Origin of the sequence: Corynebacterium massiliense DSM 45435, assembly GCF_028609805.1 — a bacterium.
Classification (GTDB): Bacteria; Actinomycetota; Actinomycetes; order Mycobacteriales; family Mycobacteriaceae; genus Corynebacterium; species Corynebacterium massiliense.
In genome coordinates this window covers 1,202,912-1,260,582 of record NZ_CP063189.1, presented here as the reverse complement: position 1 = coordinate 1,260,582, position 57,671 = coordinate 1,202,912, and the positions used below count along the sequence as shown (strand labels likewise).

The window sequence follows — 57,671 nt, the reverse complement described above, 5'->3', positions numbered from 1 at the left end:
GCGGTGGGGGTGCTCGTGCTCGCGGCCGCCGACCGTGACATCCCGGTACATATGTACACCCCGTCCGAGGTGAAAAAGGCCATCTCCGGCAACGGGCGCGCGGATAAAAAGCAGATGACCGCCATGATCACACGCATTCTCGGGCTGACCGAGGCGCCCAAGCCGGCAGACGCTGCCGACGCATTGGCGCTAGCGGTCTGTCACTGCTGGCGCGCCCCGGCCATCATGCGGCAAGAGGCGGTGGCTCAAGCCTCGCGGGAGCGCGCCGCCCAGCGGGGTCGGGGATCTACTCAACTGAAAGGAATCTAAGGCAGTCATGATTGCATCTCTGCGCGGTGAGGTCCTCACCATCGGCCTCGATCACGCTGTCATCGAATGTGCCGGGGTGGGCTACAAAGTTCTGGCTACCCCGCCGACCCTGGGTACGCTCCGCCGCGGCGAAGAAGCGCGCGTGCTTACCCACATGGCGGTCAAAGAGGATGCGATCACCCTGTTCGGCTTCACCGATACGGATGACCGGGATATGTTCCTCCAGCTGCAGTCCGTGTCCGGGCTTGGGCCGAAGCTGGCGCTGGCGGCGCTGTCCGTGATGGGCTCGCGCGAGCTTGCCGATGCCATCGCGGGGAGCGAGGGAAAGCGCCTCCAGAAGATCCCCGGGGTGGGAAAGCGCATGGCTGACCGGCTCGTGGTTGAGCTCAAAGACAAGGTCGCAGCGTTTACCACGCCTGCCGATGCCTCCCCGGGCGACGCGGCCACGAGCGGGACCGCCGCGCAAGGCCACACCGCTGCGGCGGGCCCGGTCAACGATCAGGTGGTCGAGGCGCTCGTTGGCCTCGGTTTCCCTGAAAAACAAGCGTCTGCGGCCGTGACTGCGGTCATGGCCGAGCAGCCGGAGGCGGATACCTCGACGCTGCTGCGTGCGGCGTTGTCGCAGATTGGTAACCGGAAGTAAAAGTCAGGAACGAGGGTGAGTCGGCGATGTCAGATGTAGAACGCACCGAATTCCAGCTTCCTGGATCCGGGGATGAGGGTGCCGGCGCCGGCCGGGTGAACTCGCCAGCAGCGCCGGGCGGTGCACCGCACTCGGCAGCCGGCGGGGAATCGGCACCGGGGCACAACGCGGACGTGGACGGTGCGGCGCACACGGGGGAGAGGGACATCGAAAAGTCCTTACGCCCGCGCAGCCTCGCCGAGTTCATCGGGCAGCCGAAGGTCCGTGAACAGCTATCGCTGGTGCTCAACGGGGCGAAGCAGCGTGACGTCACTCCCGATCACGTCCTGCTGTCCGGCCCGCCGGGTCTGGGTAAGACGACGATGGCGATGATCATCGCCCAGGAGCTGGGCACGAGCCTGCGCATGACCTCTGGACCGGCTCTGGAACGCTCCGGCGATCTCGCGGCCATGTTGTCCAACCTCATGGAAGGCGACGTTCTTTTCATCGACGAGATCCACCGCATTGCCCGGCCTGCCGAGGAAATGCTGTACATGGCGATGGAGGATTTCCGCATCGACGTCATTGTGGGCAAGGGGCCAGGCGCTACCTCCATCCCCCTGGATATCCCGCCCTTCACCTTGGTGGGGGCGACCACTCGGGCGGGAATGTTGACCGGCCCGCTGCGTGACCGTTTCGGTTTTACCGCGCAGATGGAGTATTACGACACCGCGGATCTTACTCGGGTGATTGAGCGCGCCGCGCAGATCCTTGACGTCGCCATTGATCATGACGCGGCGGTGGAAATCGGCTCGCGGTCGCGGGGTACGCCGCGCATCGCCAACCGCCTACTGCGCCGGGTACGCGACTACGCCGAGGTCCACGGCGACGGGCACATTGACTTAAGCGCCGCGCAAGGGGCCCTGGAGGTCTTCGACGTGGATCACATGGGCCTCGACCGCCTCGACCGCGCCGTGTTGGACGCGCTGATCAATGGCCACGGTGGCGGCCCGGTCGGTGTGAACACCCTGGCCGTCGCAGTGGGGGAAGAGTCCTCCACGGTGGAGGAGGTCTGTGAGCCCTACCTTTTGCGGGCTGGGATGATCAGCCGCACCGGGCGGGGGCGTGTGGCCACCGCGGCGGCGTGGGAGCACCTCGGGCTTACCCCGCCGGAAGGCGCGATCGGTCTTTTCTAGGGCCTTTTATGAGGCGGTTTCTTAGGTTTGCTTTAGGAAGACACAGAAGAATGTGGAACACTGGCATGCCATGGAGTACTTACTGATCGGCCTAGTATTCATTCTTCTGCTCATTCCGACCATCGTGACCGTGCGGAAGCAGCAGAAACAGCAGAAGAAAATCGCTTCGTTCCAGAGCCAGCTCGCCCCGGGGCAGCGCGTCATCACCGCCGGCGGCATCCACGGCGCCGTGTCCGAGGTGCGCCAGGGCGAGGTAGATCTGGAGATCGCCCGCGGAGTGGTGATCACCCTGGACAAGATGGGCATCATCCGCCCGGAGTCCGAAGGGCAAGCCGCACTGGGGTCCGACGCCCAGCAGGCTGCCGCCCGCGCGAACGCGGACCGCGGTGAAGCAGAGCGTGGCGATGCCCCGCGCGACACGGATGCGGGTGACGGTTCTGCCCGCCCGTTGAGCGAGTAGGTTTTACTAGAACGTACGATAACCCCGTGGATGGACGGCCCCGACTGTGCGAGGTCGGGGCGTCTTACTGTCCGCGCACCCTGTAGCACCCAACTCAGGAGAACTTTCTTGTCCGCATCAACTCGTAGCGCAATGAAAAGCCGCAGCCGATCGTGGCCCAAACGAGCGATCGCGATCTTCGCCGCGTTGCTCGTCGCGGTAGTGGCGCTTATCTTCCTGACCGGAAGCAAATCCCCCGCCCCGAAGCTCGGCATCGACCTGCAGGGCGGCACCCGCGTCACGCTCGTGCCGCAGGGTGAAGAACCCACCCAGGATCAGCTGAAGCAAGCGCGTGACATCCTGGAGCAGCGCGTCAACGGCATGGGCGTATCCGGCTCCGAGGTCGTCATCAACGGCAACACGCTGGTTATCACCGTGCCGGGCGAGGACGCCGCCCAGGCGCAGGAAGTGGGACAGACCTCCCAGCTCTTCTTCCGCCCCGTGGCGCAGCAGCCCTCGCCGGATATGGCCAAGCTGGACTCCGAGATGGAGGATATGGCCAACCGCTGGGTCAAGTACGGCGTCATTACCGCGGATGAGGCCAACGAATCGCTGGGCCGGGTCACCGACGCTGTGAACCAGGCGAACGAGCAAATGGCGCAGCAGACCGGCAGCGACGCGACGAAGGTGCCCAAGCGGACCGTGTCCGCGAAGCCGATGGAGGAGCCGAAGAACTCCATCGAGCAGACGGAGCGGCGCGACGAGGTGACCAAGATGCTGCTCAAGGACCGCCAGTCGGAGGACCCGACGACGCTGTCCGCTGCGGCAGCACTCCTGCAGTGCCAGGGTGCCGAAAACGATCCGCTGGCGGGTAGCGATGACCCTGCCAAGCCGTTCGCCACGTGTGACTACAAGGAGGGCACGCCCTACATTCTGGAGCCGGCGCCGCTGCTCAACGGCATCGACGATCCGAACGGCACCCGCCTGACCGGCAACGAGATTGATACGGACCAGCCCATCAACGGCGGCCTGAACTCCCAGTCCGGCCAGATGGAAGTGGGCTTTTCCTTCCGCACCGGCGACGGCCCGAACGGTTCCCAGACCTGGGCGGACCTGACCAAGGAGCACCTGCAGGATCAGGTGGCTGTCACGCTCGACTCCGCGGTCATTTCCGCCCCGGTCATTCAGGGCGCTACCCCGTATGGCTCGGCGACCTCGATTACGGGTGATTTCTCACAGGAAGAGGCGCAGTCGCTGGCGAATAACCTGCGCTATGGCGCGCTGCCGCTTTCCTTCACCGGTGAAAACGGCGAGCCTGGCGGCACCACGGAGACCGTGCCGCCGTCACTCGGCCAGGCCGCGCTACATGCGGGCCTCGTCGCGGGCTTGGTGGGCCTCGTGCTCATCGCCCTGTACGCGCTGTACTACTACCGCGCGCTGGGCTTGGTGGCCATCGCTATGCTCATCGCCGCACTCGCACTGACCTACGGCGCCCTCGTTCTGTTGGGCCGGTGGATCGGCTACTCGCTGGATCTGTCGGGTATCGCCGGCCTCATCATCGGTGCCGGCGCTACCGCCGACTCGTTTGTCGTCTACTACGAGCGCATTAAGGACGAACTGCTCAAGGGCAAGACCTTCCGCTCCGCGGCGACGAAGGCGTGGGAGCGCGCCCGCGCCACCATCGTCACGGGTAACGCGGTCACGCTCATCGGCGCGGTCGTCGTGTACTTCCTGGCTATCGGCGAGGTCAAGGGCTTTGCCTTCACGCTGGGTCTGACGACGGTCTTCGACCTGCTCGTGTCCTTCCTGCTCATGGCGCCGCTCATGCAGCTGGCCGCGCGCAACCCGAAGTTTGCCAAGCCGTCCATGAATGGGCTGGGCGGCATCATGGCGCTGGCGCGCGAGCGCCGTGAATCCGGCTACTTCGAATCCGAGAAAGCCACCGCGGCGCCCGCCCCCGCTGAAGGTGGCCTCGCCACCCCCGTTTCCCGCGCTGAGGGAGAGGAGAAATAACGGTGAACGCAACGACTACTGCGGGCCACAAGCCCTCGCGCTTTGACCGCCTCTACCTCGACGAGGGCGGTACGGACTTCATCGGCCGGTCGAAGTTGTGGTACGCGATTACCATCGGCCTGCTCATCATCAGCTTCCTGGCCATCGGCATCCGCGGCTTCAACCTGTCGCTAGATTTTGAAGGCGGTACCAACGTCACGGTGCCGGCCGCCGGCCAGGTTGCCGACGACGTCGCTGACACGTTCAGCGAGTCCACCGGCGTGGAGCCGGAGAAGGTCCAGGTCGTCGGCTCCGGCGATTCCAAGACCATCGAGATCACCTCGGAACGCCTGAGCCAGGACCAAGTGGATGAGGCGCGTAGCGCCATCTACGAAAAGCACCACCCCAAGAACGCGGAGGGCGAACCCAGCCCTGACGCCATCGGTTCGTCGACCGTTTCCGAGTCGTGGGGCTCGTCAATTACCAAGCGCATGGTCATCGCTATGCTGGTGTTCCTGGTCGCTGCGACGGTGTACGTGGCCGTGCGTTTGCAGCGCGATATGGCGTTTGCCGCGATCCTGGCGCTGATTATCGATGGCATCGTTATCGCCGGCATCTACGCCCTGTTTGGGCTTGAGGTGTCTCCGGCCGTGGTGATTGGTCTTTTGACCGTGCTGACCTTCTCCATCTACGACTCCGTCATCGTCTTCGACAAGGTCAACGAAAACACCGCCGGCATTACCGGCCAGCGCAAGCACACCTACGCGGAGCAGGCCAACCTCGCGGTGAATCAGACGCTGATGCGTTCCATTTCGACCTCGGTGATTTCCGCGCTGCCGATCATCGCACTGTTCGTCGTGGCCATCTGGCTGATGGGCATCGGCACCCTGCGCGATCTGGCGCTCATTCAGCTCATCGGCGTTGTGGAAGGCATCTTCTCCTCGCTGTTTTTGGCTACGCCACTGCTGGTGTCCATCGTCAACCGTCGCAAGGACATCAAGCGCCACAACCAGCGCGTTGCCCGCTACCGGGCCGGTGAGCCTGCGGATGGCGATGCGGACAGCGATGCCTCGGTCACCGGTGCCGGGGAGGATGCGGCAGCACACGCTCGTCCGGCCGGTAGCGTCGACGCGGACGACGCGGATGCGGCACGGGCCGCTGCGCCGCGCACCGCGGACGGCAAGCGCACCGTCGTGACGCCGGGGTCCGGTTCCGCGACCACGCCTGCAACCGGTTCGAGCGCCGCCCGCGCGCCGAAGACCGGAACCGAGGGCGGCCACAACGCCACGTGGCGGCCTGGGAAATAGCGGAACTACGCCTATCTCTAGGGAAGGGATGAATGTGGTAGCTGCGCCCGCGGCAACAAATAGCGGTGCGGAGGGGCATCTGGCTCACACCAGGCGCCGAGCCGCACGCGGAATCCTGGCTGGTCTCACCGCTGTGGCGGTGACCGTGGGGCTCGCCGGATGTGACTCCGGTGCCGGTGGGGCCGGTTCGCACGCGGAGTCGACATCGGCAGGCCCGCCGCCGAGCACCGACTACTTCGGCTATCAGGCAAACTCGGGTCTCAGCACCACAAACGCGGGAAGCGCGTTGGGCACCGCAAACAATGCGCAGGTGCTCTCCGGCAGGCTGTACCCGTCTGCGTACGTGTCCGGGCCGAACGGTCAGATGATCCCGAACACGGATCTGGTCAAGACCGAAGAATTCCCCGGCGAGCAGCGCTCCGTCCTCTATACCTTGTCTGACAAGGCCACCTACAACGATGGCGCGCCGGTGACGTGCGATGACTACCTGCTGGCCTACAAGGCGGGCACCATGTCAGAACTTTTTGATTCGCACATGCCGCTGATGGATCAGATCGACACCCTGCAGTGCGGGCCAGGTAAGAAGACTTTCTTGGTGACCTTCAAACCGGGGCAGGGAGATCGCTGGCGCTACATGTTCGGGCCGGGCACGGTGGTTCCGTCGCATGCCATCGCCAAGAAGGCAGGCATGAGCCAGGAAGACCTCCTCGGCGCGCTCTACGCGGAGGATGCTGATCAGCTGGCAGAGGTCGCCCGCCTGTGGCGCGACGGATTCGACACCGACAATTTCGATCCGGATCTGCAGGTGTCCTTCGGCCCGTTCGTGATTGACCGGGTCGGCCGCCAGGGCGAGGTCGTGCTCAAGCGCAACGACCACTACTACGGCAACCCGGCCACGCTGGAACACATCACCGTGTGGCCGAAAGATGCGAACACCGCGGGCCTCCTGCAAAGCGGCAACCTCAAGGTCATCGACGCCCCGGAGGCCAACCCGGGTTGGCTCAACCGGAACGCGCCGGACAATCCCTTCGAGATCGAGTCGATGGTGGGGGATTTGACGGACTCGCTGGTGCTGTCGCACTCCGGGCTCTTCGCGGACCAAGGGGCGCGGCAAGCGTTCGCCGAATGTGTCGACCAAGGCGAGATAGCCAAAGTGAGCTCGGAGGCCTTCGGGGTCGATGTCCCGCCGGTCTACACCCACTCGGTGCGGCATACCGACCCCATGGTCCAGCACCTGAAGAATGTGGTGGAAGAGCACGCCCACACGGACATCGACAAGGCCAGCGCCCTGTCCGGCGAGACGGTCCGGGTGGGCTACCTGGGGCCTGACGAACGGTTGTCCAAGATGGTCGACAGCTTGAAGAAGTCCTGCGAACCGGCCGGGATCACCATCGAGGACGTCTCCGACGCCGATTCGTCGCCGGCGCGCCTCGAGCCGGACTCCGGCGAGGAAGCACCCCAGGCGGACGCCTTCCTTACTGCGGTGGATCCCCTCCGCGAACAGGGCGGGGTGTCCGCGAACATGAAGGACTATGAGGATCTGCGCAAGATGGAGCAGCAGCTGTGGGACGAGGTCAACGTGATCCCGCTGGCTGGTCAGCCGCGCACGTTCGTCATCGACCGCGCGGTGCGCAACGTCGTGCCGTACACTGGTCTTTCTGGAATCGGCTGGAACATGGACCGATGGATTGACACTGCAGCTCCGGAGCCCGAGGAACAAAGTGAGGAACCTAGTGAGCGCTAAATACGCCAACGGACGGGAAGCAATCGCCGACAACATCCGTTACGTCCAGGACTTTCCGCAGGAAGGCGTCCTGTTTGAGGATCTGACCCCGGTCTTGGCCAATCCGGAGGCCTTCCACGTCATCGTCGACGAGCTGGCGGAGGAGTGCCGGGCGCTCGGCGCCGAGCTTATCGGCGGCCTCGATGCGCGTGGCTTCCTCTTGGGCTCCGCGGTGGCCTACAAACTGGGCCTGGGCATCCTCGCCATCCGCAAGAAGGGGAAGTTGCCGCCGCCGGTCATCACCGAGGAATACGAGCTGGAGTACGGCAGCGCGGCCTTGGAAATCCCGGCCGAGGGGATCCCGATCAAGGGCCGCAAGGTCGCGCTTGTCGATGACGTCTTGGCCACCGGTGGCACCATGTACGGCGCGACGAAGCTGTTGCAGACCGCCGGCGCGGAGATTGCCGGCCACGTGGTGGTCATCGAGGTCGACGGGCTTGGCGGGCGCGAACGTTTGGCCGGCCCGCCGCTGGTTGTGCTGGGCAAAGAGGGCGATTCCGCCGTTGACGCGTCCTAGCGTGTGCTCGCCGTAGGTGACTAAGTAGACTACCTACATGGCGGGACACGATAAATCACGCCGCACTGGCGGCAAGAGCATGCGCCACATGTCGGCGCGGTTGGCGCGATCGCTCACGGGTGGGCGAGTCAAGGTCCACCCGGTGCTGGATCCGCTCATGTCCATTCACCGGCAGTTCCACCCGCGGGCGGACATGGCGCTGGTGGATAGGGCGTATTCCACCGCGGAACGCCTCCACACCGGGGTCTTTCGTAAGTCCGGCGACCCGTACATCACGCACCCGCTGGCGGTGGCCACCATCGCCGCGGAGATCGGCATGGACACCACGACCGTCGTCGCGGCACTGTTGCACGACACCGTCGAAGACACGGACTACTCGCTGGCGGATCTCACCCATGACTTCGGCCCCGAGGTGGCCCGGCTTGTCGATGGCGTGACCAAACTGGACAAAGTCGCCTTGGGCGCGGCCGCCGAAGCGGAGACTATCCGCAAGATGATCGTCGCGATGGCCAACGACCCGCGCGTCCTGGTCATCAAGGTCTCGGACCGCCTGCACAACATGCGAACCATGCGCTTTTTGCCGCCCGAAAAGCAGGCGAAGAAGGCACGCGAGACCCTCGAGGTCATCGCCCCGCTGGCGCACCGGCTGGGAATGGCCAACGTGAAGTGGGAGCTGGAAGACCTCGCCTTCGCGATTTTGTACCCGAAGAAGTACGACGAAATCGTGCGCATGGTGGCCGACCACGCGCCGTCGCGCGACAGGGCTCTAAAAGAGGTCATCGACAAGGTCTCGGCCGCGTTGAAGGAAAACGGCCTCCACGCTGAGGTGATGGGCCGGCCGAAGCACTACTGGTCCATTTACCAGAAGATGATCGTGCGCGGCCGTGACTTCGCGGAGATCTTCGACCTGCTCGGCATCCGGGTGCTGGTCGATGACGTCACCGACTGCTACGCGGCCATCGGCGTCGTGCACTCGCTGTTTTCGCCGCTGCCCGGGCGGTTCAAGGACTACATCTCGGCCCCGCGTTTCGGGGTGTACCAGTCCCTGCACACCACGGTGATGGCCGGCGGCTCCACCTTGGAGGTGCAGGTGCGCACGCACGAGATGCACTACAACGCCGAGTTCGGCGTGGCTGCGCACTGGCGCTACAAGGAGTTGAAGGGGAAAAACTCCGGCAAGAACGAGGAAGTCGACCAGATGGCGTGGATGCGCCAGTTGCTCGACTGGCAAAAGGAAGCGGCTGACCCCAACGAATTCTTAGACTCGCTGCGCTACGACTTAACCACCACGCAGATCTTCGCGTTTACCCCCAAGGGCGACGTCATTAATTTGCCGGCGGGATCCACGCCGGTGGACTTCGCCTACTCCGTGCACACGGAGGTGGGCCACCGGTGCATCGGCGCGAAGGTCAACGGCAAGCTGGTCGCGCTCGAGTCGGAGCTCAAGTCGGGCGACCGGGTGGAGATCTTCACCTCCAAGGATCCGAACGCCGGCCCGTCCCGTGACTGGCAGGACTTCCTCGTCTCCCCACGCGCCAAGACGAAGGTGCGGCAGTGGTTTGCCAAGGAGCTGCGCGAAGAACACCTTGAAGCGGGCCGGGACGCGCTGGCTACGGAAGTGCAGCGCGGCGGCCTGCCCATGCACCGGCTGTTTACCGCCTCCTCGATGAAGGAGGTCGCGCAGCAGCTGCACTACCCGGACGTGGAAGCGCTCTATACGGCCATCGGCGCGGGCCACGTGTCCGCCCACCACGTGGCCAACCAGCTCACCGCACTGTTTGGGGACGAAGAAGAAGCCGCGGACGAACTTGTCTCCCGCACTCCGCTGCCGCAGCTGACCCAGGTGGAACCGCGGTCGACGCGGGACTCCGCCGCGGGCGCGGGAATCCTCGTCGAGGGCAGCGCGGACATGCTGGCCAAATTGGCAAAGTGTTGCCAACCTGTGCCGGGCGATGACATCTTCGGCTTCATCACCCGGGGCGGGGGAGTGTCCGTGCACCGCGTCGACTGCACGAACGCGGACAAGCTGCGCGAGGACACCGCCCGCATGATCGACGTCCAGTGGGATACCGGCTCCGGCTCGCAGGGGGCATTCGCGGCGACGCTGCAGCTAGAGGCCATCGACAGGCAAGGCCTGCTGTCGGAGCTGACCCGCATTTTCAGCGATCAGAACCTGAACGTCCTGTCGATGCAGTCCAACCGCGGCGACGATCACATCGCGACGATGCGGTTTACCTTCTCGGTCTCCGACGCCAAGCAGCTGGGCGCGCTCATTACCACCCTGCGCAATACGGAGGGCGTCTTCGACGTATATCGCGTGACCGCCTAGCGGTGCGCGGTGTCCGGCACGGGGGTGTCCGGACGCGGCGCGTGGAGGCGGCGTCGGATACGCGGCGCGGCGGCAGGAAGTGACGGGCACGTTAACCGCCTGTGCCCGGCAGGTGAAGTGTCCGCAAACTTTCTCTGATGCCTGCCTGGGTAACCTGCCGCCTAACTGAATGCGCGCTATAAAAGATCCGGTTCTTTTACGCCGTATGTTTTATTGGTCGCGTTTCTCCCGAGGAGTAGCTTCATGTCGCGTTTCCGCCGCCTAGGTCACATTATCGCCGCAGGCACCATCACCGCCACCACCGCCGCGGTAATCCCCGCCGTTGCCAGCGCAGAGGATCTGGTGACCTTCTCTGTCACGAATATCACCGACTTCCACGGGCACCTCCTGCCGGGCAAGGAGATGGCCGAGGGCAAGGAGATGGGCGCGGCTCGGCTGCAGTCCCTGGTCAAGCACGTCAACGAGAACCAGGAGTACGTTCTCACGAGCTCGGGCGATAACGTCGGCGGCTCTGCGTTCATCTCTGCCATCGACCAGGACAACCCCACGATGGAAGCGCTCAACGCTATGGGACTCGATGTCTCGGCAGTGGGCAACCACGAGTTTGACCAGGGTGTAGATGACCTCACTGGCCGCATCACGAACAAGTCCGACTTCCCGATCTTGGGCGCGAACGTGTACAAGGACGGCGAGCGGATCCTTCCGGCCACCTACGTTCAGGAAGTGGAAGGCGTCAAGGTCGGCTTCGTTGGTACCGTCACCCAGCTGACCAAGAGCAAGGTCGCGCCGGACAAGATCGAGGGCATCGAGATTACCGACCCGGTCGAGGAGACCAACAAGGAAGCCAAGCGCCTGAAGGAGAGCAACGAAGCCGATGTCGTCGTCGCTCTTATGCACGAGGACGCGCTGGAATACAAGGACGGCTTTGACGATTCCGTCGACGTCATTTTCGGTGGCGACTCCCACCAGAAGACCGAGGGCCGTATCCAACGCGAAGGTCAGCCGGACATTCTCTGGGCGCAGGGCTACGAGTACGGCAAGCTGCTTAACGATGTCGACCTCACCTACGACCGTCAGGCGGGCAAGCTGACTAACTCCGAGCTCAAGCAGTACTCCGCGGCTGATGCGGCGGCGCTGGATCCCGATCCGAACATCGACGAGATTGTGAAGAAGGCTCAGAAGGTCGCCGATGAAAAGGGCAAGCAGGTTGTGGGCAAGCTCGACAACCCGCTTGTGCGCGGCAGCGCGCCCGGAAAGGCGCCGGGCACCAACCGTGGCACGGAATCCACCGGCAACAACTTCATTGCGGAGGCCAACCGCGCCATCCTGTCTGAGGAGACGGGCCAGGATGTGCAGATCGGCATCATGAACGCCGGCGGCGTCCGCGAGGACCTGGAGGCTGGCGAGGTGACCTACGAGCAGGCCGCGACGGTCCAGCCGTTCAACAACGACATTTCCGTGGGCAAGCTCACCGGCGCTGATCTCATTCAGCTGCTGGAGCAGCAGTGGAAGGCAGGCGGGGACCGCGCACGCCTGGCACTTGGCCTCTCTGAGGGCTTCACCTACTCCTACGACCCGAGCGCGCCGCAGGGAGAGCGCGTTCTGGCAGCAAGCCTGAATGGCGAGCCGATCGTTGCCGACCAGCAGTACACCGTCGCGGCATCGTCCTTCCTCTTCTCCGGCGGCGACGGTTTCGACGCGTTTAAAAACGCCAAGGACGTTGTCAACGTAGGCGCGAACGACCTGCAGGTGTACGCGAAGTACCTGGCGCGCGAGGACAAGAAGTACCCCTTCGCCCAGCGGGATGCAGGCGTCCACATCGACGGCGAGCTGAAGCCGGGCAACACCGTGACCGTCAAGCTTTCCGGGCTCAACTACACCTCGGAAGGTGAGCCGCAGGCGAAGAACGTGACCGTCAAGCTGGGCGATGCCACCGCGACCGCAGACATCAACAACGCGGCCGGCGACGGCGACGACCAGGGCAACGAGCACGGCCGCGCAGAGGTGCAGCTCGAGGTTCCGCAGGGCATCGACGCTGACTCCGTGCTGGAAATCACTACCGACGTTCAGGGTGGGGACGAGGCGCCGATCCGCATCCCGGTAGGCAAGCTGAGCGGTGATCTGTCAGACGACGACCAGTCTGGCCAGCAGGGCGGCAATGGCTCGGGCCTCCCCGGGCTGTCTTCTGACGGTCTGTCCTCCAACGGCTCGGCCGTCTTGGGTGCCGCGGGCGGTTCGGCCGCCCTGGCGGCCATTGCAGCCCCGATGATCGGTAACGCTGCCCAGCCGTGGGCAGATCAGGTCCGCCAAGCCTTTGGCTTCTAACACGCACGGGGTGAATCTCTAGCCCCGCGCTATCTTCAGCTCCCCGCATCGAGAATGCTTCCGGTGCGGGGAGCTTTGTGTGCGACCACGCTGAATTTCTCGGTAGGCGAACGGGTAGGTTGGAACGGGTGGAATGGCGCGATGAACTTGTCAACGAACTGCACAACCAGTTGAGTATTGAGACCTACCGCATCCCGGTGGTCATCCTGTCCGCCGTCGGTATCTACATCGCGTTCATGATCCTTACCCGGCTGTTCGGATCACGCGTGTTGACCTCCATGAGTGGCTCCGACGCCGTGGTCATCATCATGTTCGGCGCGGTGGCCGGCCGCGTCATCATCGGCCACCCGCCGTCGCTTCTCGCGGGCATTCTGGGCCTGGCCACGCTCATGGCGCTGGAGGCAATTTTCGGCGAGGCGCGCAAGAAATTCGGGTGGTCGCGCATCCTCGACCGCCGGCCCATTCTCCTCATGTTCAACGGTGAATTTGTTTCTGCTGGCATGCACGTGGCGCACATGGCAGACAGCGATATCTATTCCGCTATGCGGCGCAGCGGCGTCGGGGCCCGCGCTGAAGTGGGCGCGATGATTCTCGAACCCACTGGGGACATCTCCGTTATCCGGAGGGGACAGGCCATCGATCGGGACGTGCTGTCCTCCGCAATCGGTTATTCGGAAGCAGACGGCCCACGGCCGGAGAAATAAAAGTCTATTCTCGGCGCGCCCCACGCCGTACCTGACCACGAATAAAGCCCCTTGCCCGTTGAGGGCAAGGGGCTAGTGCGTGAGCGCTGATATTCAGCGCCTCCCAGCCGGTCTTAGAACGGCATCGGGAACTGCGGGAGAGCCGGCATCTGCTCAGCCAGCTTCGGCAGGATGTCCTGCCAGGTCACAGCGATGTTGACGATGCTGGCAGCGAGGGTGGTGAACTTCGCGATGGTGAAGAAGGTGGAGCTCAGGCCGGCGGCGGCAGCGGCGGTAGCAGCCGTGGTCATGATGATCCTTCCAGAGGAAAAGAAGGGGTGGAAGGAAAGGGAAGGGGCGGAAGCTTAGAACGGGAGGTTGAACTCCGGGAGCTGCAGCTCCGGCAGGGTCGGCAACTGCGGAAGCTCGAAGCCCAGCTTCGGCAGGTTGGTGGCCAGGCTGTCAATCGCACGGAAGAAGCTCAGCACAGCGCTGCCGGCCTGAAGAATCTCAAGCATGTTGTGTCCTCTCAAGACGCGAGTAGAAGTTCATCGATAGCTTAGAACACTTCAGCGCTGAGTTAGTGAACTGACAGCAAATTTTTTGTTAATCCTAGACCTCGACGCTTTCGATCTTCACCTCTTCAGCCGGCTTGCCGTCCGGCGCGCCGCCTTCAACGCCCTTCTCCGCGATGCCGTCCAGGGTCTTCTGGCCGGTGTCGCCGACCTTGCCAAAGTAGGTGTAGTCCGGCGGCAGCTCCGAGTCGTCGTAGTTGAGGAAGAACTGGGAGCCGTTGGTGTCCGCGCCGGCGTTCGCCATGGCGATGGAGCCCTTCGGGTAGGTGACCGGCTCCTTCTGGGCCGCCGGGTCATCACCCATCTCGTCAGACGGGTATTCGTTAGCGAACTGGAAACCCGGGCCGCCGCTGCCCTGGCCGCTGGGATCACCGCACTGCAGGACGTTGAGGCCGCCGGAGGTCATGCGGTGGCACACCGTGTCGTTGTAGTAGCCCTCCTTGGCCAGGTGCTCAATTGCGTTCACCGTGCACGGGGACACCGCGCGGTCGAGCTCCATGTCGATGTCGCCCTGGTTGGTCTTCAGGGTCACGGTCTGCGTGCCCTTGGTCGAGACATCGTCACCCGCCGGCTTGGACACCTTCTTCGCGGCTTCGCCGGCGTCCTTGTAGTCGCACGTCACCGTCGCCGGCAAAGCTTCCTTGCGCTGGCCGGACAGCGGTTCCGCGGTCGCCTGCTCAGTGGTCTGCTCCTGCGAGGTCTCGTCCTGCGCTTCGACTTCCTCATCGCCGTCGCGGGTGGCCATGAACCAGATGCCGCCCACGAGGGCGAGGATGGCCACGGCGGCGACAGCGACGACGCCGAGCGGGCGGGTCTTTTCCTTGCGCTCCCGCGCATTGAGCTCGCGGTTGAGCTTGGACAGCGCCTGCTCGCCGCGTTTCCGGTTATCCGAGTGGGTGTCGGTCATTACTTCCCTTAATGTCGTCGGACGAAAACTACTTCGATTGTGTCGGGGGATGATTGTAGTAGTCGGGTCGGTACAGTCGGGGCCATGGCACACGTAACTTTTCAAGGCGAACCGACCACCACGCGCGGGGAACTGCCGGCAGTAGGAGAGCAGCTGCCGGACTTCACCGTCGTGGGAACCGATCTGCAGGAACTGACCCCGGCGGACTTTGCGGGGAAGAAGCTGGTTATCTCTATCTTCCCGTCTGTGGACACCGGTGTGTGCGCACAGCAGCTGCGCACCTTCAACCAAAAGGCCGCGGATCACGCAGATACTGTCGTGCTGTCTGTGTCCAAGGATCTCCCCTTTGCACAGCAGCGATTCTGCGCTAACGAGGGCATCGACAACGTAGTGTCCGCCTCCGCGTTCCGCGGTGACTTCGCGGACAAGCTCGGCGTGGAGCTCGAGGGCTCGCCCCTGCAGGGCCTCTTGGCCCGCGGCGTGGTGGTCACTGACGCCGACCACAAGGTCGTCTACACCCAACTTGTCGATGAAATCGGCGAGGAGCCGGACTACGACTCCGCTCTCGCTGCGCTCGCGTAATGCGTATCCGCACTCTTACCGTCGGGCCGCTGTCGGCTAACTGCTACCTGGTGTCCGAAGAGACGGCGGATGGTAGCCCTCAGGCGTTCCTTGTCGACCCCGGGATGGAAGCAATGGACGCCGTCGTGGCGGCGGTGGAACAGGACCAGGTCGAGGTCGAAGCCGTGGTGTTAACACACGGTCACATCGACCACGTCTGCGACGCCGCGCTAGTGGCCGAGAAGTACTCGGCGCCGGTGTACATCCACCCGGCGGACGCGTTCATGCTCGAGCCAGGCAACGAGTGCCCGCAGCAGGCGGCGCGGATGTTCGGTGCGGACATCGCCAAGCTTCCGGCGGAAGTACGCGAGCTGAGCGATGGGCAGACGGTCGAACTGGCGGGTCACGCCTTTACCGTGCACCACGCCCCGGGGCACTCGCCGGGGTGCGTCTTGTTGGAAGGCGACGAGTTTGTGCTCACCGGGGACGTGCTGTTCCGCGGTGCGATCGGCCGGGTCGACCTCCCATACTCCGACCCGCAGGCCATGCAGGACTCGCTGCGCACGAAGGTGAAGGTCCTCGACGATGATCTTGAGGTCTATCCCGGCCACGGCCCGCGCAGCCAGATGGGCGAAGAGAAGCTGACCAATCCCTTCCTGGTTGGGGCGAAGCCTGTACGCTGATCTGCGTGAGTTCGAAGAATCAGTTTGCAGCCCTGTCCGCACCGAAAGGCGTCCCTGACTACGTTCCGCCGGAGTCGGGGACCTTCTACCACGTCCGGGAGACGATGGTGCAGCAGGCGCATCTGTCTGGGTTCCAGCACATCGAGCTGCCCATCTTCGAAGAAACCGCCCTCTTCGCCCGCGGCGTGGGCGAATCCACCGACGTGGTCTCGAAGGAGATGTACACCTTCGCCGACCGCGGCGACCGGTCTGTCACTCTCCGTCCGGAGGGCACCGCGGGCGTGATGCGCGCGGTCATCCAGCACCACCTGGACCGGGGGCAGCTGCCGGTCAAACTCAACTATGCCGGCCCGTTCTTCCGCTACGAGCGCCCGCAGGCGGGCCGCTACCGCCAGCTCCAGCAGGTGGGCGTGGAAGCAATCGGTGTCGACGATCCGGCGCTGGACGCGGAGATCATCGCCTTGGCAGACCGCACTTACCGCGCGCTGGGGCTCACCGGTTTCCGTCTGGAGCTGACCAGCCTGGGCGACCGCAACTGCCGTCCTGCCTACCGTGAAAAGCTGCAGGACTTCCTGTTCAAGCTCGACCTCGACGAGGAGACCAAGCGCCGTGCGGAAATTAACCCGCTGCGCGTGCTCGACGACAAGCGTCCGGAGATGCAGGAGGCGCTTGCCGATGCCCCGTTGATGCTCGACCACCTAGACGGCGAGTGCCGCGCGCACTTCGAGACCGTCACCGGCCTGCTGGACGATATGGGTGTCCCTTACGAGATCAACCCTCGCATGGTCCGTGGCCTGGATTACTACACCAAGACCTGCTTCGAGTTCGTCCACGACGGGCTCGGTGCGCAGTCCGGCATCGGCGGCGGCGGACGCTACGACGGGCTGATGCAGCAGCTCGGCGGCCAGGACCTGTCCGGCATCGGTTACGGCCTCGGCGAGGACCGCGCGGTCCTCGCGATGGAGGCGGAGGGCATCACTGTCGAGGACGCGGAAAAGCGCGTCGATGTCTTCGGCGTGGCCATGGGTGCGGACGCGAAGCGGCGGATGGCACTCATCATCAACGACCTGCGCCGTGCGGGTATCTCCGCGGATATGTCTTTCGGCGACCGCGGGCTGAAGGGTGCGATGAAGGGCGCGAACCGTGCGGGCGCCAAGGTCGCTCTCGTGCTCGGCGACCAAGAGCTTGCGGCTGGCACCGTAGCCGTCAAGGACCTGGTGGCCCACGAGCAGCACGACGCGGAAATGGAAAAAGCAGTCGACGCGGTGCGCCGACTGCTTGCGGACTAGGTCCCGCCGACTAAGGCCCGCCGACTTAGCCCACTGACAACGTGATGTGTTAGCGAAGGGGCGTTAGCGCGTTCGCTAACACATCACCTGGGAGACCTTGAATCCCATGGTCTTGGCCAGGCCGCCCATGGAGGTCTCCTTGTACTTGGCCATCATGTCGCGGCCGGTATCCGCCATCGTTTCGATGGCGTTGTCCAGCGAGACGAAGTGGGTGCCGCCGCCCATCTTGGCCAGGCGCGCGGCGTTGATGGACTTCACACCGCCGATGGCGTTGCGCTCGATGCACGGCACCTGCACGAGGCCGCCGACCGGGTCGCAAGTAAGGCCGAGGTTGTGTTCCAAGGCAATCTCGGCGGCGTTTTCTACCTGAGCCGGGGTGCACCCCAGAATGTGCGCGAGGCCAGCTGCGGCCATCGCTGACGCGGAGCCGACCTCGCCCTGACAGCCGACCTCAGCGCCGGAGATGGACGCGTTCGTCTTGATGACGATGCCCACGGCGCCGGCCGTCAGCATGAAGCGGCGGGCGGCGTCTCGGTCGAAGCCGGGGACGAAGTCGCGCGCGTAGTGCATGACCGCGGGGATGATGCCGCAGGCGCCGTTCGTCGGCGCGGTGACAACGCGACCGCCCGCGGCGTTTTGCTCATTGACGGCCAAGGCGTAGAGGTTGACCCACTCCATGGCGGAAAAGCCGCTGGTCTCATCGCCGTTTTCGCCGTCGAGAAGCTTCTGGTGCAGCTGCGGGGCGCGCCGCGGAACCTCCAGGCCGCCGGGCAGAGTGCCGGTGGTGGAGATGCCGTCGCGGACGCACTCCTGCATGGTGTCCCACACCTTATCCAGGTGCTCGAGTACGGCGTCCTTGCCGCCTTCGGCCCGGTGGACCACGTCTTCGTTGGCGAGGACGATCTCCCAAATCTTCTTGTCTTCGCGGCGGCAGATCTCCATCAGCTCGTCCGCGGTGGAGAACTCGTAAGGAACGTTGTCCTCGGTATCGGCTGCCGCAGCACCTGCCGGGACCTCGTCGTCTTCGGCGAGCTGCTCGTCGAGCTCCGCGCGCGAGAGGATGAAGCCGCCGCCGACGGAGAAGTATTCCGCGTGCTCCGCGAGCGTCTCACCGCTGTCGGAGTAGGCGTTGAAGATGACGCAGTTCGGGTGCTCCGGCACCGGGGTGTTGTTCCAGGTGATTTCGTAATCGAGCTCGCCGGCTGGGCCGGCGGCGTGGCCCTCGGACGGGACCATGCCCGCAACGGGCTCAGCGTCCAGCGGCACGGTCAGCGGATCCCAGCCGACCAGGCCGAGGATGGTGGCGCGGTCGGTCGCATGCCCCTTGCCGGTGGCGGATAGCGAACCGCGCAGCTCCGCGGTCACCTTCGCGGGATACTCGTTCAAGGATTCAATGAAGGCTTTGGCAGCACGCATCGGCCCCACCGTGTGGGAAGAGGACGGGCCGATGCCGATAGAGAAGATGTCGGTGACGCTCACGGACATAGTCGCAGCACCCCTTTCTGTCGAAGCTTCTGAGGAGGAAAGTGCGGAGGTAGTTTTCGAACGGTAACGATATCGTACGCGTAGTCTACGTCACATTTCGGCTGTGGGGGAGACGCACAGAACCAGCGGAGCGGCTGCGCGGTGGCGTGGACTATGTAGTGCCGAGATCCCCGTCGCCTCCGGCTGGCCCCGCCTGTGGCGGTGAGACGATGAGTTGGGTGAGTTGCCGGGCCGCTCGCGCGATGCGCTCATCGAAGTAGCTGTCTTCGTCCCACGCGTTATCTGAATCGCTATGGTGTCGTGCCCCTGCCGTTCTTTCAACGTCATTCGCTGCCTGAAAAATTCCAGTGGGCACCACCACGGCATGGAGATAGTTAAACAGTGGCCGGAGGGAGTAATCCAAAATGCCGGCGTGGCGCGCCGAACCACCGGTGGCGGCGACGAGGACGGGGAGTTCCTCCAGGGCGTGTTGGTCGAAGGTGTCGAAAAACATCTTGAACAGACCGGAGTAGCTGCCCTGAAACACCGGGGTGACCGCGATCAGGGCGGCGGCCCCGGTAATCGTCTCCTGCGCGGCGTTGAGCCGCGGGGTGGGGCTCGACCAATCGGTCATCGCGTCCACGAGCTCGCCGGCGAGATCCCGCAGCTCAATGGTCTCGACCGACAGCTCGCGCCCCTGGGTCTGGCTTTCGGTCAAGACGGTATCGGAGAGGGCATCGGCAAGCGCCCGCGTCGTCGATGGGGTGGACAGACCCGCGGAAACCACTGCGAGGGTAGGCACGGTAAATCCTCCAAACGCAAAAGAAAAGCGCCCGCACGATGAGGCGAGAGCGGGCGCTACGGGGCAGGGAAGAAAATTCTAAGAGTTGTACGCGCCGCGCTCCAAGATGTCGCAGGCGCCCATGGTGCCGTTTTGGTAGCCGGCCATAAACATCTTCTGGCGCTGTTCAGAGGTGCCGTGGGTAAAGCTCTCCGGGTTGACGTAACCCTGCTGAGATTCCTGAATGTGGTCATCGCCAATCGCACCAGCCGTCTTCATCGCGGTCGCAACCTGCTCCTCGGTGACCGGCTCGAGGCGCGGGTTATCGCCCTTATCGGCGCGGGAGGCCCACACACCTGCGTAGCAGTCTGCCTGCAACTCGATCTTCACCGCGTTGGAATCCGGGCCCGGATCGTCGTAATTGGACATGCCCAGGGTGCCCTCGAGGTCCTGGATGTGGTGGCCAAACTCGTGGGCGACAACATATTCCTGCGAAAGCGGTGCGGCGGACCCGCCCATCTGCTTGAGCATGGAGAAGAACGAGGTGTCGAAGTAAGCGGTTTCGTCCTGCGGGCAGTAGAAGGGGCCGGTTTGGGACGATGCTGCACCGCAGCCGGTTTGGGTGGCCTGCTCGAAGATGCGCAGACCTGGTTTCGTGTATTCGATCCCCGCTTGCTCCGGGAGGATGTCACTCCAGATTTCGTCGAGGGACTGCGCAGTGCCGACAATGCGGCAACCGTCGCTTTCGTTCGCATCATCCCACGTGCAGTTGGCGTACTCGCTTTCCGTATCGCCATAACCTTGGCCGGAATGCTGGTTCTGGCCCGGTTCCTGCTGCGGTTGCTGACCACCGCCACCGCCCCCAAGGGCACCCGGGTCACCGCCGAGAAGAAGGTAGAGACCTACGAGGAGAAGGGAACCAAAGCCGCCGCCAACCGCAATGGGGCCGCCCATGCCGCCGCCACTGCCGCCGGATACCTCACGGCCAATGCTGCCACCGCTGCGAAATGTCATGGGTTAGATAATGCCATATCGCGGGGTAGTGGGGTGGGGGCGGCTTTTCGGCAGGCGGTGGGGCGGTACACTATGGGCGTTCATTAGTGGCGGCGCTGAATGCCGCCAGCAAGCGAAAGAGGGAAGGGAAAGTAGGAACGTGCTGCGTACCCACTTGGCAGGCGAGCTGCGCAAAGAACTCGCTGGAGAAACTGTCACGCTGACTGGCTGGGTGTCGCGCCGCCGCGACCACGGTGGCGTCATCTTTATTGACCTGCGCGACCGCTCCGGCCTGTGCCAGGTCGTCTTCCGCGAGTCGGAGGTGGCAGAGCGTGCCCACGACCTGCGCTCCGAGTTCTGTGTGAAGGTTACCGGCGTGGTCGAAGCCCGCCCGGAGGGCTCGGAAAACCCGAACCTGCCGTCGGGCGAGATCGAGGTCAACGTCTCCGAGCTCGAGGTGCTCAACCGTTCCGCCGCGCTCCCGTTCCAGATCGATGATCCGTCGTCCTCCGGCGAAGTGGGCGAGGAGGCCCGCCTGCGCTACCGCTACCTGGATCTGCGCCGCGAGAGCCAGTCCAAGGCACTGAAATTGCGCTCCAACGCCAATCGTGCAGCACGTACCGTGCTGGACAAGCACGATTTCACCGAAATCGAGACCCCGACTCTGACCCGCTCCACCCCGGAGGGTGCGCGCGACTTCCTCGTACCGGCACGCCTAAAGCCGGGCTCCTGGTACGCCCTGCCGCAGTCGCCGCAGCTGTTCAAGCAGCTGCTCATGGTCGCCGGCATGGAGCGCTACTACCAGATTGCGCGCTGCTACCGCGATGAGGACTTCCGAGCTGACCGCCAGCCGGAATTTACCCAGCTGGACGTCGAGATGTCCTTCGTGGACCAGGAGGACGTCATCCAGCTCGCCGAGGAAATCCTGGTCGAGCTGTGGAAGCTCATCGGCTACGAGATCTCCACGCCGATCCCGCGCATGACCTACGCCGACGCCATGAAGTACTACGGCTCGGATAAGCCGGATCTGCGCTTCGACATCAAGATCACCGAGTGCGCTGACTTCTTCAAGGACACGACCTTCCGCGTCTTCCAGCAGGAATACGTCGGCGCCGTGGTCATGGAGGGCGGTGCCTCCCAGCCGCGCCGTCAGTTCGACGCCTGGCAGGAGTGGGCGAAGCAGCGCGGCGCCAAGGGGCTGGCGTACATCACCATCGCCGAGGACGGCACCCTGGGCGGCCCGGTGGCCAAGAACATCACCGATGCTGAGCGCGACGGCATCGCCGAACACGTTGGCGCCAAGCCGGGCGACGCCATCTTCTTCGCCGCCGGCGATACCAAGTCCTCCCGCGCGCTGCTGGGCGCTGCCCGCCAGGCCATCGCGGAGAAGCTCGGCCTCATCAAGGAAGGCGACTGGGCCTTCACGTGGGTCGTCGACGCCCCACTGTTCGAGCCGGCAGCCGACGCCACCGCCGACGGCGACGTGGCGCTGGGCCACTCCTCGTGGACCGCGGTGCACCACGCGTTCACCTCGCCGAAGCCGGAGTGGATCGACTCCTTCGACCAGAACCCGGGCGAGGCGACCGCCTACGCCTACGACATCGTCTGCAACGGCAACGAGATCGGCGGCGGCTCCATCCGTATCCACGACCGCGACGTGCAGGAGCGCGTGTTCAACGTCATGGGCATTACCGAGGAAGAAGCCCGCGAGAAGTTCGGCTTCCTGCTCGACGCCTTCGCATTTGGTGCTCCGCCGCACGGCGGCATCGCCTTCGGCTGGGACCGCATTGTCTCCCTGCTGGGCGGCTACGATTCCATCCGCGACGTCATCGCGTTCCCGAAGTCGGGCGGCGGCGTCGACCCGCTCACCGACGCGCCGGCGCCCATTACCCCGGAGCAGCGCAAGGAAACCGGCGTGGACGCCAAGCCGAAGAAGGCCGAGGACGAGAGCAACTAAGTTCACGTGGATCTCCAGATCGACGACATCGTCGATGCGGCGGAGGGGCTATTGTCCCGCCGCTTCGGCGGTACCCAGCAGTTAAGCGGGATCGAAGAGCTCGACGGCTCCGGGCAAAGCACCGTGCTCCGTGCGCGGGTCGCTAACTCGCCGTTTTTGCCGCACCGGTCGGTCATCGTCAAGCACACGCCCGTGACCGGCAGCTCCATTGATGATGCGGCCCTGCTGCGGGAAGTGGTGGCCTACCAGTTCACCAACTCGCTCGCGCAGGAGGTGCGGCCCGGCCCGGTCCTGTTGGCCTACGACATCGAGCAGCGCATCGTGGTTCTCACGGACTTGGGCGATAGCCTCACGCTTGTCGATGTCCTGCACGGCGCCGACGCGGAGGAGCGCGTCGCCGTCTTCCGCAGCCTGGGTGGCGCGCTGGGGCGCCTGCATGCGGGCACGGCGGGGCGCGACGCAGCCTTTGATGTCCTGCTGCGGCGCCTGGTCAAGGCGCACCGACACTACGCGCACTCGCAGGCTTTGCGCGACGAGGCGCTCGCGTATTCCATTCCGCTGGGCCTGCGGATTGTCGCGGCGGCAGGCCTCGACGTGCCCGAGGCGTTCGCTCAGGCGGCCAAGGATGCGGAAGAAGCATGCCGGTCGGGGGCGGAATGCGCGTTTACCCCGTTCGACCTTTCGCCGGACAACATCATCTCCGCCGACCGCATCCACTTCTTGGACTTCGAGTGGGCGGGCTTCCGCAACGTCACCTTCGACGTCGGGTCCGTCATCAGCGGATTCCCACAGTTCGTTTTCGCCGAGCCGGTGGCCGATGCCGAGGTGGAGACCTTCCTCACCGCGTGGACGCGGGAGATTCAGGACGTGTGGCCCAATCTGGCGGAGCGGGACTATCGTTACCGGGCTATCACGGTCGCCTTAGTGGGGTGGGCGCTGTCGAGCCTGGCCACCATGGCCGTCGGTGGGTTGGAGCCCCTCGCGGCGTTGGTGGAGGACGGCGCTGACGCGCACCTCGTGTCCGGCGGTGGCACGGACGTCTCCGATGCCTTAACCGCTGGCATCGGGTTGCTTCGGTCTGGCAGGAAGGGCGAATTTACCGGCGATGACCGGTTGGTGCGCCAAGATCTCTACGAAAGCTTCGAGGCGCTCGCACGCTACGCAACCGCGACGCACGAAAGGATCGCGGAGGATACCTCCCGCGCCAAGGACTCGGCCGGTGAACGCACCGCCGGCGTGGCGGTGCCTTTCTCCCGGCGCAGTGGGGACAGGGCAAACGGTGCGGAGCTGGCGGCTATCGCGCGCTTTGCCGAAGAGATTGCTGGCCGGCTGGCACACTAGCGCCCGTGCGTTCTGTACGTACTGTGTGTCTGACCGGAAGAAGGAGGTGTAGCTCGTGGACCAAGACTCGTTGTTTGGCGGCGGATCTGGGGCCGGTGAATTGGGAAGCTACGGCGACCCCGGGCAGGGCCCTGTGGGGGCCAGTGCCCACGACGTGTTCGCCACCCACCCGGGCTCACCGCTGGCGGCGCGCATGCGCCCGCGCTCGTTGGAGGAGATGGTGGGGCAAGAGCAGCTGCTCGCGCCCGGTAAACCTCTGCGCCGGCTCATCGAAGGATCGGGGGAGGCGTCCGTCATCTTGTACGGCCCGCCCGGCACCGGCAAGACCACCGTGGCATCGCTCATCGCCCAGGCGATGGGGCAGAACTTTGTCGGCCTTTCCGCCCTCGACTCCGGTGTAAAGCAGGTGCGGGAGGTCATTACCCGGGCCCGCCGGGACGCGGCGCGCGGGGTGCGCACGGTGCTGTTTATCGATGAGGTCCACCGATTTTCCAAGACCCAGCAGGACGCGCTGCTCGCCGCGGTGGAAAACCGAACGGTGCTGCTCGTCGCCGCGACCACGGAAAACCCCTCCTTTTCGGTCGTCTCACCGCTCTTGTCCCGCTCGCTGCTGCTGCACCTGGAGCCGTTGTCGGACGCCGACTTAAAGACCCTTCTGCAGCGCGCCTTATCCGATGAGCGCGGGCTGGCTGATCGCATCACGGTTACCGGGGAGGCGCTCGACCAGCTGGTCTTGTTGGCCGGCGGCGATGCACGCCGCGCGCTGACCTACCTGGAGGCGGCGGCTGAAGCTGTCGCGGACGGCGGGGAGCTCGACCTCACCGTCGTGCGGGAGAACGTCAACCGAGCCGTGGTGCGCTACGACCGTGACGGCGACCAGCATTACGACGTGGTCTCCGCCTTCATCAAATCAATCCGCGGGTCGGATGTGGACGCCGCCTTGCACTACCTCGCCCGCATGGTGGAGGCCGGCGAGGACCCGCGCTTTATCGCCCGCCGGCTCATCATCCACGCCTCGGAGGACGTCGGCATGGCTGACCCGACGGCGCTGCCCACCGCAGTCGCGGCCGCCCAGGCGGCTCAACTCATCGGGCTGCCGGAGGCACGCATCCCGCTGGCGCAGGCGACCATTCACCTCGCCACCGCGCCGAAGTCGAATTCGGTGATCCGGGGCATCGACGCCGCGCTTGCCGATGTCCGCAGCGGCCACATCGGCCATGTCCCACCGCACCTGCGCGACGGGCACTACGAGGGGGCGAAGCGCCTGGGCAACGCGGTGGGCTACGTCTACCCGCATGACGATGCCCGCGGTGTGGTTACCCAGCAATACCTCCCAGAGGAACTGGCAGATGCCACCTATTACGAGCCGAGCGACCACGGCGCGGAAAAGCGGGTGGCGGACTACATCGGGCGCCTGCGCCGAATCGTGCGCGGGTCCAAGTAGGGCTCGGCCCCGGCTCCTGCGGCAACGCCGTTACCCCGTGCGCCACGCTGCCCGCGGCCGCGGGTAAAGTTGGGCGCTGTTACGCGGCCGCGCACCAAGCGGTCGCTGGCCTTGACAGTCGAACAAAAAGGACAGGCATTTCGTCATGCGTACTCATGAAATCAGGGAGCGGTTTACCCAACACTTTGTGAACCTGGGGCACGAGAGCGTCCCGAGCGCGCCGCTGACCGTTGACGATCCGAACCTCCTGTTCGTCAACGCCGGAATGGTGCCGTTCAAACCGTACTTTCTGGGCCAGCAGAACCCGCCATTCCACAACAACCTGGCCACGTCCATCCAGAAGTGCGTGCGTACCCTGGACATCGACGAGGTGGGCATCACCACCCGCCACAACACCTTCTTCCAGATGGCCGGCAACTTCTCCTTCGGCCAGTACTTCAAGCAGGGTGCTATCAAAAACGCCTGGGCGCTTCTGACCAACCCGGTCGCAGAGGGCGGACTCGGCCTGGATCCGGACCGCCTGTGGGTCACCGTCTTCGAGACCGACGATGAGGCGGCGTCTATCTGGCGCGACGAGGTTGGCGTGCCCGAATCCCGGATCCAGCGCATGGGCATGGAGGACAATTACTGGTCGATGGGCGTTCCGGGGCCGTGCGGTCCGTGCTCCGAGATCTACTATGACCGTGGCGCGGAGTACGGCGCCGAGGGCGGCCCGGAGGCCGACGACAACCGCTACATGGAGATCTGGAACCTGGTCTTCATGGGGTATGAGCGTGGCGCCGGCGACGGCAAGAACTTCGAGATCGTGGGCGACCTGCCGCAGAAAAACATCGATACCGGCATGGGTATCGAGCGCGTCGCCTGCATCTTGCAGGGCGTAGACAACGTCTACGAGACCGACCTGCTGCGCCCCGTTATCGACGTGGCGGAAGAGCTTACCGGCGCGAAATACAACGAGAAGCAGGACAACGACGTCCGCTTCCGCGTTATCGCCGATCATTCGCGTACTGGCATGATGCTGATTCTCGATGGCGTGACCCCGTCGAACGAGGGCCGCGGGTACATCCTGCGCCGCTTGCTGCGCCGCATCATCCGTTCCGCCCGCCTGCTGGGCGCCACCGGCGAGACGCTGGAAAAGCTCCTCGGCACCGTCATGGACACGATGGAGCCGTCGTACCCGGAGATCGCGGATAACCGCGAGCGCATCCTGCGCGTGGCTCTGGCGGAGGAGAAGTCCTTCCTCAAAACCCTGGAGTCGGGTACGCAGCGCTTCGACACCGCCGCGGCCGCAGTGGAAAGCGCCGGCGGCAAAGAGATTTCCGGTGCGGAGGCTTTCGCGCTGCACGACACGTACGGTTTCCCCATTGATCTCACCCTGGAGATGGCTAACGAGGCGGGCCTTGAGGTGGATATGGCCGGATTCGAGTCCGCGATGGCGGATCAGAAAGCCCGCGCCAAGGCCGACAACAAGGCGAAGAAGCACGGCCACACCGACGAGTCGCTCTACCGCCAGTGGGTGGACGAGCACCCGACCGTCTTCACCGGGTACGAGGAACTGACCTCCGACGCCAAGGTGCTCGGCCTGGTCCGCGACGGGGAGAAGGCGAACTCCGTGGCCGCCGGCGACGAGGTCGAGGTCATTTTGGACCAGACGCCGATGTACGCCGAGGCAGGCGGCCAGCTCGCCGACCGCGGTGTGCTGCGTGCGGGCGATACCAAGCTCGACGTGCACGACGTGCAAAAAATCGGTAAAAAGCTGTGGATCCACAAAGCCACCGTCGCCGAGGGCGGCCTCGACGTGGGCGCCGACCTGACCGCGCAGGTGGACGAGAAGTGGCGCCACGGTGCCACCCAGGCGCACTCCGCCACGCACCTCATCCACGCCGCGCTCCGCGAGGTGCTCGGCCCGACCGCTGTCCAGGCCGGTTCCTTGAACCGCCCGGGCTACCTGCGCTTCGACTTCAACTACACCGATCAGCTCACCCAGGAGCAGATGGATCAGATTGCCCTCATTACCAACGAGGCAGTCGACGCCGACTGGGAGGTCAACACGGTCGAGACCTCGCTGGATCAGGCGAAGGAAATGGGTGCCATGGCCCTGTTCGGCGAGAACTACGGTTCGCGCGTGCGCGTCGTGGAGATCGGCGGGCCGTTCTCCCGCGAGCTGTGCGGCGGCACCCACGTCGCCCACTCGTCCCAGATCGGCCCGGTGTCCGTGCTGGGCGAGTCCTCGGTCGGCTCCGGCGCGCGCCGCATCGAGGCGTACTCGGGCATGGATGCGTTCAAGCACTACTCCAAGGAAGCAGCGCTCGTCGATGAGATCTCCAAGGCCATGAAGGCACAGTCCGGGGATCTGCCGGAGCGGATCAGCGCGCTGAGCGAGAAGCTCAAGGCCGCGGAGAAGGAAGTCGCCGCGCTGCGCAAGCAACAGCTGGCTTCCCAGGCCGGTGAGTTCGTCAGCAACGCGGAGACTGTCGGCGATTTCCGGGTCGTGGCTACGCAGTTGCCCGCCGGGGTAAACGGTGGCGACCTGCGCACCATCGCCACGGACATCCGCAACCGCATGCGTGACGATGCCGCAGTTATTGTGCTGGGCTCCGACAACGACGGCAAGCTCCCGTTCATCGTTGCCGCGACCGACGCCGCGGTAGAAAAGGGCGTCAAGGCGGGTGATCTGGTCAAGGTCTTCGGCCAGTACGTCGACGGCCGCGGCGGGGGCAAGCCGGACATGGCACAGGGCTCCGGCGCGCAGGCAGCCGGTGCCGCGGACGGTTTCGCTGCGGTCAAGTCCGAGCTGCAGGCGCTGTAACCGAAAGGCAGGTTGTCGTTGGGCAAGGTGGAACCAGACACCCCGGGCGCCGACGATCCGGGCCCGGGCCGGCGGCTCGGCATCGATGTGGGCACTGTCCGCATCGGCGTTGCTTCATCGGATAGTGATGCGCGCCTGGCCACCCCGGTGGAAACGGTGAAACGAGAAACCGGTTTAAAGGATCGTGATAAAAGCGATATAGACCGGTTGCTGCAGCTCATCGAGGAATATCAGGCCGTAGAAATCGTTGTGGGGCTGCCGCGCGATCTGCAGGGCAATGGTTCAAAAAGCGTGAAACACGCGAAAGAAATCGCGTTTCGGATCCGCCGCAGATTACAAAATGATGAAACTATAGAATTCATTCCCGCGGTACGTTTGGCGGACGAGCGGCTCACCACAGTCGCTGCCACGCAGGCTTTGCGTGCGTCGGGCGTATCGGAGAAGAAAGGGCGAGCAGTCATCGACCAGGCAGCTGCGGTAGAGATATTGCAGACGTGGCTCGATGCTCGTCGAACGATGCTATCGAGGATGGCTGAGGATACTCAGCCTGAAGAGTCAGGAGAATAGACACTCGTGAGCCGTACCGATTCCCGCCTCGCGCGGCGCCAAGAACCGAAGTACGTCAAGCGTCGCCAGCGCGGCCTCGCCGTCCTAATCGCGTCTATCCTCCTGCTGGTTGGCGCGCTGGGATACATCGGCTACCGCGTCATCGGCGGTGGCGGAAGCGACTACCAGGGCACCGGTAACGGTGAAACGCAGCTGGTGGAGATCCCGGAGGGCTCGTCCCTGTCGGAGCTCGGCCCGCAGCTGGTGGACAAGGACGTGGTGAAGTCCGACGACGCTTTCCAAGCCGCCGCCGCGCAGAACCCGAGCGCGGGAAGCATCCAACCCGGTTTCTATCGCCTGCAAAAGCACATGTCCGCCGAGAGTGCGGTCTCTGCGCTGCTGGATGAGGAACACCAGGTTGATCTCCTGAAGGTCGCCGGCGGTTCCACTCTGAAGGACGTCAACGTCATCGGCGGCGACGTTCGCTACGGCATTTTCTCCATGATTGAGCAGGCCACCTGCAGCCAGGACCACTGCGTCAACAAGGACGAGCTGGAAAAGGCCGCGGCGGACACCGATCCGGCTGAGCTCGGCGTGCCCGAGTGGGCCCGCGACGAGGTGGGCAAGCGCAGCGGAGACCCGCGCCGCCTCGAGGGGCTGATTGCCCCGGGCGAGTACGTCATCAACGCGAACATGGACGCCCGGGAAATCCTGACCGACCTGCTGGAGCGTTCGGCGAAGAAGTACAACGAGACCGGCATCGTCCAGCGTGCAGAAGCCATCGAACTCAGCCCGTACGAGTTGCTGACCGCGGCCTCCCTCGTGGAGCGCGAGGCCCCGGCCGGGGAATTCGACAAGGTGGCCCGCGTCATCCTGAACCGCCTGGACGAGCCGATGCGCCTCGAGTTCGACTCCACGGTCAACTACGACTTGGACGACGTCGAGCTGGCCACCACCGATCAGGATCGTGACCGCAAGACGCCGTGGAACACCTACGCCAAGGACGGCCTGCCGGACACCCCGATCGCGTCGCCGTCCGAGGAGGCAATCGAGGCGATGGAGCACCCGGCGGAAGGCGACTGGAAGTTCTTCGTCACCGTGGACAAGGATGGCACGACTGTCTTCTCCGACGACTTCGACGAGCACCAGAAGAACGTCGACCGCGCCATGGACTCCGGCATCCTGGACCACCAGCGGCAGCCGCAGGGCAAGCCCGGCGATAGCGGTGAGGATCACCCGGCTCCAGCTCCGAACCCGGACGGCCCGTCCGACTAGGGGCGCGGTATGCCACGCGCCGCTGTACTCGGCAGCCCGGTTGAGCATTCCCTCTCGCCGGTGCTGCACTCCGCCGGTTTCACCGCGGCTGGTCTAGACGGCTGGGACTACACCAAGCACGACGTAGGCGAGGAAGAACTTCCCGCTTTCGTGCGTTCGGCGGAGAAGCGCTACGTTGGCTTTTCGGTCACCATGCCGGGCAAGTTCGCTGCGCTGGAAATGGCTACAGAGGCCACCGATCGGGCGCGCCTTATCGGCAGCGCCAACACCTTGGTGCGCACGGCGTCCGGTTGGCGGGCCGACAACACCGACACCGAGGGAATTCTCGGCGCGCTCGACCACGTCCTCCGCGCCGCCCGGGTGGACTCCCCGCAGTCAGCGGTCCTCCTTGGGGCAGGTGGCACGGCCCGCCCGGCCCTGTGGGCGCTGGCCCAGCGCGGGGTGGGGCAGGTGACCGTGGTCAACCGCAGCGACCGCCGCGCAGAATTTGCACCGCTCGCCCGGGAGTTGGGGATAGAGATTGCCTGGGCAACGTACGGTGACGCTGGCACGGAGCTCGTGCACGGCAGCGACGTGCTCATGTCCACGGTGCCGGCATCCGCGGTCAACCTGTATGCCGAAAAGCTGGGGCACGCCCCGCTTGTCGATGTCGCCTACGACCCATTTCCCACCCGCCTTGCCGCGGCCGCGGCGGCGAACGGCTACCCGACGGCCCTCGGCCACGTGGTCTTGGCGCACCAAGCGTACAGCCAATTCGAGCAGTTCACCGGCCATCCGGCCCCGCGGAAAGAGATGTGGGACGCGCTGGTGCGGGCGGTAGAAACCCGCGATCGCCCGCAGTAGGAGGCGGAAGGCCGCTACACTCCACCCAGGGAAGAGGTTTACCGTGTGGACGTACATGAGGGGGAGTGTGGTCCGCCGTGGTTTTAACGGTCGGGGGAGTTGTTGTCACCGCGTGGGCGGTGGCGCTGGTGCTTTACGATGTCCGCTACCGCCGCCTGCCGGACTGGCTGACGCTGCCGGCGGCTGCGGTGGCGCTCGTGGGCTCCGTCGCGTATTCTGGGTTTTCGCATAGCCCGTGGTGGGGGCTTTTCTGGCCGGCCGCCTACTGTGTTCTCGCGGTGGCGAAAAGCGGGATCGGGGGAGGAGACCTCAAACTGGCGGTTCCACTCGGTCTGTCGGTCGCGGCCGTGGGTGGCCTCTTCGCGGTGCTTGCCGCGATGGCGATCGCGTCAACGGTTACTGTGTGCTGGGCCGTTGCCACCGATACACGTTCGGGCCCGCATGGCCCGGGGATGCTGGCCGGGGCGCTTCTCGCCGGGGTATTTTCCGTTAGCGCAGGTGGAGATATCTTTTCCTGACCGGCTTGGTTACTATGTACAGCATGCTTCGTTGGACTACTGCGGGTGAATCCCACGGGCAGGGGCTCGTGGCGCTGCTGGAAAACCTGCCAGCGGGTGTGCCGGTCACTGAGGCGGACATCGCACACCAACTCGCTCGCCGGCGGCTTGGTCACGGCCGCGGCGCGCGCATGAAGTTTGAAGCCGACGAGCTCACGTTGCTTTCCGGCATCCGCCACGGCGCAACCCGGGGTAGTCCGATCGCCATCCTCATCGGTAACACGGAGTGGCCGAAGTGGGAGACGGTGATGTCCCCGCACCCGCTCGACCCTTCCGATCCCGACACCGCCCAGGCGATGAGCGGGGCCCGCGCCACCAAACTCACGCGGCCGCGCCCCGGGCATGCAGACTTCGCGGGCATGCTGAAGTACGGCTTTGAGGAGACCCGCCCGGTGCTAGAGCGCTCCTCGGCACGCGAGACCGCCGCCCGTGTGGCGGCCGCGGCCGTTGCCCGCAACTTCCTGCGAGAAGCGCTCGGGGTCGAGGTGCTCTCGCACGTCGTCACCATCGGTGCGTCCGAGGAGCAGGAGGGACTCACCCCTGCGCCGGGAGACCTGGAGAAGATCGATGCATCGCCAGTGCGGGCGTTAAGCGCTGCCGCGGAGGAATCCATGCTCGCGGAAATCGATGCCGCTAAGAAGGCCGGCGACACCCTCGGCGGGGTCGTCGAGGTCGTCGTCGACGGGCTCCCCATCGGTCTGGGCAGTCACCTGTCCGGACAGACGCGTTTGGACGGGCAACTGGCCGGCGCGCTGATGGGCATTCCTGCGATCAAGGGTGTGGAGGTCGGCGACGGCTTCGCGGCAGCCCGCAGGCGCGGATCCGAGGTACACGACGAGATGGTGCCGCAGGACGCCGCGGCGGACGCGGGCGGGACTGGGCGCGCGGCCCAGACTGGGCCGAAGCGATTGTCCAATAGCGCCGGGGGCCTCGAAGGTGGGATGACTAACGGCGCGCAGCTGCGGCTGCGGGCGGCGATGAAGCCGATTTCTACGGTGCCGCGCGCACTGCGCACCATCGATATGGCCACCGGCGAAGCCGCCCAGGCGAACCACCAGCGCTCCGACGTGTGCGCGGTGCCCGCGGCCGGAGTGGTCGCCGAGGCGATGGTCACGCTCGTCCTCGCCCGCGCCGTGCTGGTGAAGTTCGGCGGCGACTCCCTGGCGGAGACGAAGCGCAACATCGCCGCGTATACCGAAGAAATTCACCGTAGACTTCACTTTTCCGGCCTGGATGCGGAAGGAGAGCACCATGACCGCCGCTAATACATCTGGTTTCCCCCGTCCCAAGGTGGTCCTGGTTGGCCCTCCCGGGGCTGGTAAGTCCACCGTGGGTCGCCGTCTAGCCAAGGCGCTCAACGTGGGCTTGGTCGATTCCGACGATCTTCTTTCTGCGGCGTACGGCAAGCCCTGTGGCGAGGTCTTTTCCGAGCTCGGCGAGGACGGCTTCCGGGACGTGGAGCCGCGCTATGTGCGGGAGGCCCTCCGCTCCGACGGAGTGGTCAGCCTCGGCGGGGGAGCTGTGCTCTCCGCCGCCAACCGAGCAATGCTCGCCGGTCACACCGTCGTGCACATCGACGTATCAGCAGAAGAGGGCGTGCGCCGCACCGCGGGGGACACCAACCGTCCTGTACTGGCCGCCGACGACCGGCTCGCGCACTACCGCGGTCTCTTAGACGAGCGCGAGCAGTACTACCGCGAGGTCGCTGGGTTCCGCGCCCGGACCGACGGCCGCGGGCCGCAGCAGGTAGTGGGCGACATCTTGGGCTACCTGGATACCCGGCAGCCATGAGCGAGATCCGGGTAGAAGGAGCAGCGCCGTACTCCGTCCACCTCGGCGAGAGGATGGAGGGGAAGGTTGCCCGCTGCGCTGCAAAGCTAGGGGCGCAGCGCGCGGTGATGTATGCCCAGCCGGCGGTACTGACCGCGGCACAGAAGATAAGTACTGAACTGGAACGTATCGGGATCCGGAGCACCATCGTCACGGTTCCCGATGCCGAACAGGCTAAGACGCCACAGAACCTGTTGGCGGCGTGGGAAAGGCTCGGCGAGCTCGGCATTACACGCGGGGATGTGATCATCGGCGTGGGCGGCGGTGCGGTTACGGACTTCGCCGGGTTCGTCGCCGCGACGTGGATGCGGGGCATCCCCGTCATCCAGGTGCCCACCACCTTGCTCGGCATGGTCGACGCCGCGGTGGGCGGGAAAACCGGCATCAACCTCACAGCGGGGAAGAACCTCGTGGGAGCCTTCCACGAGCCAGCCGGGGTTTTCCTCGACACCTTTGCGCTTCGATCTTTGCCGCGGGCGGAACTCGTCGCGGGCTCGGCGGAGATCATCAAGACCGGGTTCATCCGGGACCCGCGGATCCTCGAACTGTATGAGAACGACCCAGAGTCCTGCCTTGACGTCGATGGGGCACTGCCGGAACTTATCCAGCGCTCCGTCGCGGTGAAGGCGGAGGTGGCAGGCCGCGACCTGAAAGAATCCGGCCTGCGCGAGATTCTGAATTACGGCCACACCTTCGGACACGCAGTCGAGCAGGCGGAAGACTACCGGTGGCGCCACGGCAACGCCGTCGCGGTCGGGATGATGTACGTCGCGCACCTAGCCCACGCCCGTGGGCTGGTGGGGAAAGACCTTGTGAGCCGCCACCGCGACATCCTCGCCTCCGTGGGGCTTCCCACTGGCTACGCGAAAACCCCGTTCGATCAGCTCCTGACGGTCATGCGGCGCGATAAGAAGGTGCGCCGTGGCGTGATCCGTTTCGTCGCGCTCGCGGGTGTGGGCAACGTGGTGCGGATAGAAGACGCCACCGACGCCGAAATGGAATCCGCCTACCTTGCCGTCGCACGGGAGGGTTCGCGGCAAATCCACCCGCGCTAGAGTCGTGGGCATGCGTATTTCCGTCATCAACGGCCCGAACTTGAACCGGCTGGGCCGCCGCGAACCGGATATTTACGGGGCGGCGACGCTCGCGGACATCGAAAAGCTGGTGCGGGACAAGGCCGCGGGCTTGGGCGTCGAGGTGGAGTGGATGCAGTCCAACCACGAAGGCGAGCTCATTGAGGCGGCGCACCGCGCGGCGGATGAAAATCTCCCGGTGGTGGTCAACGCGGGTGGGTTGACCCACACCTCGGTGGCTCTGCGCGACGCTTTAGCGGAGGTGGCTGACGGCGCGGGGTTTATCGAAGTGCATTTGTCCAACGTGCACGCGCGCGATCCGTTCCGGCACACCTCGCTGCTGAGTGATATCGCCCGCGGTGTCATCGTGGGGCTGGGTCCTTGTGGATATGTCGCCGCGGTGGAGCATTTCGCTCACGCGGCCAACCAAAAGGGGTTAGCATAGGCTAATTCGACACGTGAGGAGAAAGAAACTATGGCACTTGCAGATACTCGTTTCAGTAACCGCCGCCGCGCACTCGCCGCGGAACTTGCCGGCCAGCGCATCGACGCGTTGTTGGTGACCAACCTTCTTCACGTGCGCTATCTGACCAACTTCTCCGGTTCGAATAGCGCGCTGCTGCTGCGCAAGGACGCCGGCGCCGATATCGCGACCGACGGGCGGTATGCCACGCAGATCCGACACGAAGTGCCGGACATCGAGCCGGTGATTACGCGCTCGCTTATCACCGAGTTGCTCGCGCTTCTCGATGGCGATGATTACTGGCGCGTGGGCGTCGAGGCGGACCACTTGAGCTACAACGAGTACCAGCGGCTGCAGAAGGCCGTGCCGGAGCGCGTCACTCTCGTTCCGCTGTCGGGCGTGGTGGAAAAGGGCCGCCTGGTCAAGGACGAGACGGAGCTTGAGGTGCTCACGGAGGTGGCCCGCATCGCCAACGACGCCTTTGATGAACTCGTCGCGGCCGGCGAAATCCGCGCGGGACGCACCGAGCGCGAGGTGGCGGCCGACCTGGAATACCGGATGCGCGTGAAAGGTTCGGACGGCGAGAGCTTCGACACCATCGTCGCCTCCGGCTCGAACTCCTCGCGTCCGCACCACGGGGTCAGTGACCGGTGCATCGGTGACGGTGAGCTGGTGACCCTGGACTTCGGCGCGATTATTGACGGCTACAACTCGGACATGACCCGCACCGTGGCGGTGGGCGAGCCGGGGGAGAAGGCCCGCGAGATCTACAATGTCGTTCTTGAATCCCAGCTTGCCGGCGTGGCGGCGGCGACGGCAGGCACCGCGCTTGCCGATGTCGATGCGGCCTGCCGCGACGTCATCAACAAGGCAGGCTATGGCGATTACTTCGTGCACTCGACGGGCCACGGCGTGGGCATCGACGTCCACGAGGGGCCCGCTGCGGCACGCACCGGGAAAGGCGAGCTGGCCCCCGGGATGACGCTGACCATCGAGCCGGGCATTTACCTCCCGGGCGAGTTCGGGGTGCGTATTGAAGACACCCTCATCATCACGGACGGCGCTCCGCAGATCATCACCCCGACCTCGAAAGAATTGCGCGTCCTTTAGTACACTGTCCGAAGTACTTTTGAAGCCGTCTATGTATTCGGGAGATTGATTCGTGGCTGATACCACTGCATTCAAAAACGGTCTGGTGTTGAAGATCGACAACAAGCTCCAGCAGATTGTCGAGTTCCAGCACGTCAAGCCCGGCAAGGGACCGGCCTTTGTGCGCACCAAGCTCAAGGACGTCATGACCGGCAAGGTCACCGACAAGACGTGGAACGCTGGCGCCAAGGTAGAGACTGCGACCGTGGATCGCCGCGACATGACCTACCTGTACTTCGACGGCACCAACTACGTCGTCATGGACGACAAAACCTTCGACCAGGTCGAGCTGGATGAAAACAAGTTCGGCGACGCGGCGAAGTTCCTGAAGGAAAACATGCCGGTGCAGGTCTCCTTCCACGAAAATGAGCCGCTGTTCGCCGAGCTCCCGGTCTCTGTCGAGCTCGAGGTGCAGCACACCGATCCGGGCCTGCAGGGCGATCGCTCCAACGGCGGCACCAAGCCGGCCACCCTGGAGACCGGTGCGGAAATCCAGGTCCCGCTGTTCATCGAGACTGGTAACGTGCTCAAGATCGACACCCGCTCGGGTGAGTACCAGTCCCGCGTCAACAACTAGCGCGTATCCGAGAAGACTGTGACTACTGACAACGAGACGGAAGCAGGCCAGGCGGAGGGGACGCCTGGGCGCGTCCCGCGCCGGAAGCGTCACGGCGCGCGTCACCGCGCCCGCCGGCGTGCGGTGGACATCCTCTACGAGGCGGAAAACCGTGACACGGATCCGGTAGCGCTCGTCGAGGAGCGCGAGGCGTTGTGGCGCGAGGACCACGAATCCATCGCGCCCATCGCGCCGTACACCCGCGAGATTGTCACCGGTGTGGCGGAAGAGCTCGATGCGGTCGACGATCTCATCGAGCGGTTCCTGTCGGCGGACTGGGAGCTGCACCGCATCCCCGCGGTCGACCGCGCCATTTTGCGCGTTTCCGTCTGGGAGCTGCGCTTTAACCCGGATATCCCGGCGCCGATTGGCGTGGTGGAAGGCGTGGAGCTGGCCAGCGAATACTCGGAGCCGACCGCAGCGGGCTATATCAACGCCTTGCTTGACGATGTCGCCCAGGCCGACCACGCGGACTCGCCGATGAGCGATGACTCGCCGATGAGCGATGAGTCGCTCGCAGACGAGTCTGAAACTTTCCCGGAGGGCGATTCGGACGACGTGTAGGGTGGCGCGCCATGGGTAAATTCAAGATCAAGGACGCGCTCACACTGCGGGCCGGAAATAACTTCCGGCTCGCCGACGTCGATCCCAGCTCGACACCGGGGTTTTCCGGCGACAAGGATGACCTGAAATCCCGCTTCGAGCACTTCGACGACGAGCTTTACGATCTGCAGGAGAAGCTGTTCGCGACCGCCCGCGCGGGCGGGGATAGCAATAATGACGGTGAGGCGGACACGCCCGCGCCCTCCCTCCTCGTCGTGTTGCAGGGCATGGACACTTCCGGCAAGGGCGGAGCCATCCGCCACGTGCTCAACCTCTTCGATCCGCAAGGCACCTCTACGGTGGGCTTCGGCAAGCCGACCGAGGAAGAGCTCGAGCACGACTTCCTCTGGCGCATCCGCAAACACGACCCCGAGCCGGGCCAGATTGTCGCGTTCGATCGCTCGCACTACGAGGACGTGCTCATCCAGCGCGTGCACGAATGGGTAGACGAGCCCGAGGTGGAGCGGCGTTTTGGCGCCATCCGCGGCTATGAGCGCGAGCTGGCTGCGAGAAACGTCCACATCATCAAGGTCTTCTTCCATATCTCCCGGGATTTCCAGAAGAAAAACCTGCTCAAGCGCATCGAGCGCGAAGACAAACACTGGAAGTACGACCCGGGCGACATCGACGAGCGGAAGTTGTGGGACGACTACATGGCTGCCTATGAGGACGCCATTCGGCGCACCGACGAGGACTACGCCCCGTGGTACGTCATCCCGACCGACAACAAGAAATACGCGCGCATGGCGCTAAAGTTCCTTATCCTCAACGGGCTACGGAACCTCGATTTGTCCTGGCCGGGCCGGGATTTTGACCCCGAGGTCGAGCGCGCTCGCCTCGAGGAGTCGGACTAGCTAGTCGGCGGATTTGGCGTTCGCGGACTCGGCGTCGCCTTCGGCAGCCTGCTCGCCGAGCTTGGTCATCTCCTCGGCGGCGGCGACCATCGCATCCTGGGCGCCGAGCACGCCGTCGACGGCGGCCTGCAGGGCTGGCGCCAGCTGGGCATCGGAAAGCCCGGCTGCGCACGGCACGTCGCGTTCGGTGCGGACGACGAGCATGTCATCGTGATCCGCGATCACCGCGCGGGCGCCGAAGGGCACCGAATTGATCTGGTTCGCGGCGAGGAACAGGCCGGCGTCGGCCTGGGCGAAGGACGCGTCGGTGGGGACGTCGCACCGGACGATGACGACGGTGTCCAACAGCGCGAACAGAACCGGCAGGCCGTTGAGGTTCGCCGTAGCAGCGGTGTCGTTGCCCGGCACCTTTTCCAGCTCGATGTCGAAGGTGCGCATCGCCTCGATGACGCGCTCCATCGTGACCGCGGGCTGCTGTACGCCTGTAGGCTGAGCGCCTTCCTCATTAGTCATGGTTGTGCTCCTCCCAGGTAACTAGATCGGGGTACTGCTGTTCCAGCCAGTTGAAAGACTCCAGGATGGAGTTCAGCGACGACATGACAAAAGCGCCGAGCTGGTTGCGGGTCACGCCGGCGCCCACGTGGAGCTCCCGGAACCCCGAGATGGCCAGGCTCTTGCCCGCGGCCTCGAAGAACCGCAAAGTGGGCGCGAAGTGATTCGTGTTCCACTGGTTGATGGTGGCGAGCACCTCGGGGGCCTTGTCGGCTGGGATGTCGCCGCGCCAGATGGAATCGCAGATAAGCGTGTTGTCGCGGTGCTGGAACGCGATAGCCGCGTTGGAAAAGCCGGTGCGCAAAATGCGGACGGTCTCGTCGTCACCGACCGGCTGTTCCTCGAAGCGGAAATCCAAGTTCTGTGCGTTAAAAATGTCCCCGATGCGCTCGAGCGACAACGGCTCGATAGCGCTATCCGGGGCAATCTCGTTGTCTGGATGAGTCACTGTGGGTACAACCCGTTCCTTCTACATAGTCAGTGTGGGCAATGTCATCAGTGGGGTTGTCAGTGGGCAACCTTAACCGGCAACGCTATCAGCTCCGCCGGACACCCGTGCCCGCCGCCTGGGAAGCTGCCTGGGCGGCCGGGTGTTTCGGCGACCACAGCTTTTCGCCGCCGAGTTCGTGGCGGAGCGCGGCTTCGATCTGCGGGTAGCGGAACGCGTGGCCTGCCCGCTCCAGCGCGGCCGGGGCGACGTTCTGATCCGCCAGCGCCAGCTCGCCCGCGCCCTCTCTACCCAGCAGCAGGGCCGGCGCCCACGTGGGGAGCGGGATGACAGCCGGGCGGTGAAGAACCGAACCGAGCGCGTGCGCCATGTCGCGGTTGGTCACCGGGTGCGGGGCCGTCGCGTTGACGGGGCCGCGGAGAGCGTGGGGGCTTTCGGCATCGACAAGCGCGCGCACGTACACGTCGGTGAGATCGTCCACGCCCACCCACGAGAACCAGAACTGGCCATCGCCAAAAGGCCCGCCGAGACCGGTAGAAAACGCCGTTTTTAAAAGCGGCAGAAGGCCGGAATCTCCGGCCAGGGAGATGCCCGTGCGCACGTTGACTATGCGGGTGGTTCCCGATTCGTACGCCGGCCGGCACGCCGCTTCCCAGTCGCTGACTACGTCGGCGAGGAACCCATCGCCGCGCTCCGAGGACTCCGTGAGGACTTCGTCGCCGCGGTCGGCGCCGTAGAACCCAATGGCCGAGGCGGTGACAAAGGTCTGCACGCTGTCAGTGCGGGCGGCAAGCCGCGCCAGCTTCTCGGTCGGGGCCACCCGCGAGGAGTAGATCTCCTCCTTGTGCTTGACGGTGAACCGTCCAAAGATGGGCGCGCCCGCAAGGTGGGCGACCGCGTCGACTCCGGCGAGAAGGTCCGCCGCCGGATGCTCAGGGTCCCAATGGCGCTCACTGGCACCGGGGGTTGGCGCGCCGCGCACGAGGCGGATGACGCGGTGGCCGGCGGTTTCTAGCTGGGCGCACAGCCGACTGCCCACACCGCCGTGGGAACCGGTCACCGCCACGGTCAGCGGCCGTCCGCCGTGCAGAACGGCGGTGCGAGGGGCGAGGTCGGCCATGCGGTCAAGGAAAGCGATGTCGTGGATGAGCTGCTGCTGCCGGTAGGCGAAGGCACTGTTGAGGCAGGCCGCCGGGGCGGTGGTGCGCACAGAATCTTCCACCAGGGTGCCCGCCGGGTGATCGACAAACGAGTGCGTGTGGCGCCAGCGGGTCGTCTGCGCGAGCGGCGGGTTTGTGCACAGGTCCTGGAACCGGCGGCCGGCGGCGAAAGCGCGCGGCTGGTGCTGCGCGCGCCACTGCAGGCCGGCCGGGAGCTGGAACCGGGTTTCCCCGTCCCGCAGGTCGGTGGCTTGGGCCAGCGGGGACATCGGCAAGAAAGGCGGGGTGAGTCGTGCCACCGCGCCAGGGTGGGTGTGCCACTGCCACACCAGGCGGCGCGGTGCCGGAACGAGGTGGAAAGCGTGGAAGGACATTCGCTGTTGACCTTTCTTTTACGAGTGGGGCGCGCAGAGGGGAGGACCACCGGGGCGGGCGCACGTCGGGCGCTACACTGACCGAGGATACGAGCGCAGTGTTGTTGTACGGCCACCCTAGACGGGAGAAGACACCATGGTTTCAGAAATGACGGGGGACGGTTTGCGCAGTGGGGGAGAAACCTCCGCATCGTTCGGGGAGCGGCTCGTGGCCGCGGGAAAGGCGCGGGGACAGCTGTGCGTGGGGATTGACCCACACCCGCACCTTCTCGAGCAGTGGGGGCTGCCGCACTCCGCGGATGGCCTGCGGACCTTTAGCCTGACCTGTGTGGAGGCCTTTGCGGATACCGCCGCGGCAGTCAAACCCCAGGTTGCCTTCTTCGAGCGTTTCGGATCGGCCGGGTTTGCGGTACTCGAGGAAACGCTCGCGGCGCTGCGGGAGGCGGGGTGTTTGTCCATCGCGGATGCCAAACGCGGTGACATCGGTTCCACGATGGCGGGCTACGCCGACGCCTGGATGGATCCGGCCTCGCCCCTGCGTGCCGATGCCGTGACCGTCTCGCCGTACCTGGGCGTTGGCGCCCTGCAGCCGGTGTTCGACAAGGCGGTGGAGACCGGGGCGGGCTTTTTCGTCCTCGCGGCGACGTCGAACCCGGAGGCGCGGGACGTACAGAACGCGGCCGTCGCCCGCCAGGACGATGGTGACTCCGGCGAGCGTGAGCTCACCGTTGCCCAAAGCGTGGTCGACGAGTGCGCGCGCTACAACGCGCAGGCGCCGGGCGTGGGCAACGGCGGAGTCGTCGTGGGGGCGACGGTCAGCCACCCACCGCGCCTCGACGAGCTGAATGGACCGGTCCTGCTGCCCGGCGTGGGCGCGCAGGGCGGCGGTGCGAAAGACGTGCGCGCCATCATGGGGAAGACGCCGGAGCTCGGATTCGCGAACGTCTCGCGGTCGGTGCTTTCGGCCGGCCCGCAGGTGGCTGACTTGCGTAAGCAAGCACGCAGGGTCGCCGCGCAGTTCGCGGCGCAGTAGGCGCGCCCAGATCCGGAAAAGATTAACGCTGCATTCCGCGAGCTGGTACTTTGTACTGTGCTAGCGCGGTGACATGCGTAAACCGGCGGCTACAATGCCGTCCGAGCATGACCGTGGACGGTGCAGTGCTAGGATTGCCAGAAGTCGGCTGAGCCCCAGGGGGTTGTACGAGCCCTGGGTGGCCGAGATCTGGTAGTTGTACTACAGGAATTCACTACTACTAAAAACGAATCGGAGGAAACCCCGTGGCCCTTCCCAAGTTGACTGATGAGCAGCGCAAGGAAGCCCTCGCGAAGGCTGCTGAAGCCCGCAAGGCACGTGCCGAGCTGAAGGCTGACCTCAAGCGCGGCGCCACCGACCTCAAGGAAGTTCTGGACAAGGCCGAGTCCGACGAGATCATCGGCAAGACCAAGGTTTCCGCTCTCCTCGAGGCTCTGCCGAAGGTGGGCAAGGTCAAGGCTAAGGAGATCATGGAGGATCTCGAGATCGCTCAGACCCGCCGTCTGCGCGGCCTGGGTGACCGTCAGCGCCGCGCTCTGCTCGAGCGTTTCGGCTACGACGACTAATCCGGAGTCGTATGTCTGGCGCAACCGAGCGGGGGCGCCTAGTCGTTCTGGCTGGGCCTTCCGCAGTGGGGAAATCCACGGTGGTCTCGCGCCTGCGTGAGGAAGTGGACAGGCTGTACTTCAGCGTGTCCATGACTACGCGCCAACCCCGCCCCGGGGAGACCGATGGGGTGGATTACTACTTCGTCACCCCTGAGCAGTTCCAAGAGCGCATCGATCAGGGCCTCATGCTCGAATGGGCGGATATCCACGGCGGCCTCCAGCGTTCGGGAACCCCGGCGCAGCCAGTGCGAGACGCCATGGACGACGGCCGTCCGGTACTGGTTGAGGTCGACCTCGCGGGCGCCCGTAACGTCCGGGAGGCCATGCCGGAGGCGACCTTGGTCTTCCTCGCACCCCCGTCCTGGGAGGTGTTGGTGGACCGGTTGACCAACCGCGGCACCGAACCACAGGAGGTCATCGACCGTCGGCTGGAAACGGCCCGCAACGAGTTGGCGGCTCAGGGCGAGTTCGACGTCGTTGTCGTGAACGACGACTTGGACGCCACCGTCGACGAGTTGGCCCGGATCCTCCGCGGAGCGTAAGGCGGGTCCGCCGCGGGCGATTCGTCTCAGGCGAACTGCCTCTGACACCCGCCTGCGGTAAGCCGCCTAGGGCGAGCCGTTGGGTTTATTCCCCGCAAACGCATACCCTGTAACCACCACTTGCAGTGAGGGAGCAGTCCTTCCTCACCGAAGACTTTGATCACAACATAAGAAAAGGTTGAGGTGACCGTGACCACTTCCGAGAACTCGAACGCCGACTCCGGGCGGCTGGAAGCGGCATTTGATACGCCGCTCGGAATCACCAACCCGCCGATCGACGAGCTTTTGGACAAGGTCTCGTCGAAGTACGCACTGGCCATCTTCGCAGCGAAGCGCGCGCGACAGATCAACAGCTACTACCAGGAGCAGGAGGAGGGCGTCTTCGAATTCGTCGGCCCGCTGGTAACCCCAGATCAGGGGGAGAAGCCGCTGTCCATCGCTATGCGTGAGATCAACGCTGAGCTGCTGGACCACGAAGAAGGTAAGTAGACACACTCGCGTCTCGCCTTCTTACGTCGGCTGGATATTACGGGCGCCGAGGCCCGCACCGTTGCAACGCGGATGCGGAGCTTCGGCGCTTTTTGCATGTACGGGCTGCCCGCCGTTCGGGGTGACCGCGTAGGGTGGGTGACCATGACTGCAGCCCGCAACATCGTGGTCGGCGTCTCCGGGGGAGTCGCCGCATTCAAGGCCTGTCACCTCATCCGTAATTTCACCGAGGGCGGTGACAGCGTTCGGGTCGTGCCTACGGCTAACGCGCTGAACTTCGTCGGGGCGGCCACTTTTGAGGCGCTGTCCGGCAACCCCGTCGACACCGACGTATTCTCCCGCGTCGACGAGGTGCAGCATGTGCGGGTTGGCCAGGAGGCGGATGGGATCGTGATTGCGCCGGCGACCGCCGACGTCATCGCGCGCATCGCTGCCGGGCGCGCCGACGATCTGCTTACCGCTACTTTGCTGGTGGCCACCTGCCCGGTGGTGGTGGCTCCAGCCATGCACACGGAGATGTGGACCAACCCGGCCACGCAGGACAACGTGGCCGCGCTGCGGCGTCGTGGGATCACCGTGATGGAACCCGCCCACGGGCGGTTGACGGGGCCGGACTCTGGGGCGGGGCGCCTGCCTGAGCCAGAGGCTATCGCGGCGTTCTCCCGCACCGTGTTCGCCGGTTTCGCCCCCGCGGTGGACTGGCGGGGAAAGAAGGTGGTGGTCTCCGCGGGCGGCACCGAAGAGGCCCTGGATCCGGTGCGCTTCCTGGGGAACCGGTCGTCCGGGCGGCAGGGCTTTGCCCTTGCGGAGGTAGCCGCCCAGCGTGGCGCCGCAGTCACCCTTGTCGCGGGCCGCACGGACGCGCTGCCAACGCCGAGCGGAGCCCAGATCCGGCGAGTGGAATCCACCCGCGACATGGACGCCGCTATGCGCGAGGAAAGCCGGGACGCCGACGTTGTCATCATGGCGGCGGCTGTCGCCGATTTCCGCCCCGCATCGGAGGCTGGTTCCAAGATGAAGAAGGGATCGGACGACGCTGCGCTGCAGAAGATCGAGCTGGTGGAAAACCCGGACATCCTTGCTGGCCTGGTCAGGGCCCGGGAGAACGGCGAGCTGCGCGCCAGCACCGTGATCGTTGGATTCGCCGCCGAGACGGGCGACGCCAACGCGACCCCGCTCGAACACGCGGAGAAGAAGTTCGCGCGCAAGGGCTGCGATGTCATGATGGCCAACGAGGTGGGGCGCGGCAAGGTCTTCGGCCAAGCCGACAACGCCGGCTGGATCCTGCGGCGCGATGCCGAGCCGCGGGAAATCGCACGCGGTTCGAAGCAAGTTATCGCCGCGCAGATCTTGCAGGAGGTCGACGGAGAGCTGGCCCGCCGTACCCATAACGGGGGTCCGGTGGGTGAGTAGTCTTGCCCGTGTAGACCGCTTAGTCTAGGCTGTGACGGGTAAAACTAGGTGTACGCCGATGCCGATTAGTCAGAAGGATAGTTCACACGTGACTGCTGAGAATTCCTCGTCTGTTCGCCTCTTTACCTCCGAGTCCGTGACCGAGGGGCATCCGGACAAGATTTGTGACGCCATTTCGGACGCGATTTTGGACGCACTCCTCGCCGAGGATCCCAACTCCCGCGTGGCGGTGGAAACGCTGGCCACCACGGGCCAGGTCCACGTGGTGGGCGAGGTCCGCACCGAGGCATACGTGGAGATTCCCCACCTGGTGCGCAGCATTCTCACCGATATTGGGTTTAACTCCTCCGACGTCGGCTTCGACGGCAAGACCTGTGGCGTCAACGTCGCCATCGGCGAGCAGTCCCAGGAGATCGGCGACGGCGTGGATACCTCCCAGGAGGTGCGCTCCGGCGGCGAGACCGAGGACGAGGACCGCGCCGGCGCAGGCGACCAGGGCTTGATGTTCGGCTACGCATCGAACGAAACCGCCGAGTACATGCCGCTTCCTATTTCCACCGCCCACCGCCTGTCGCTCCGGCTCAGCCAGGTGCGCAAGCAGGGCATCGTCCCGCACCTGCGCCCGGACGGCAAGACCCAGGTCACCTTCGTCTACGAGGGCGATACCGCCGTCGCGCTGGACACCATCGTTATCTCCTCCCAACACGACGCGGACGTCAGCCAAGAGTGGCTGGCCGAGCAGCTGCGCGAACACGTCGTCGAGTGGGTGGTAAAGGACGCCGGCCTAGAGAAGTTCTACAGCGACGACACGAAGCTTCTCATCAACCCCTCCGGCTCCTTCATCGTTGGCGGGCCGATGGGTGACGCCGGGCTGACCGGCCGCAAGATCATCGTGGATACGTACGGCGGCACCGCACGCCACGGCGGCGGCGCGTTTTCCGGTAAGGATCCGTCAAAGGTCGACCGTTCCGCCGCCTACGCCATGCGCTGGGTGGCCAAGAACATCGTCGCAGCCGATTTGGCCGATCGCGCGGAGGTCCAGGTGGCCTACGCCATCGGCCGCGCCAAGCCGGTGGGCCTGTACGTGGAGACGTTCGGCACCGCTAAGCACGGGCTTGACGATGCCGCCATCCAGGCCGCCATCGACGAAGTCTTCGATCTGCGCCCGGCCGCCATCATCCGCGAGCTGGACCTGCTGCGCCCGATTTACCAGCAGACCGCCACCTACGGTCACTTCGGCCGCACTGACATCGACCTTCCATGGGAAAAGACCGACCGGGTTGACGCCCTGCGTCGCGCCGCTGGGCTGTAAATTTACCCCGCCTGCGTCTTGTAGAATCGGCGCCTATGCCGAAGAAGATACCCGCCGCGACCGCACCGGTAGCGCGGGTATTGCCTTTACTGACGGTTGCGCACCTCGACCGCGGCTTTGATTACCTCGTCGCGGAGGACGACTCCGCGGCCGCGCAGCCGGGAGTCAAAGTCCGCATCCGGTTCAACGGCAAGCTGCAGGACGCGATCGTGCTCGAGCGGCTGGGCCGCTCCGATTTTTCAGGTGATCTCCGCTTCATCGACAGGGTGATCTCGCCGTACGTGGTCTACCCGCCGGCGATAGCCCAGCTCATCGAGTCGCTGGCGAACCGCTACGGCGGAACGCGCCCGGACATCATTCGCTCCGCCATCCCTCCCCGCCACGCGCGGGCCGAGGAATCCGACTTGGACACGCCTTGGGAATCCTTTGGCGAGGTGCGCGAGCCAGATCTTTCCGGCTGGGAGGACTATATCTTCGGCCGATCCTTCGTCGATGCCGTGCTGGCGGGAACGACGTCCCGCGCCGCCTGGCAGCTCCCGCCCGGCGACTCCTGGCTGGGTGCTCTCGCCGCGCTGGCGACCAAGGTGGCGGTAGATGGCGGGGGAGTCCTTCTCGTAGTCCCCGATCAAAAGACCGTGGACCTGCTCGAGTCCCACCTACGCGAGCACCTGGCCGCCAAGCAAGTCGCGGTGCTGACGAACTCGCTGGGCCCCCAGGCGCGCTACCGGCGGTACCTGTCCGCCCTGACCGGCCAGGCCCGCATCGTGCTGGGCACCCGGTCCGCCGCGTTCGCCCCCGTGCAGAACCTGCGCCTGGCCGTCGTGCTTGACGATGGCGACGACTCCCTCGTGGACAACAAGAAGCCCTACGTGCACGCCCGTGAGGTGCTGACGACGCGCTCGGCTGTCGAGGGCTGCTCGCTGATCATCGGCGGTGTCGCGCGCACCGCAGAAACCCAGTACCTGGTGGAATCCGGGTGGGTCCATGACCTGCTTCCCGCAGAATCCACGCTGGCTGGCACCGTCCCGCGCGTCGTCGCGGTGGGGCCATACGGCCTCTCGCTCGGCCGCGACGTCAGCGGTGGCGACCCCAGCTCCATCGCCGGATCCGCTTTCCAAGCGATGCGCGCCGCACTAGATCGCGGGGAGGCCGTGCTCGTCCAGTCGCCGCGCAAGGGGTATATCCCGGTTCTTGCCTGTGGGAATTGCCACGCCGCCGCGCGGTGCCGGCATTGCAACGGGCCTTTGGGTCTTCCCACTTCCGAGGGCGGCCGCAACGAAGCGTCGGCGCCGACGTGCCGCTGGTGCGGGCGCATAGCCTTGCGTTTCCGGTGCGCGGACTGCGGCGGATCCCGCCTGCGGGCCATCGTTTTGGGATCGGACCGTACGGCCGAAGAGCTGGGGAAGGTCTTTCCCAGCACGCGTGTGGTGGTATCCGGTGGCAACCGCATCGTCGAGGAACTCGACGACAAGCCCGCGCTGGTTATCGCCACTCCCGGTGCGGAACCGCGCATTAGCGGCGGCGCGTATGGCGCGGTGGTCTTGGCGGATACGGGCGCGCTGTTGAACCGGCAGGATTTGCGCGCCACCGAGGAAGCGCTCGCTACCTGGGGCCGCGCGGCGGCGCTGTGCCGCCCCGCGGACAACGGCGGGGCTGTCATCGTCGTTGCCGATCCCGAACTCGAACCGGTGGGCTTTCTTACCCGCTGGGCGTTCGCGGATGCCGCTGCCGCCGAGCTGGCCGCGCGCCGGCAGGTGGGATTCCCGCCGGCGGTCCACATGGCGGCCGTCGACGGGCCGGACGCTGGCTTGGACGCGTTTTCTTCCCTGGTGGAACTTCCCGCTAACGCGGAGATCCTCGGCCCAGTGCCGTTGGGGCAGGCCGATCCCTTGCCCGGCGAGTACGATGCCCAGCGCTTCGGCCCACCCCAGCGGCTGCTGGTCCGCACCCCGCCCGGGCCGCGCTCGGAGCTGGGCCGAGCGTTGCGGCGCGCGAATGCGCAGCGCTCGGCGCGCAAAAATGACTTGCCCATGCGGATCCAGGTCGATCCGATCCACGTGGGATAATACGGGTAGTTCCCGCACACGCTCCCCGTGCCCCTGGAAGGAAGGATGGCTAACTGTGCGATTAGTGTTCGCCGGCACCCCTGAACCCGCCGTTGTCGCCCTGGAAAAGCTCATAGCGTCCCGCCACGAGGTGGTGGGCGTTCTCACTCGGCCCGACGCCCGCGTCGGACGTGGGCGCAGCCTGCGTCCGAGCCCGGTCAAGGCCGTGGCGGAAAAACACGGGATTGAGGTGCTCACGCCAAACAGCCTGAAACCCGGGACCGAGGACGGCCAACAGGTGCGCCAGTGGCTGAGCGGGCTGGCCCCCGACGCCATCCCCGTCGTGGCTTACGGCAACCTCATCACCCCGGATCTCTTAGGAATCGCGGCCCACGGCTGGGTCAACCTGCACTTTTCGCTGCTGCCCGCGTGGCGGGGTGCCGCGCCGGTGCAGGCCGCCATCGCCGCCGGGGATACGCGCACTGGCGCGACCACTTTCCGGATCGATGAGGGGCTCGATACCGGCGACGTTTTGGCCACGCTGGAAGAAGATATCCAGCCCACCGATACTGCCGATGACCTACTTACGCGCCTCGCCTACGCCGGCGCGGATCTGCTGGTAGAGACCATGGACGGCCTCGAGGACGGGGCGATTACGCCCCGCGCCCAGGACGAAGAGGGCGCGTCCTACGCGCCGAAGATCCAAAAGGAAGACGCCCACATCGACTGGTCGCGGTCTGCGGCGGACGTGGATCGCCAAATCCGCGCCTACACCCCCGGCCCGGGGGCGTGGACGCTGGCCTGCGGCAAGCGCTTCAAGGTAGGCCCGCTCGCCGCGGTGGAAGACGTGCCCGCTGACGCGGCGCATGACCTTCGACCGAGTGGGCTTCGACCGGGCGAGCTGGACATCGGCAAGCACGGCGTATGGGTGGGTACGGCTACGACCGCCGTGCGCCTGGCCTGGATCCAGCCGCCGGGCAAGAAGATGATGAATGCCGCGGACTGGGCCCGCGGGTTTAACCCGGCGCAGCTGAGCCAGGGGGCTGACGCAGACGACTCCGATAACGAACGGGTGGTGTTCCAATGAGCGGCGGATTCAGGTCGCGCTCGCGCGCGCGTAAGAACGACACACCGGGCGGGAAGACCCGCGCGGCGGATGGGCGGCGGGTCAACCGCACCGCGGGGAAAACCCCGCGCACCCGTACTCAGGCCGGTCACGCCGGTCAGGCCGGTCAGGCACATCCCACTGCGGCCGCGGTATCCCTCGACGGGCTGCAGAGCGAGTCCGTCGACGCGCCGCGCACGGTGGCGCTCTACACGCTTCTGCGGGTGGATGCCGAAGGCGCGTTTGCCAACCTCGTGCTGCCGAAGGTGCTGCGCGAGGAGAAGCTGAAAGGCAGGGACGCTGCCTTCGCCACGGAGATCACCTACGGCACGCTGCGCGCGAAGGGGATTGTCGACCAGGTCATCGACAAGTGCGCCAGCCGCCCGCTGGACCAGATGAGCCCGGTTGTCCGCAACGCGCTCCGGCTGGGCACCTACCAGGTGATGTACACGCGGGTGGAAGACCACGCCGCGGTGGATACCACGGTGCACCTGGTGGCGGCGGCCGAGCGATCCGCGAAGGGATTTGTGAACGCGGTCATGCGCGCCGTCACCGCGAAGGGCGCGGAGGAGTGGCTGGCTGAACTCGCGCCTACGGATGCCATCGGGGCCGCCGCGTTCCGGCATGCCCACCCGCGGTGGATCGCCGTGTCCTTCGCCCGGATCGTCGGTGAGGACGAACTGGACGCTGCCTTAGCTGCCGATTCGGAACGCCCCGTGGTGCACCTGGCGGCACGGCCGGGGGAGATGTCCGCGGAAGAACTCGCCCTTATCACGGGAAATGAGGAGGGCAAATACTCGCCGTACGCGGTGTACATGGAGTCCGGGGATCCCGGCGAGCTCGCCCCGGTACGCGAGGGCCTCGCCGCGGTGCAGGACGAAGGTTCCCAGCTCATCGCCCGTGCGCTGGCCGAGGCGGAAGTCACCGGCGACAACTCCGGTCGGTGGCTCGATCTGTGCGCCGGGCCGGGTGGCAAGACCGCGCTGCTCGCGGCACTGGCCCGCATCGAGGGCGCGCAGGTGGACGCCGTCGAAGTGGCCCCGCACCGCGCGCAGCTGGTCAGCCAGGCCACGCAGGGACTGCCCGTCAAGGTGCACGTGGCCGACGGGCGCGATCCTGGCGTGGGGAAAGGTTTCGATCGCGTTCTTGTCGATGCCCCCTGTTCCGGACTCGGCGCCCTCCGCCGGCGCCCCGAGGCGCGCTGGCGCAAGTCCGAAGAGGACATTGCAGACCTGAACACGCTGCAGTTCGAGCTACTCGCTTCCGCGCTCCAGTTGGTCCGGCCCGGCGGCGTCGTGGTGTATTCGACCTGCTCGCCGGACCTGCGGGAGACCCGCGGCATCGTCGATCGTGCGGTGAAAGAACTCGGCGCGGTGGAAGAAGACGCGCATGCGCTCGTGCCCGATATGGGGGACATCGGCCAGGAGAAGTCCGTCCAGATGTGGCCGCATCGCCACGGCACCGACGCAATGTTCTTCGCCGTGCTGCGCCGCGCCACTAGCACCGGGGTCTCGGCAGCCGCCGAAACCCCAGAGGCAGCCGAGACCCCGGAGGCCTCCGAGGCCCTGGTAAGCGCCGAGAGCACCCCACGCGCAGTGAAGATTGCGCCGTCGATTCTGTCGGCGGACTTCGCGCGCCTGGGTGCCGCGGTTGCGGAGGTGGAAGACAGCGTGGACTGGATCCACGTCGACATCATGGACGGCCACTTCGTGCCCAACCTCTCTTTCGGGCCGGACATCACCAAGACGGTCAACCGCATTACGGACAAACCGCTCGACGTGCATCTCATGATTGAAAACCCGGCCGACTGGGTAGAAACCTACGTCGAGGCGGGGGCGGACACGGTGATCTTCCACGTGGAGGCCGTGCCCGATGTGGACGCGGCTATCGAGTTGGCCCGCACCATCCGTCGCTTGGGAGCGCGTTCGGCCATCTCCGTGAAACCGGATACCCCGATCGAGCCGTGGCTGGAGCACCTCAAAGAATTTGACGAGGTCCTCGTCATGAGCGTCGAACCCGGGTTCGGCGGCCAGAAATTCATGCCGGACATGCTGGACAAGGTGCGCGCGCTGCGCGAGCGGATTGACAGCACCGAAGGGGTGGACACTGTCATCGAAATCGATGGCGGCATCTCCACTGAGACCATCGGCCAGGCGGTCGCCGCCGGGTGTGACGCCTTCGTGGCTGGGTCCGCCGTCTTTGGCGCGGACGACCCGGCAGCGGCGGTGAAGGCGTTGCGGGACGCCGCGGAAAGCTAGCGCTGATGGAGGCACACGCCGAGGTGTACGCAGCGCTGAAGCGGGCCCTGCGTGCGGGCGCGTCCGTGCGGGGGACAACAAGCCCCAATCCGCCGGTAGGCGCGGTGATTCTGGACGCGGACGGACGTGTCGTGGGCACTGGCGCTACCCAGCCGCCCGGCGGTCCGCACGCGGAGATTGTGGCACTGCGCGAGGCGGGGGCGCGGGCGACAGGCGGCACGGCGGTGGTCACCCTGGAGCCGTGCAACCACACCGGTCGCACGGGCCCGTGCGCGCAGGCCCTTATCCGGGCCGGCGTCGTAGGCGTCTACTTCCTCCACCGCGATCCCGGCGCGGCCGAGGGCGGAGGTGCGCAGACGCTGCGCGCAGCCGGGGTGAACGTCGGGCAACTCGAGCTGACCCCGGATACCTTCGGCCCCGATGCGGAGCTGCCCATCGATGGGGTTGCACATTGGCTGCGTGCAGTGGAGCGGCAGCGCCCGCACGTGACCGTGAAGTTTGCCCAGACACTGGACGGGTACACCGCCGCCCCGGACGGCACGAGCCAGTGGATCACCGGGCCTCAGGCCCGCGCCGCGGTACACGAGGACCGCGCCCACCGCGACGCCATCATCGTTGGCACGGGGACGGCTCTCGCGGACAACCCGTCGCTGACGGCCAGGTTTCCGGATGGGAGTCTGCGCGAGCATCAGCCGCGGCGGGTGGTCATCGGCACGCGCAGCATCGATGGGGCCCCGCAGTCGGGGAACCTCAACCGGTTGGGGTTTGTGCAGTACCCGGACATCGATATGGCCCTGCGCGAGCTGCACGCCGCGGGGTGCCGGGACGTCCTCGTGGAGGGCGGGGCGGGGCTCATCCAGTCGTTTTTCCAGCGCGGCTTCGTCGATGCTGTCCAGGCGTATCTCGCACCGCTCGTCCTGGGAGGCGGCCGTGGTGTGATGGCTGGTCCGCTGGGGCCTTCGCTGGGCGATGCCGCGCGCTTTACGCCGCAGCGCGTGTGCCGCTTTGGGCCGGATATTCTGTGGGAGCTGAAACGACGAGAAGAAGGGTAGTGGGAAAGAAGTGTTTACCGGATTAGTAGAAGAAGTTGGCACGATTAGCGCTACCCAGCCGCAGGACGAGGCGATGCGGCTGACCGTGCGCGCGCCGAAGGTGACCGAGGGGGCGCGCTTGGGCGATTCCATCAGTGTCAACGGCGTGTGCCTGACTGTCGCCGAGCTGGGCGCGAAAGGAGGCCCGGAGGAGGGCACCTTTACCGCCGACGTCATGCGCGAATCGCTGGATCGCACCGCCCTCGGCGAGCTGGCAGAAGGCAGCCCGGTCAACCTGGAGCGCGCGCTGCTGCCGTCCACGCGGATGGGCGGGCACCTGGTCCAAGGGCACGTCGACGGCACCGCCACGCTGATGTCCCGCAGCCCGGCAGAGCACTGGGACGTGCTGCGCTTTAGCTTGCCGGACGAGCTAGCCCGCTACGTGGTGGAGAAAGGATCCATTGCGGTTAGCGGCACGTCGCTGACCGTGAGCGCCGTGGGGGGAGACGAAGGCCACGGGTACTTCGAGGTGTCGCTGATTCCCACCACGCTCGCCGAGACGATCCTGGGTGGTCTCGAGGTTGGCGGCAGCGTCAACCTCGAGGTCGATATCGTGGCGAAGTACGTGGAAAAGCTGCTCGCCCCCGGCCGTTAACGCGGTGCGGGCACAGGGTTAGAGTGGTTAGCTATGAGCAGCGGAGTGACCGACGCCGGAAAAATCCGGCTGGACCCGGTAGAAGAAGCGATTGCTGACATCGCGGCGGGCAAGGCCGTCGTGGTGGTGGATAACGAAGATAGGGAAAACGAAGGCGATCTCATCTTTGCCGCCGAGCTGGCAACACCCGAGCTCGTGGCCTTCATGGTGCGCTACACCTCCGGGTATATCTGCGCCTCGCTGCTGCCGGACGATTGCGACCGGCTCCACCTGCCGCCGATGGTGGCCCACAACGAAGACAAGCGCGGCACCGCGTATGCCGTGACTGTCGATGCCGCCACCGGGACCACCGGTATCTCCGCGACCTCGCGCGCGGAGACGATCTGCCGCCTGGCCGACCCGATGAGCCAGCCGGATCATTTCACCCGGCCGGGGCACGTGGTGCCGCTGCGCGCTCAGCGCGACGGCGTCCTCGCCCGCGAGGGGCACACGGAGGCGTCCGTTGACTTGGCGCGCCTGGCGGGTCTGCGGCCGGCAGGTGTCCTGTGCGAGATTGTCTCGGAAGAGGACCCGACGGATATGGCCCGCGGCCCGGAGCTGCGCGCGTTTGCGGACCGCCACCACCTGAAGATGATCTCCATCGATCAGCTCATAGACTGGCGCCGCCACAACGAGACCCAGGTGGACCGCATCGTGGAGACGACCCTGCCCACGGACTACGGGACCTTTTCTGCGCTGGGTTACCGCAACCGCATCGACGGGCAGGAACACGTCGCGCTCGTGGTGGGTGACCCGGCCCAGCTTGAGGGGGCGGAAGACGTCCTGGTGCGCGTGCACTCCGAATGCTTGACCGGCGACGCGTTCGGCTCCCGGCGCTGTGACTGCGGCCAGCAGCTGCAGGCCGCAATGCAGGCGGTCCAGGAGGCCGGCCACGGCGTGATCATTTACCTGCGCGGCCAAGAGGGCCGCGGCATCGGGCTGCTGGCCAAGCTGCAGGCCTACCGCCTGCAGGACAAGGGGCTCGACACGGTCGACGCCAACCTGGAGCAGGGCCTGCCCGAAGACGCCCGGGAGTACTCCGTGGCCGGGCAGATTCTGCGCGACCTCGGGCTGAAGTCGGCGAACCTTTTGACCAACAACCCGCACAAGGGCGAGGGCTTGCGCGGCTTTGGGGTGCGCACGGACCAGCACACCCCCTTGGCGGTGGAGCCCAACGCAGACAACGTCAACTACCTGCGCACCAAGCGCGACCGGATGGGACACGTCCTGCCGCAGGTCGCGCGCTGGGATGCGGAACACTAAGCGCACCGGGAGGAAACGCATGAGCAAGGAAGGCCTGCCCAGCATCCAGAAAGTAGATGCACACGGGTTGAGCGTGGCGGTCATCTCCGCGACGTGGAACGCGGAGGTGTGCGACGTCATGCACGCGCGCGCCATCGCGGCGGCGGAAAGCTGCGGCGCGGTGGTCGATGAGATCCGCGTCGTCGGGGCGATGGAGCTGCCAGTGGCGGTGCAGGCCGCGGCCCGGCGTTTTGATGCCGTCGTGGCCATCGGCTGCGTCATCCGCGGCGGGACCCCGCACTTCGACTACGTCTGCGATTCGGTAACCCAGGGGCTCACCCGCGTGGCCCTGGACGAGTCCACCCCGGTGGGCAACGGCGTGCTGACCGTGGAGAACCAGCAGCAGGCCGTGGAGCGGGCCGGGGGAGAAGGCGCGGTGGAAGACAAGGGCGCCGAAGCCGCCATCGCGGCTTTAGACACTGCGGTGCAGATGCGTAAACTAAACGAGTTAGCAACTCGCCGCGGACTGTAGGAGCACTAGGGTTGAACGACATCGCCGACAACGCACACGCCGCTGGCAACACGCACCGGCTGTCGGAAGAAGAGCTGCTGGAATACACCAGCGCCGATCCCTTCGCCGTCACCACGGACAAGCCGTGGGAGATCGAGGTGAAGTCCGCCTTCCTGCGCCGCCTGGCCATCATCGCGGTGTGCATCATTATCCCCATCCACCTGTTTATGGGTCTTACCTTGGACATCGAGTTCACTGGTGCGGCAGTCACCGGCATCGACAAGTGGTCGTTCCCGTTGGTCGGCGTGATCATCTCCATCCTGGTGTGGCTCGCCCTCACCCGCCCGCGGCTGCGCGCGAATGCCGACGGGGTAGAGGTGCGCAACATCATCGGCAGCCGCTTCTACCCGTGGCAGGTCATCTACGGCCTGTCCTTCCCGGAAGGCGACCGCATGGCGCGTCTGGAGCTCCCCGAATTCGAGTTCGTCCCCGTGTGGGCGCTGCAGTCCGGTGATCGCGAGCGCGCGATGCGCGACGTGCGGACATTCCGCGCACTTGAAGCGAAGTACATGCCGGAGGATTAAGTGGCTGATCCGACCACCTACCGCCCGGCGCCGGGGACCATCCCCACGGAGCCGGGCGTTTACAAGTTCCGCGACGAAAACCGGCGGGTTATCTACGTCGGTAAGGCGAAAAACCTACGGGCGCGCCTGTCCAACTACTTCCAGGACATCACGCAACTGCACCCGCGCACCCGGCAGATGGTGCTGACCGCCAACCACGTCGAGTGGACGGTGGTGGCCAGCGAGGTCGAGGCGCTGCAGCTGGAGTACACGTGGATCAAGCGCTTCGACCCGCGGTTCAACGTCATGTACCGCGACGACAAGACCTACCCCATGCTCGCGGTGTCCGTGGGAGACCCCATCCCGCGCGCGTTCTTCTACCGCGGGCCGCGCCGCAAGGGCGTGCGCTACTTCGGCCCGTACTCGCACGCGTGGGCGGTGCGCGAATCGCTGGATCTGCTCACCCGCATCTTTCCCATGCGCACGTGCTCGCGTGGGGTTTACAACCGCCACGAGCGGCTGGGCCGGCCGTGCCTGCTGGGCTACATCGGCAAGTGCAGCGCGCCGTGCACCGGGAAGGTGACGGCGGAAGAACACCGCGAGACGGTCAACCAGCTCGTGTCGTTTATGAACGGCAACACCACCGGCGTGCGGCGGCAGCTGAAAAAGGAGATGCAGGACGCCTCGGAGAATCTGGACTTCGAACGGGCGGCGCGGCTGCGCGATGACCTCGGGGCCATCGACAAGCTGATGGAGCAGCAGGCGGTGGTCTTTTCCGACGGAACTGATGCCGATCTCATCGCGTTTTACACCGACGAGCTGGAGGCAGCGGTGCAGATCTTCCACGTGCGCGACGGGCGCATTCGCGGCCAGCGCGGCTGGGTCGTGGAAAAGGCCGGCGACCAGGCCACCTCGGAGCGCATCGAGGAACGCGAACCGGACCCGGCGCTGCCGGCGCTGATGCAGAACTTCCTCGTCCAGTTCTATTACGATGCCGTCGAGCGCGAGCGCCAAGAGGCCGCCGAAGACGCGGCTATTCTAGCCGACGTCAAGCGCCGCGGCGTGGACCAGGAATCGCACTACAACCAGCGGCAGGCAAAGGTCATCCCCCGGGAAATCCTGGTGCAAGACATGCCCGCCGAAGCCGAAGAAGTCCGCAGCGTGCTGTCCGAGCTGCGCGGCGCGCAGGTGGATTTGCGGGTGCCGCAGCGTGGTGACAAGCGCGCGATGATGGACAACGTGCGCCGCAACGCCAAGGACGCGCTGCGCCAGCGCAAGCTCAAGCGCGTGGGGGATCTCACTGCACGGTCTGCGGCCTTGCAGGATATCCAGGACGCGCTCGGCATGGAGTCGGCGCCGCTGCGCATCGAGTGCACCGACATCTCACACATCCAGGGCACCGACGTCGTCGCCTCCCTCGTGGTCTTCGAGGACGGGCTGCCCAAAAAGTCCGACTACCGGCGCTACCGCATCAAGGAGGCCGCCGGCGATGGACACTCCGACGACGTCGGCTCGATTGCGGAGGTCACCCGCCGCCGGTTCAAGCGGCACATCCACGACAAGCTGGCCAACCCCGACGAGGAAGCCGAGGAGTCCACGTTCTCGGACGAGCAGGTGGAAGAAGAGTCCGCCGAGGCCGGCCGTGGGCGTTTCGCCTACCCACCGCAGCTGTTTATCGTCGATGGCGGCGCGCCCCAGGTGGCGGCGGCGCAGCAGGTCTTCGACGAGCTGGGCATTGTCGATGTCACGCTGGTCGGCCTGGCCAAGCGCCTGGAGGAGATCTGGGTCCCCGGCGACGACGAGCCGGTCATCCTGCCCCGCAACTCGCAGGCTCTGTACCTCCTGCAGCAAATCCGCGACGAGGCCCACCGTTTCGCCATCAATTACCACCGCCAGCAGCGCTCCAAGCGCATGCGCTCGTCGGTGCTCGACAGCGTGCCCGGGCTAGGCCCGGCGCGGCGCACCGACTTGGTCAAGCACTTCGGATCGGTGAAAAAGCTCAAGGCGGCGAGTGTGGACGACATCGCGGAGGTCAAAGGCTTCGGCCCGAAGCTCGCCGCGAGCGTCTACGAGCACCTGCACGACTCGGCGTCGTAGTCCGCACTTTCCCGGCATCTGCGACCAGTTCCCGCCGCGCGAAGGGGTGGGCGTAGATACAATATGTGCCCATGACCCA

At 65.6% G+C, this 57,671-nt stretch carries 55 protein-coding genes (2 of these 55 running past the window's edge); 46 read left to right on the top strand and 9 right to left on the bottom strand.

The window, feature by feature from the left end:
- The 11 genes from ruvC to CMASS_RS05880 all read left to right on the top strand — a co-directional run.
- Positions 1-309: the 3' portion of a crossover junction endodeoxyribonuclease RuvC gene (gene ruvC, locus CMASS_RS05930; protein WP_022862097.1), read on the top strand. It extends 267 nt beyond the left edge of the window; only the last 309 of its 576 coding nucleotides appear in the window; its start codon lies beyond the left edge, outside the window; it ends in the stop codon at positions 307-309.
- Positions 310-316: 7 nt separating this feature from the next.
- A complete protein-coding gene (gene ruvA, locus CMASS_RS05925; RefSeq protein ID WP_022862096.1) occupies positions 317-952 on the top strand; it encodes a Holliday junction branch migration protein RuvA in 636 nt (211 codons plus the stop codon).
- Positions 953-978: 26 nt separating this feature from the next.
- Positions 979-2,127 carry a Holliday junction branch migration DNA helicase RuvB gene (gene ruvB, locus CMASS_RS05920; RefSeq protein WP_022862095.1) on the top strand — a complete coding sequence of 383 codons (1,149 nt, stop codon included), beginning with the start codon at positions 979-981 and terminating at the stop codon, positions 2,125-2,127.
- Between the two features lie 70 nt (positions 2,128-2,197).
- Positions 2,198-2,587 carry a preprotein translocase subunit YajC gene (gene yajC, locus CMASS_RS05915; RefSeq protein ID WP_022862094.1) on the top strand — a complete coding sequence of 130 codons (390 nt, stop codon included), beginning with the start codon at positions 2,198-2,200 and terminating at the stop codon, positions 2,585-2,587.
- 132 nt (positions 2,588-2,719) lie between these two features.
- The gene (gene secD, locus CMASS_RS05910; RefSeq protein WP_051126770.1) at positions 2,720-4,579 is read left to right on the top strand and encodes a protein translocase subunit SecD; all 1,860 of its coding nucleotides are present in this window, start codon (positions 2,720-2,722) and stop codon (positions 4,577-4,579) included.
- A gap of 2 nt (positions 4,580-4,581) precedes the next feature.
- Complete coding sequence (gene secF / locus CMASS_RS05905; protein ID WP_022862092.1) at positions 4,582-5,865, top strand: protein translocase subunit SecF; 1,284 nt, start codon at positions 4,582-4,584, stop codon at positions 5,863-5,865.
- 34 nt (positions 5,866-5,899) lie between these two features.
- The gene (locus CMASS_RS05900) at positions 5,900-7,609 is read left to right on the top strand and encodes an ABC transporter substrate-binding protein (protein WP_240482731.1); all 1,710 of its coding nucleotides are present in this window, start codon (positions 5,900-5,902) and stop codon (positions 7,607-7,609) included.
- A complete protein-coding gene (locus CMASS_RS05895) occupies positions 7,599-8,165 on the top strand; it encodes an adenine phosphoribosyltransferase (RefSeq protein ID WP_022862090.1) in 567 nt (188 codons plus the stop codon). Before CMASS_RS05900 ends, CMASS_RS05895 begins: the two co-directional genes overlap by 11 nt.
- Positions 8,166-8,202: 37 nt before the next feature.
- The gene (locus CMASS_RS05890) at positions 8,203-10,494 is read left to right on the top strand and encodes a RelA/SpoT family protein (protein WP_022862089.1); all 2,292 of its coding nucleotides are present in this window, start codon (positions 8,203-8,205) and stop codon (positions 10,492-10,494) included.
- Between the two features lie 243 nt (positions 10,495-10,737).
- Positions 10,738-12,819 (top strand): bifunctional metallophosphatase/5'-nucleotidase, encoded by a 2,082-nt coding sequence (locus CMASS_RS05885; RefSeq protein WP_022862088.1) that lies wholly within the window; start codon positions 10,738-10,740, stop codon positions 12,817-12,819.
- Between the two features lie 128 nt (positions 12,820-12,947).
- A complete protein-coding gene (locus CMASS_RS05880) occupies positions 12,948-13,523 on the top strand; it encodes a DUF421 domain-containing protein (RefSeq protein ID WP_022862087.1) in 576 nt (191 codons plus the stop codon).
- A 113-nt stretch (positions 13,524-13,636) separates the two neighbouring features.
- Here the strand turns inward: CMASS_RS05880 and CMASS_RS05875 are convergent, their stop codons facing one another.
- From CMASS_RS05875 to CMASS_RS05865, 3 genes are all read right to left on the bottom strand, one after another.
- A complete protein-coding gene (locus CMASS_RS05875; RefSeq protein ID WP_022862086.1) occupies positions 13,637-13,813 on the bottom strand; it encodes a hypothetical protein in 177 nt (58 codons plus the stop codon).
- Positions 13,814-13,867: 54 nt separating this feature from the next.
- Positions 13,868-14,020, bottom strand: a complete 153-nt coding sequence (locus tag CMASS_RS05870) for a hypothetical protein (RefSeq protein WP_022862085.1) — start codon at positions 14,018-14,020, stop codon at positions 13,868-13,870.
- A 94-nt stretch (positions 14,021-14,114) separates the two neighbouring features.
- Entirely contained in the window at positions 14,115-14,984 is an 870-nt protein-coding gene (locus tag CMASS_RS05865; protein ID WP_022862084.1) for a peptidylprolyl isomerase, read from the bottom strand.
- An 84-nt stretch (positions 14,985-15,068) separates the two neighbouring features.
- Here CMASS_RS05865 and tpx point away from each other — a divergent pair, with 84 nt between their 5' ends.
- The 3 genes from tpx to hisS are packed head-to-tail and all read left to right on the top strand — an operon-like array spanning position 15,069 to position 17,517.
- Entirely contained in the window at positions 15,069-15,566 is a 498-nt protein-coding gene (gene tpx / locus CMASS_RS05860) for a thiol peroxidase (protein ID WP_022862083.1), read from the top strand.
- Positions 15,566-16,228, top strand: coding sequence for an MBL fold metallo-hydrolase (locus tag CMASS_RS05855; RefSeq protein ID WP_022862082.1), 663 nt, complete (start codon positions 15,566-15,568; stop codon positions 16,226-16,228). Before tpx ends, CMASS_RS05855 begins: the two co-directional genes overlap by 1 nt.
- 5 nt (positions 16,229-16,233) lie before the next feature.
- Positions 16,234-17,517: a histidine--tRNA ligase gene (gene hisS, locus CMASS_RS05850; RefSeq protein WP_022862081.1), complete on the top strand. Its 1,284-nt coding sequence runs from the start codon at positions 16,234-16,236 to the stop codon at positions 17,515-17,517.
- 75 nt (positions 17,518-17,592) lie between these two features.
- Here the strand turns inward: hisS and CMASS_RS05845 are convergent, their stop codons facing one another.
- The 3 genes from CMASS_RS05845 to ypfJ all read right to left on the bottom strand — a co-directional run bounded on the left by CMASS_RS05845 (position 17,593) and on the right by ypfJ (position 20,776).
- Positions 17,593-19,002 carry an L-serine ammonia-lyase gene (locus CMASS_RS05845; protein WP_022862080.1) on the bottom strand — a complete coding sequence of 470 codons (1,410 nt, stop codon included), beginning with the start codon at positions 19,000-19,002 and terminating at the stop codon, positions 17,593-17,595.
- A 151-nt stretch (positions 19,003-19,153) separates the two neighbouring features.
- A complete protein-coding gene (locus CMASS_RS05840) occupies positions 19,154-19,783 on the bottom strand; it encodes a CE1759 family FMN reductase (RefSeq protein WP_022862079.1) in 630 nt (209 codons plus the stop codon).
- Between the two features lie 78 nt (positions 19,784-19,861).
- Positions 19,862-20,776 (bottom strand): KPN_02809 family neutral zinc metallopeptidase, encoded by a 915-nt coding sequence (gene ypfJ / locus CMASS_RS05835; protein WP_027018466.1) that lies wholly within the window; start codon positions 20,774-20,776, stop codon positions 19,862-19,864.
- 139 nt (positions 20,777-20,915) lie between these two features.
- Here ypfJ and aspS point away from each other — a divergent pair, with 139 nt between their 5' ends.
- From aspS to CMASS_RS05755, 16 genes are all read left to right on the top strand, one after another.
- Positions 20,916-22,712 (top strand): aspartate--tRNA ligase, encoded by a 1,797-nt coding sequence (gene aspS, locus CMASS_RS05830; protein ID WP_022862077.1) that lies wholly within the window; start codon positions 20,916-20,918, stop codon positions 22,710-22,712.
- 6 nt (positions 22,713-22,718) lie between these two features.
- The gene (locus CMASS_RS05825) at positions 22,719-24,053 is read left to right on the top strand and encodes an aminoglycoside phosphotransferase family protein (RefSeq protein WP_022862076.1); all 1,335 of its coding nucleotides are present in this window, start codon (positions 22,719-22,721) and stop codon (positions 24,051-24,053) included.
- Positions 24,054-24,108: 55 nt separating this feature from the next.
- Entirely contained in the window at positions 24,109-25,497 is a 1,389-nt protein-coding gene (locus CMASS_RS05820) for a replication-associated recombination protein A (RefSeq protein ID WP_022862075.1), read from the top strand.
- A 145-nt stretch (positions 25,498-25,642) separates the two neighbouring features.
- Positions 25,643-28,306, top strand: a complete 2,664-nt coding sequence (gene alaS / locus CMASS_RS05815; RefSeq protein WP_022862074.1) for an alanine--tRNA ligase — start codon at positions 25,643-25,645, stop codon at positions 28,304-28,306.
- Between the two features lie 18 nt (positions 28,307-28,324).
- Positions 28,325-28,873, top strand: a complete 549-nt coding sequence (ruvX, locus tag CMASS_RS05810; protein ID WP_022862073.1) for a Holliday junction resolvase RuvX — start codon at positions 28,325-28,327, stop codon at positions 28,871-28,873.
- 6 nt (positions 28,874-28,879) lie between these two features.
- Positions 28,880-30,127 (top strand): endolytic transglycosylase MltG, encoded by a 1,248-nt coding sequence (mltG, locus tag CMASS_RS05805; RefSeq protein WP_022862072.1) that lies wholly within the window; start codon positions 28,880-28,882, stop codon positions 30,125-30,127.
- Positions 30,128-30,136: 9 nt separating this feature from the next.
- Positions 30,137-30,970: a shikimate dehydrogenase gene (locus tag CMASS_RS05800; protein WP_022862071.1), complete on the top strand. Its 834-nt coding sequence runs from the start codon at positions 30,137-30,139 to the stop codon at positions 30,968-30,970.
- A 77-nt stretch (positions 30,971-31,047) separates the two neighbouring features.
- On the top strand, positions 31,048-31,488 hold the full coding sequence (locus tag CMASS_RS05795; protein WP_033399393.1) for a prepilin peptidase: 441 nt from the start codon (positions 31,048-31,050) through the stop codon (positions 31,486-31,488).
- Positions 31,489-31,511: 23 nt separating this feature from the next.
- The gene (gene aroC, locus CMASS_RS05790) at positions 31,512-32,792 is read left to right on the top strand and encodes a chorismate synthase (RefSeq protein WP_027018465.1); all 1,281 of its coding nucleotides are present in this window, start codon (positions 31,512-31,514) and stop codon (positions 32,790-32,792) included.
- Positions 32,779-33,318, top strand: coding sequence for a shikimate kinase (locus CMASS_RS05785; protein ID WP_022862068.1), 540 nt, complete (start codon positions 32,779-32,781; stop codon positions 33,316-33,318). The genes aroC and CMASS_RS05785 overlap by 14 nt, the downstream gene beginning before the upstream one ends.
- Positions 33,315-34,412: a 3-dehydroquinate synthase gene (gene aroB, locus CMASS_RS05780; protein WP_022862067.1), complete on the top strand. Its 1,098-nt coding sequence runs from the start codon at positions 33,315-33,317 to the stop codon at positions 34,410-34,412. Before CMASS_RS05785 ends, aroB begins: the two co-directional genes overlap by 4 nt.
- Positions 34,413-34,422: 10 nt before the next feature.
- Positions 34,423-34,875: a type II 3-dehydroquinate dehydratase gene (aroQ, locus tag CMASS_RS05775; protein WP_027018464.1), complete on the top strand. Its 453-nt coding sequence runs from the start codon at positions 34,423-34,425 to the stop codon at positions 34,873-34,875.
- A gap of 30 nt (positions 34,876-34,905) precedes the next feature.
- A complete protein-coding gene (locus CMASS_RS05770) occupies positions 34,906-36,003 on the top strand; it encodes a M24 family metallopeptidase (RefSeq protein WP_022862065.1) in 1,098 nt (365 codons plus the stop codon).
- 52 nt (positions 36,004-36,055) lie between these two features.
- Positions 36,056-36,619 carry an elongation factor P gene (efp, locus tag CMASS_RS05765; protein WP_022862064.1) on the top strand — a complete coding sequence of 188 codons (564 nt, stop codon included), beginning with the start codon at positions 36,056-36,058 and terminating at the stop codon, positions 36,617-36,619.
- 18 nt (positions 36,620-36,637) lie between these two features.
- Positions 36,638-37,222 (top strand): transcription antitermination factor NusB, encoded by a 585-nt coding sequence (nusB, locus tag CMASS_RS05760; RefSeq protein WP_022862063.1) that lies wholly within the window; start codon positions 36,638-36,640, stop codon positions 37,220-37,222.
- 11 nt (positions 37,223-37,233) lie between these two features.
- Positions 37,234-38,115: a PPK2 family polyphosphate kinase gene (locus tag CMASS_RS05755; protein WP_022862062.1), complete on the top strand. Its 882-nt coding sequence runs from the start codon at positions 37,234-37,236 to the stop codon at positions 38,113-38,115.
- Here CMASS_RS05755 and CMASS_RS05750 read toward each other — a convergent pair whose 3' ends face one another.
- The 3 genes from CMASS_RS05750 to CMASS_RS05740 form a co-directional block, all read right to left on the bottom strand.
- Positions 38,116-38,628 carry a YbjN domain-containing protein gene (locus CMASS_RS05750; RefSeq protein ID WP_022862061.1) on the bottom strand — a complete coding sequence of 171 codons (513 nt, stop codon included), beginning with the start codon at positions 38,626-38,628 and terminating at the stop codon, positions 38,116-38,118. It abuts the gene before it with no gap.
- On the bottom strand, positions 38,621-39,115 hold the full coding sequence (locus CMASS_RS05745; RefSeq protein ID WP_022862060.1) for a YbjN domain-containing protein: 495 nt from the start codon (positions 39,113-39,115) through the stop codon (positions 38,621-38,623). The genes CMASS_RS05750 and CMASS_RS05745 overlap by 8 nt, the downstream gene beginning before the upstream one ends.
- Positions 39,116-39,203: 88 nt before the next feature.
- The gene (locus tag CMASS_RS05740) at positions 39,204-40,649 is read right to left on the bottom strand and encodes a TIGR01777 family oxidoreductase (RefSeq protein ID WP_022862059.1); all 1,446 of its coding nucleotides are present in this window, start codon (positions 40,647-40,649) and stop codon (positions 39,204-39,206) included.
- A gap of 148 nt (positions 40,650-40,797) precedes the next feature.
- Between CMASS_RS05740 and pyrF the strand changes: the two genes are divergently transcribed.
- The 16 genes from pyrF to rapZ all read left to right on the top strand — a co-directional run.
- Positions 40,798-41,682, top strand: a complete 885-nt coding sequence (pyrF, locus tag CMASS_RS05735; RefSeq protein ID WP_022862058.1) for an orotidine-5'-phosphate decarboxylase — start codon at positions 40,798-40,800, stop codon at positions 41,680-41,682.
- 245 nt (positions 41,683-41,927) lie between these two features.
- Entirely contained in the window at positions 41,928-42,248 is a 321-nt protein-coding gene (gene mihF / locus CMASS_RS05730) for an integration host factor, actinobacterial type (RefSeq protein ID WP_022862057.1), read from the top strand.
- Positions 42,249-42,259: 11 nt separating this feature from the next.
- Complete coding sequence (gene gmk / locus CMASS_RS05725; RefSeq protein ID WP_022862056.1) at positions 42,260-42,832, top strand: guanylate kinase; 573 nt, start codon at positions 42,260-42,262, stop codon at positions 42,830-42,832.
- 189 nt (positions 42,833-43,021) lie between these two features.
- Positions 43,022-43,321, top strand: coding sequence for a DNA-directed RNA polymerase subunit omega (gene rpoZ, locus CMASS_RS05720; RefSeq protein ID WP_156831745.1), 300 nt, complete (start codon positions 43,022-43,024; stop codon positions 43,319-43,321).
- A 144-nt stretch (positions 43,322-43,465) separates the two neighbouring features.
- Entirely contained in the window at positions 43,466-44,734 is a 1,269-nt protein-coding gene (gene coaBC, locus CMASS_RS05715) for a bifunctional phosphopantothenoylcysteine decarboxylase/phosphopantothenate--cysteine ligase CoaBC (RefSeq protein ID WP_022862054.1), read from the top strand.
- Between the two features lie 88 nt (positions 44,735-44,822).
- Positions 44,823-46,046, top strand: coding sequence for a methionine adenosyltransferase (metK, locus tag CMASS_RS05710; RefSeq protein WP_022862053.1), 1,224 nt, complete (start codon positions 44,823-44,825; stop codon positions 46,044-46,046).
- 35 nt (positions 46,047-46,081) lie between these two features.
- A complete protein-coding gene (locus CMASS_RS05705) occupies positions 46,082-48,112 on the top strand; it encodes a primosomal protein N' (RefSeq protein ID WP_022862052.1) in 2,031 nt (676 codons plus the stop codon).
- 55 nt (positions 48,113-48,167) lie between these two features.
- Positions 48,168-49,178 (top strand): methionyl-tRNA formyltransferase, encoded by a 1,011-nt coding sequence (fmt, locus tag CMASS_RS05700; RefSeq protein WP_022862051.1) that lies wholly within the window; start codon positions 48,168-48,170, stop codon positions 49,176-49,178.
- Positions 49,175-51,454, top strand: a complete 2,280-nt coding sequence (gene rpe, locus CMASS_RS05695) for a ribulose-phosphate 3-epimerase (protein WP_022862050.1) — start codon at positions 49,175-49,177, stop codon at positions 51,452-51,454. Before fmt ends, rpe begins: the two co-directional genes overlap by 4 nt.
- A gap of 5 nt (positions 51,455-51,459) precedes the next feature.
- Positions 51,460-52,506: a bifunctional diaminohydroxyphosphoribosylaminopyrimidine deaminase/5-amino-6-(5-phosphoribosylamino)uracil reductase RibD gene (gene ribD, locus CMASS_RS05690; RefSeq protein ID WP_022862049.1), complete on the top strand. Its 1,047-nt coding sequence runs from the start codon at positions 51,460-51,462 to the stop codon at positions 52,504-52,506.
- A gap of 10 nt (positions 52,507-52,516) precedes the next feature.
- The gene (locus CMASS_RS05685) at positions 52,517-53,140 is read left to right on the top strand and encodes a riboflavin synthase (RefSeq protein ID WP_022862048.1); all 624 of its coding nucleotides are present in this window, start codon (positions 52,517-52,519) and stop codon (positions 53,138-53,140) included.
- Between the two features lie 33 nt (positions 53,141-53,173).
- Positions 53,174-54,442 carry a bifunctional 3,4-dihydroxy-2-butanone-4-phosphate synthase/GTP cyclohydrolase II gene (locus CMASS_RS05680; protein ID WP_051126768.1) on the top strand — a complete coding sequence of 423 codons (1,269 nt, stop codon included), beginning with the start codon at positions 53,174-53,176 and terminating at the stop codon, positions 54,440-54,442.
- Positions 54,443-54,461: 19 nt separating this feature from the next.
- The gene (ribH, locus tag CMASS_RS05675) at positions 54,462-54,953 is read left to right on the top strand and encodes a 6,7-dimethyl-8-ribityllumazine synthase (RefSeq protein WP_022862046.1); all 492 of its coding nucleotides are present in this window, start codon (positions 54,462-54,464) and stop codon (positions 54,951-54,953) included.
- A gap of 11 nt (positions 54,954-54,964) precedes the next feature.
- Positions 54,965-55,516 carry a PH domain-containing protein gene (locus tag CMASS_RS05670; protein ID WP_022862045.1) on the top strand — a complete coding sequence of 184 codons (552 nt, stop codon included), beginning with the start codon at positions 54,965-54,967 and terminating at the stop codon, positions 55,514-55,516.
- Complete coding sequence (gene uvrC, locus CMASS_RS05665; RefSeq protein WP_022862044.1) at positions 55,517-57,592, top strand: excinuclease ABC subunit UvrC; 2,076 nt, start codon at positions 55,517-55,519, stop codon at positions 57,590-57,592.
- A gap of 71 nt (positions 57,593-57,663) precedes the next feature.
- A protein-coding gene (gene rapZ, locus CMASS_RS05660; RefSeq protein WP_022862043.1) for an RNase adapter RapZ crosses the window boundary here: on the top strand, positions 57,664-57,671 show its beginning. The gene runs 865 nt beyond the window's last position; 8 of the gene's 873 nt are visible here — the first part of the coding sequence; it begins with the start codon at positions 57,664-57,666; the stop codon falls past the right edge of the window.

What these genes read in the sequence shown, in the direction of transcription:
- ypfJ (WP_027018466.1), bottom strand. Translation starts at nt 20,776, where the DNA reads ATGACATTTCGCAGCGGTGGCAGCATTGGCCGTGAGGTATCCGGCGGC.
- CMASS_RS05885 (WP_022862088.1), top strand. Translation starts at nt 10,738, where the DNA reads ATGTCGCGTTTCCGCCGCCTAGGTCACATTATCGCCGCAGGCACCATC.
- CMASS_RS05740 (WP_022862059.1), bottom strand. Translation starts at nt 40,649, where the DNA reads ATGTCCTTCCACGCTTTCCACCTCGTTCCGGCACCGCGCCGCCTGGTG.
- ribH (WP_022862046.1), top strand. Translation starts at nt 54,462, where the DNA reads ATGAGCAAGGAAGGCCTGCCCAGCATCCAGAAAGTAGATGCACACGGG.
- CMASS_RS05750 (WP_022862061.1), bottom strand. Translation starts at nt 38,628, where the DNA reads ATGACTAATGAGGAAGGCGCTCAGCCTACAGGCGTACAGCAGCCCGCG.
- yajC (WP_022862094.1), top strand. Translation starts at nt 2,198, where the DNA reads ATGGAGTACTTACTGATCGGCCTAGTATTCATTCTTCTGCTCATTCCG.
- aroQ (WP_027018464.1), top strand. Translation starts at nt 34,423, where the DNA reads ATGCGTATTTCCGTCATCAACGGCCCGAACTTGAACCGGCTGGGCCGC.
- CMASS_RS05800 (WP_022862071.1), top strand. Translation starts at nt 30,137, where the DNA reads ATGCCACGCGCCGCTGTACTCGGCAGCCCGGTTGAGCATTCCCTCTCG.
- tpx (WP_022862083.1), top strand. Translation starts at nt 15,069, where the DNA reads ATGGCACACGTAACTTTTCAAGGCGAACCGACCACCACGCGCGGGGAA.
- CMASS_RS05870 (WP_022862085.1), bottom strand. Translation starts at nt 14,020, where the DNA reads ATGCTTGAGATTCTTCAGGCCGGCAGCGCTGTGCTGAGCTTCTTCCGT.
- CMASS_RS05875 (WP_022862086.1), bottom strand. Translation starts at nt 13,813, where the DNA reads ATGACCACGGCTGCTACCGCCGCTGCCGCCGCCGGCCTGAGCTCCACC.
- CMASS_RS05865 (WP_022862084.1), bottom strand. Translation starts at nt 14,984, where the DNA reads ATGACCGACACCCACTCGGATAACCGGAAACGCGGCGAGCAGGCGCTG.
- ruvA (WP_022862096.1), top strand. Translation starts at nt 317, where the DNA reads ATGATTGCATCTCTGCGCGGTGAGGTCCTCACCATCGGCCTCGATCAC.
- coaBC (WP_022862054.1), top strand. Translation starts at nt 43,466, where the DNA reads ATGACTGCAGCCCGCAACATCGTGGTCGGCGTCTCCGGGGGAGTCGCC.
- CMASS_RS05890 (WP_022862089.1), top strand. Translation starts at nt 8,203, where the DNA reads ATGGCGGGACACGATAAATCACGCCGCACTGGCGGCAAGAGCATGCGC.
- aroC (WP_027018465.1), top strand. Translation starts at nt 31,512, where the DNA reads ATGCTTCGTTGGACTACTGCGGGTGAATCCCACGGGCAGGGGCTCGTG.
- CMASS_RS05770 (WP_022862065.1), top strand. Translation starts at nt 34,906, where the DNA reads ATGGCACTTGCAGATACTCGTTTCAGTAACCGCCGCCGCGCACTCGCC.
- rpe (WP_022862050.1), top strand. Translation starts at nt 49,175, where the DNA reads ATGAGCGGCGGATTCAGGTCGCGCTCGCGCGCGCGTAAGAACGACACA.
- secD (WP_051126770.1), top strand. Translation starts at nt 2,720, where the DNA reads ATGAAAAGCCGCAGCCGATCGTGGCCCAAACGAGCGATCGCGATCTTC.
- aroB (WP_022862067.1), top strand. Translation starts at nt 33,315, where the DNA reads ATGAGCGAGATCCGGGTAGAAGGAGCAGCGCCGTACTCCGTCCACCTC.
- ribD (WP_022862049.1), top strand. Translation starts at nt 51,460, where the DNA reads ATGGAGGCACACGCCGAGGTGTACGCAGCGCTGAAGCGGGCCCTGCGT.
- CMASS_RS05755 (WP_022862062.1), top strand. Translation starts at nt 37,234, where the DNA reads ATGGGTAAATTCAAGATCAAGGACGCGCTCACACTGCGGGCCGGAAAT.
- CMASS_RS05855 (WP_022862082.1), top strand. Translation starts at nt 15,566, where the DNA reads ATGCGTATCCGCACTCTTACCGTCGGGCCGCTGTCGGCTAACTGCTAC.
- gmk (WP_022862056.1), top strand. Translation starts at nt 42,260, where the DNA reads ATGTCTGGCGCAACCGAGCGGGGGCGCCTAGTCGTTCTGGCTGGGCCT.
- CMASS_RS05785 (WP_022862068.1), top strand. Translation starts at nt 32,779, where the DNA reads ATGACCGCCGCTAATACATCTGGTTTCCCCCGTCCCAAGGTGGTCCTG.
- CMASS_RS05680 (WP_051126768.1), top strand. Translation starts at nt 53,174, where the DNA reads ATGAGCAGCGGAGTGACCGACGCCGGAAAAATCCGGCTGGACCCGGTA.
- CMASS_RS05845 (WP_022862080.1), bottom strand. Translation starts at nt 19,002, where the DNA reads ATGTCCGTGAGCGTCACCGACATCTTCTCTATCGGCATCGGCCCGTCC.
- CMASS_RS05705 (WP_022862052.1), top strand. Translation starts at nt 46,082, where the DNA reads ATGCCGAAGAAGATACCCGCCGCGACCGCACCGGTAGCGCGGGTATTG.
- ruvB (WP_022862095.1), top strand. Translation starts at nt 979, where the DNA reads ATGTCAGATGTAGAACGCACCGAATTCCAGCTTCCTGGATCCGGGGAT.
- pyrF (WP_022862058.1), top strand. Translation starts at nt 40,798, where the DNA reads ATGACGGGGGACGGTTTGCGCAGTGGGGGAGAAACCTCCGCATCGTTC.
- alaS (WP_022862074.1), top strand. Translation starts at nt 25,643, where the DNA reads ATGCGTACTCATGAAATCAGGGAGCGGTTTACCCAACACTTTGTGAAC.